This is a genomic window from Kribbella sp. NPDC023972, assembly GCF_040639075.1.
Taxonomy (GTDB): domain Bacteria; phylum Actinomycetota; class Actinomycetes; order Propionibacteriales; family Kribbellaceae; genus Kribbella.
Window position 1 is genome coordinate 110952 of sequence record NZ_JBEZZH010000005.1, and the last position, 57671, is coordinate 168622.

44 protein-coding genes and 1 pseudogene (2 of these 45 cut by a window edge) are annotated in these 57671 nt (G+C 67.1%); 22 read left to right on the forward strand and 23 right to left on the reverse strand.

The genetic code is table 11. From position 1 onward, the window contains the following. Positions 1–852, forward strand: the 3' portion of a protein-coding gene (locus AB0F43_RS21120) for an oligopeptide/dipeptide ABC transporter ATP-binding protein (protein ID WP_360479149.1). The gene continues 186 nt to the left of window position 1, outside the view; only the last 852 of its 1038 coding nucleotides appear in the window; its start codon lies off the left edge, out of view; the stop codon is at positions 850–852. Positions 853–904: 52 nt separating this feature from the next. Beyond that, complete coding sequence (locus AB0F43_RS21125; protein WP_360479151.1) at positions 905–1480, forward strand: PsbP-related protein; 576 nt, start codon at positions 905–907, stop codon at positions 1478–1480. On the opposite strand, the gene AB0F43_RS21130 is transcribed toward AB0F43_RS21125, so the two are convergent. Together AB0F43_RS21130 and AB0F43_RS21135 are read right to left on the reverse strand one after the other, a co-directional pair. After that, the gene (locus AB0F43_RS21130; protein ID WP_360479154.1) at positions 1428–2453 is read right to left on the reverse strand and encodes a LacI family DNA-binding transcriptional regulator; all 1026 of its coding nucleotides are present in this window, start codon (positions 2451–2453) and stop codon (positions 1428–1430) included. The genes AB0F43_RS21125 and AB0F43_RS21130 overlap by 53 nt on opposite strands. A gap of 162 nt (positions 2454–2615) precedes the next feature. Further along, positions 2616–3089: a MarR family transcriptional regulator gene (locus tag AB0F43_RS21135; protein WP_360479157.1), complete on the reverse strand. Its 474-nt coding sequence runs from the start codon at positions 3087–3089 to the stop codon at positions 2616–2618. 161 nt (positions 3090–3250) lie between these two features. On the opposite strand from AB0F43_RS21135, the gene AB0F43_RS21140 reads away from it, so the two are divergent. After that, entirely contained in the window at positions 3251–3514 is a 264-nt protein-coding gene (locus AB0F43_RS21140) for a hypothetical protein (protein ID WP_360479160.1), read from the forward strand. Positions 3515–3722: 208 nt separating this feature from the next. Here the strand turns inward: AB0F43_RS21140 and AB0F43_RS21145 are convergent, their stop codons facing one another. The 8 genes from AB0F43_RS21145 to AB0F43_RS21180 form a co-directional block, all read right to left on the reverse strand. Then, a complete protein-coding gene (locus AB0F43_RS21145; protein WP_360479163.1) occupies positions 3723–5741 on the reverse strand; it encodes a glycoside hydrolase family 36 protein in 2019 nt (672 codons plus the stop codon). Positions 5742–5747: 6 nt separating this feature from the next. Beyond that, positions 5748–5939, reverse strand: coding sequence for a hypothetical protein (locus AB0F43_RS21150; protein WP_360479166.1), 192 nt, complete (start codon positions 5937–5939; stop codon positions 5748–5750). Positions 5940–6095: 156 nt separating this feature from the next. Further along, the gene (larA, locus tag AB0F43_RS21155; protein WP_360479169.1) at positions 6096–7370 is read right to left on the reverse strand and encodes a nickel-dependent lactate racemase; all 1275 of its coding nucleotides are present in this window, start codon (positions 7368–7370) and stop codon (positions 6096–6098) included. Positions 7371–7407: 37 nt separating this feature from the next. Next, positions 7408–8841 carry an alpha-L-fucosidase gene (locus AB0F43_RS21160; RefSeq protein ID WP_360479172.1) on the reverse strand — a complete coding sequence of 478 codons (1434 nt, stop codon included), beginning with the start codon at positions 8839–8841 and terminating at the stop codon, positions 7408–7410. 66 nt (positions 8842–8907) lie between these two features. Continuing rightward, positions 8908–10599: an ABC transporter substrate-binding protein gene (locus AB0F43_RS21165; RefSeq protein WP_360479175.1), complete on the reverse strand. Its 1692-nt coding sequence runs from the start codon at positions 10597–10599 to the stop codon at positions 8908–8910. Positions 10600–10633: 34 nt separating this feature from the next. Next, complete coding sequence (locus tag AB0F43_RS21170) at positions 10634–11584, reverse strand: carbohydrate ABC transporter permease (RefSeq protein WP_360479178.1); 951 nt, start codon at positions 11582–11584, stop codon at positions 10634–10636. Then, complete coding sequence (locus AB0F43_RS21175) at positions 11581–12573, reverse strand: ABC transporter permease subunit (protein WP_360479181.1); 993 nt, start codon at positions 12571–12573, stop codon at positions 11581–11583. The genes AB0F43_RS21170 and AB0F43_RS21175 overlap by 4 nt, the downstream gene beginning before the upstream one ends. A 28-nt stretch (positions 12574–12601) precedes the next feature. Next, positions 12602–14974 (reverse strand): glycoside hydrolase family 95 protein, encoded by a 2373-nt coding sequence (locus tag AB0F43_RS21180; protein ID WP_360479184.1) that lies wholly within the window; start codon positions 14972–14974, stop codon positions 12602–12604. 140 nt (positions 14975–15114) lie between these two features. On the opposite strand from AB0F43_RS21180, the gene AB0F43_RS21185 reads away from it, so the two are divergent. The 13 genes from AB0F43_RS21185 (at position 15115) to AB0F43_RS21245 (ending at position 35205) form a co-directional block, all read left to right on the forward strand. Continuing rightward, entirely contained in the window at positions 15115–16434 is a 1320-nt protein-coding gene (locus AB0F43_RS21185; protein ID WP_360479187.1) for an L-fuconate dehydratase, read from the forward strand. Next, positions 16431–17207: a FadR/GntR family transcriptional regulator gene (locus AB0F43_RS21190; RefSeq protein WP_360479190.1), complete on the forward strand. Its 777-nt coding sequence runs from the start codon at positions 16431–16433 to the stop codon at positions 17205–17207. The genes AB0F43_RS21185 and AB0F43_RS21190 overlap by 4 nt, the downstream gene beginning before the upstream one ends. Positions 17208–17404: 197 nt before the next feature. Further along, on the forward strand, positions 17405–18232 hold the full coding sequence (locus AB0F43_RS21195) for a trypsin-like serine protease (RefSeq protein ID WP_360479193.1): 828 nt from the start codon (positions 17405–17407) through the stop codon (positions 18230–18232). A 133-nt stretch (positions 18233–18365) separates the two neighbouring features. Continuing rightward, on the forward strand, positions 18366–19949 hold the full coding sequence (locus tag AB0F43_RS21200) for a sugar ABC transporter ATP-binding protein (RefSeq protein ID WP_360479196.1): 1584 nt from the start codon (positions 18366–18368) through the stop codon (positions 19947–19949). A gap of 3 nt (positions 19950–19952) precedes the next feature. Further along, entirely contained in the window at positions 19953–20948 is a 996-nt protein-coding gene (locus tag AB0F43_RS21205) for an ABC transporter permease (protein ID WP_360479199.1), read from the forward strand. Between the two features lie 40 nt (positions 20949–20988). Beyond that, on the forward strand, positions 20989–21969 hold the full coding sequence (locus tag AB0F43_RS21210) for an ABC transporter substrate-binding protein (RefSeq protein WP_360479202.1): 981 nt from the start codon (positions 20989–20991) through the stop codon (positions 21967–21969). A gap of 249 nt (positions 21970–22218) precedes the next feature. Next, positions 22219–24216 (forward strand): NAD-dependent DNA ligase LigA, encoded by a 1998-nt coding sequence (gene ligA / locus AB0F43_RS21215; RefSeq protein ID WP_360479205.1) that lies wholly within the window; start codon positions 22219–22221, stop codon positions 24214–24216. 97 nt (positions 24217–24313) lie between these two features. Continuing rightward, a complete protein-coding gene (gene recC / locus AB0F43_RS21220; protein ID WP_360479208.1) occupies positions 24314–27628 on the forward strand; it encodes an exodeoxyribonuclease V subunit gamma in 3315 nt (1104 codons plus the stop codon). Then, complete coding sequence (locus tag AB0F43_RS21225) at positions 27625–30924, forward strand: UvrD-helicase domain-containing protein (RefSeq protein WP_360479211.1); 3300 nt, start codon at positions 27625–27627, stop codon at positions 30922–30924. The genes recC and AB0F43_RS21225 overlap by 4 nt, the downstream gene beginning before the upstream one ends. Further along, on the forward strand, positions 30921–32693 hold the full coding sequence (gene recD, locus AB0F43_RS21230; protein WP_360479214.1) for an exodeoxyribonuclease V subunit alpha: 1773 nt from the start codon (positions 30921–30923) through the stop codon (positions 32691–32693). Before AB0F43_RS21225 ends, recD begins: the two co-directional genes overlap by 4 nt. Before the next feature lie 286 nt (positions 32694–32979). Further along, positions 32980–33831, forward strand: a complete 852-nt coding sequence (locus AB0F43_RS21235; RefSeq protein WP_360479217.1) for a hypothetical protein — start codon at positions 32980–32982, stop codon at positions 33829–33831. Next, a complete protein-coding gene (locus tag AB0F43_RS21240) occupies positions 33824–34792 on the forward strand; it encodes an ROK family protein (protein ID WP_360479220.1) in 969 nt (322 codons plus the stop codon). Before AB0F43_RS21235 ends, AB0F43_RS21240 begins: the two co-directional genes overlap by 8 nt. 185 nt (positions 34793–34977) lie before the next feature. Beyond that, on the forward strand, positions 34978–35205 hold the full coding sequence (locus AB0F43_RS21245; RefSeq protein ID WP_360479223.1) for an ATP-binding domain-containing protein: 228 nt from the start codon (positions 34978–34980) through the stop codon (positions 35203–35205). Between the two features lie 128 nt (positions 35206–35333). Here the strand turns inward: AB0F43_RS21245 and AB0F43_RS21250 are convergent, their stop codons facing one another. The 5 genes from AB0F43_RS21250 to AB0F43_RS21270 all read right to left on the reverse strand — a co-directional run bounded on the left by AB0F43_RS21250 (position 35334) and on the right by AB0F43_RS21270 (position 44669). Continuing rightward, positions 35334–37670 carry a glycosyl hydrolase 53 family protein gene (locus AB0F43_RS21250; protein ID WP_360479226.1) on the reverse strand — a complete coding sequence of 779 codons (2337 nt, stop codon included), beginning with the start codon at positions 37668–37670 and terminating at the stop codon, positions 35334–35336. A gap of 127 nt (positions 37671–37797) precedes the next feature. After that, positions 37798–39675, reverse strand: a complete 1878-nt coding sequence (locus AB0F43_RS21255) for a rhamnogalacturonan lyase (protein ID WP_360479229.1) — start codon at positions 39673–39675, stop codon at positions 37798–37800. 43 nt (positions 39676–39718) lie between these two features. Further along, positions 39719–39946 (reverse strand): hypothetical protein, encoded by a 228-nt coding sequence (locus tag AB0F43_RS21260; protein ID WP_360479232.1) that lies wholly within the window; start codon positions 39944–39946, stop codon positions 39719–39721. A gap of 579 nt (positions 39947–40525) precedes the next feature. Further along, positions 40526–41572 carry a LacI family DNA-binding transcriptional regulator gene (locus tag AB0F43_RS21265; protein WP_360479235.1) on the reverse strand — a complete coding sequence of 349 codons (1047 nt, stop codon included), beginning with the start codon at positions 41570–41572 and terminating at the stop codon, positions 40526–40528. Positions 41573–41717: 145 nt separating this feature from the next. After that, positions 41718–44669: a glycoside hydrolase family 3 C-terminal domain-containing protein gene (locus tag AB0F43_RS21270; protein WP_360479238.1), complete on the reverse strand. Its 2952-nt coding sequence runs from the start codon at positions 44667–44669 to the stop codon at positions 41718–41720. A gap of 381 nt (positions 44670–45050) precedes the next feature. On the opposite strand from AB0F43_RS21270, the gene AB0F43_RS21275 reads away from it, so the two are divergent. Next, entirely contained in the window at positions 45051–46289 is a 1239-nt protein-coding gene (locus AB0F43_RS21275; protein WP_360479241.1) for a glycoside hydrolase family 5 protein, read from the forward strand. A 411-nt stretch (positions 46290–46700) separates the two neighbouring features. Here the strand turns inward: AB0F43_RS21275 and AB0F43_RS21280 are convergent, their stop codons facing one another. From AB0F43_RS21280 to AB0F43_RS21310, 7 genes are all read right to left on the reverse strand, one after another. Then, a complete protein-coding gene (locus AB0F43_RS21280) occupies positions 46701–46901 on the reverse strand; it encodes a hypothetical protein (protein WP_360479244.1) in 201 nt (66 codons plus the stop codon). Between the two features lie 372 nt (positions 46902–47273). Next, a complete protein-coding gene (locus AB0F43_RS21285) occupies positions 47274–47954 on the reverse strand; it encodes a uridine kinase (protein ID WP_360479247.1) in 681 nt (226 codons plus the stop codon). 84 nt (positions 47955–48038) lie between these two features. Then, on the reverse strand, positions 48039–48428 hold the full coding sequence (locus AB0F43_RS21290) for a hypothetical protein (protein WP_360479250.1): 390 nt from the start codon (positions 48426–48428) through the stop codon (positions 48039–48041). Between the two features lie 250 nt (positions 48429–48678). Beyond that, the gene (locus tag AB0F43_RS21295) at positions 48679–49677 is read right to left on the reverse strand and encodes an ATP-dependent DNA ligase (RefSeq protein ID WP_360479253.1); all 999 of its coding nucleotides are present in this window, start codon (positions 49675–49677) and stop codon (positions 48679–48681) included. Between the two features lie 161 nt (positions 49678–49838). Then, the gene (locus AB0F43_RS21300) at positions 49839–50558 is read right to left on the reverse strand and encodes an alpha/beta hydrolase-fold protein (RefSeq protein WP_360479256.1); all 720 of its coding nucleotides are present in this window, start codon (positions 50556–50558) and stop codon (positions 49839–49841) included. 308 nt (positions 50559–50866) lie between these two features. Continuing rightward, positions 50867–51886 carry a CU044_5270 family protein gene (locus tag AB0F43_RS21305; protein WP_360479259.1) on the reverse strand — a complete coding sequence of 340 codons (1020 nt, stop codon included), beginning with the start codon at positions 51884–51886 and terminating at the stop codon, positions 50867–50869. Continuing rightward, positions 51879–52493, reverse strand: coding sequence for a sigma-70 family RNA polymerase sigma factor (locus tag AB0F43_RS21310; RefSeq protein WP_360479262.1), 615 nt, complete (start codon positions 52491–52493; stop codon positions 51879–51881). The genes AB0F43_RS21305 and AB0F43_RS21310 overlap by 8 nt, the downstream gene beginning before the upstream one ends. Before the next feature lie 179 nt (positions 52494–52672). Here AB0F43_RS21310 and AB0F43_RS21315 point away from each other — a divergent pair, with 179 nt between their 5' ends. Then, positions 52673–53407, forward strand: a complete 735-nt coding sequence (locus tag AB0F43_RS21315; protein WP_360479265.1) for a Type 1 glutamine amidotransferase-like domain-containing protein — start codon at positions 52673–52675, stop codon at positions 53405–53407. 60 nt (positions 53408–53467) lie between these two features. On the opposite strand, the gene AB0F43_RS21320 is transcribed toward AB0F43_RS21315, so the two are convergent. After that, positions 53468–53680 carry a PASTA domain-containing protein gene (locus AB0F43_RS21320; protein WP_360479268.1) on the reverse strand — a complete coding sequence of 71 codons (213 nt, stop codon included), beginning with the start codon at positions 53678–53680 and terminating at the stop codon, positions 53468–53470. A gap of 55 nt (positions 53681–53735) precedes the next feature. On the opposite strand from AB0F43_RS21320, the gene AB0F43_RS21325 reads away from it, so the two are divergent. The 4 genes and pseudogenes from AB0F43_RS21325 to AB0F43_RS21340 form a co-directional block, all read left to right on the forward strand. Further along, positions 53736–53930: a hypothetical protein gene (locus AB0F43_RS21325; RefSeq protein WP_360479271.1), complete on the forward strand. Its 195-nt coding sequence runs from the start codon at positions 53736–53738 to the stop codon at positions 53928–53930. Positions 53931–54189: 259 nt separating this feature from the next. Further along, positions 54190–56604 (forward strand): annotated as a pseudogene (locus tag AB0F43_RS21330) (AAA family ATPase); the annotation flags it as partial. Positions 56605–56616: 12 nt separating this feature from the next. Further along, on the forward strand, positions 56617–56913 hold the full coding sequence (locus AB0F43_RS21335) for a LuxR C-terminal-related transcriptional regulator (protein ID WP_360480487.1): 297 nt from the start codon (positions 56617–56619) through the stop codon (positions 56911–56913). 132 nt (positions 56914–57045) lie between these two features. After that, positions 57046–57671, forward strand: the 5' portion of a protein-coding gene (locus AB0F43_RS21340; RefSeq protein WP_360479274.1) for a hypothetical protein. Its footprint extends 61 nt past the window's final position; 626 of the gene's 687 nt are visible here — the first part of the coding sequence; it begins with the start codon at positions 57046–57048; its stop codon lies off the right edge, out of view.

Below are 57671 nucleotides of genomic sequence, written 5' to 3' on the forward strand. Positions count from 1 at the left end.
CTCCGGCTGGAAGAGCCGACCGCCGGCGAGGTCGTCTTCCACCACCCAGAACGCGGCCCCGTCCACCTGGAGTCCGCCGACGCCCGCACGCTGCGCGCCGTCCGCCCCCACCTCCAGATGATGTTCCAGGATCCGTTCGCCTCCCTGGACTCCCGAATGACCGTCGGGCGCATCATCGAGGAACCGCTCGTCATCAACAAGGCAGCAACCGGGCGTGCGCTGAAGGACCGCGTCGCGGAACTGCTCACCCTGGTCGGCCTGCGGCCCGACCACGCGAACCGCTACCCACATGCCTTCTCCGGTGGCCAGCGCCAGCGCATCGGCATCGCGCGGGCGATCGCCCTCAACCCTGATCTGATCGTGTGCGACGAGGCGGTTTCCGCCCTGGATGTGTCGGTACAGGCGCAGATCCTCAACCTGCTCGAGGAGCTGCAGCGTCGGCTGGGCCTGGCCTACCTCTTCATCAGCCACGACCTGGCAGCCGTCGAGCACATCGCCGACCGAGTGGTGGTGATGTACGTGGGACGGGTTGCCGAGAGCGGACCGGTCGAGCAGCTCTACACCACGCCGAAGCACCCGTACACCGAGGCGCTGCTGGCAGCAGTACCGCAGCCTGACCCGCGGATGCGAACCCGTCCGAAGCTGCTCATCGGCGACGTGCCGAGCCCGGCGAACCCGCCCAGCGGCTGCTTCTTTCACCCCCGCTGCCCCTACGCGCAGCCGGTCTGCGCCGAGGAGACCCCGCCGGTACGTCAGGTCGGCGACGGCCACCTCTCGGCCTGCCACTTCGCCGGCGATCTGCCGCTCGCGGGCGCCGTCACGGCCGTCCCACCCGCGCAGGCCATCTCATAGAGCTCAGCCAGTTCTCCCGGCCACGCGTCACCGGGCGTACGACAGGAGTGCCATGACCGACGATGTACCGCAGTTCACCGGCATCACCCGGTTCCGGGACCCGCACGGCCGGTTCTCGTTCCGCTACCCCTGGGACTGGTACGCCGACAACCTCGAGGATGACCGCGAAGGGGTGATGCTCAGGCCTGATGCGAACGACCAGGACACCTATGTCGCCATTTGGGTGAGCACGCTCCAGACCGACGTGACCGTCGACGACCTGCCCGAACTGCGCGACGGCTTCGATGCCGGCCTGGCCACACTGCCGGAGCGGGACGTTCTCACGGCGCGCGAGGACACCGTGGGCGGGGCTGTGCAGCTGGAGCGCATCGTCACCTTCCGCGAGGGAAAACACCTACGGAAGCGCTGCATCCGGGCACTGTACGCGGGCCGGAACCAGATGGTCTTCGTGTATCAAGGCGCGACGCCGCGGGCGTACGCACACTGGCTTCCGATGGGTAACTACTGCTGGGCAACGCTCCAGCTCGCCGAGGAGATCTGGTACGGCGCAGATCCGGAGCTGCGCCGTACCGACGCTACCCCGCCGCGCGATCCCGTGGCGGGGGAGCCGTCGACTCGCGCCAGATGACCTGCGCCACCGAGCCGCTCCATGGTTCGAGCTCGGGCCCACCGACCGCCTTGATCAGCCGGAGCACCGCGTTGCGGCCGACTCCTTCCAGGTTGACGCGGACTGTCGTGAGTGACGGAGGCAGGAACCGGCACAGCTCGTTGTCGTCCCACCCGGTAACGCTCAGGTCGCCGGGCACGTCCAGGCCGCGTTCGCGCGCACCACGAACCACACCGGAGGCGACCACGTCGTTGGCGGCGATCACCGCAGTGGGCAGCCGGTGGGAGTCCAGCCGCCGGACGGCTTCAACCCCCGACTCACCCGACCAGTCGCCCGGCGCCACCCCGACCGACTCGAGTCCGAGCCGCTCGATCGTTTCCAGGTAGGTGACCTTGCGCGCCCGAGCCGACGCGAAGTCCTGATCACCGGCGACGTGCAGGAACCGCCGGTGACCGAGGTCGGCGAGGCGTTCCATCAGCTCGATGACAGGTGAAGGGTCGGTGAGGTCACCGACGCTGCGCATGGCGTCGTCGAACTCGGGGGAAACGACTACGGCCGCTCCCTTCGGCAAGCGGTGCTCGATGCTGGCCGCCATGGGCGTCAGCGACAGCACCCCGTCCACCTGTCCGGACTGGGCAAGTTCGAGGACGCGCTCAGTCCTGGTCGCGGTGGAGCCGTCGACGCTGACGATCTCGACCACGTGTCCCGCCTCGTGGGCAGCGGCGAGCGCACCCGAGAGCAGGCGTGCGTGGTTGAAGGTGGTGACGGGCATCACAACGGCGAGCCGCCCGGTACGCCGGGTACGCATGGAGCGGGCCATGAGGTTGGGGCGGTACCCGAGTTCCTCGACGGCACCGTCGATGCGCTCGAGCGTGGCCGGGAGCAGGCCCTGACGGGACTTCAGGTAGCGCGAGACGGTCTGATGTGAGACGCCGGCCAGGCTTGCCACCTCTTTGATGGTGGGCCGCCTGGTCGGTGCGGAGTTTTCGGGCATGGATGGACCCCTTCGTGCTGAACGCGCCCTACTGTCCTGCGGGACAAGAGTTCACTACGGTCTTCCGCGAAAGGTAAAGGTGAACGTTCACTATATGCCACCACCAAGGAAAACCGGCTCAAGCAATTGTCAGCTGTTGGATGACGATCTGCTCATGACCGCTTATCGCGTACCGGTTATGCCGCTTTCCTTGGCAGCGGCGATAACCCTGGTCAGGCGAGCATGAAGGTCCATCAGTTCGTCGACGTCCATGCCGAGACGCTCGACGATGGCCGGGGGGACATTGAGTGCCTCGTTACGAAGCGCGCGGCCTTTGTCGGTAAGGGCGACGGCAAGGGAACGCTCGTCCGTCGCCGAGCGATCCCGGCGCAGCAGTCCGGCGGCTTCGAGTCGCTTGAGCAACGGTGACAGCGTCGCCGGCTCGAGCTGAAGCATCCCGGACAGATCCTTGACCGAGACCGGCTCGAACTCCCAGAGCGCCAGCATCACCAGGTACTGCGGGTGCGTCAGCCCCAGCGGCTCCAGAACCGGGCGGTACAGACCAATCACGCTTCGCGCGGCAACCGCCAGAGCGAAGCAGACCTGATGCTCGAGCGCCAATGGGTTGTCGACCTGCGTGATCTTCGTCTCCGCCATGTGGTTAGTGTACCAATCTTCTGTACCCTAATGATTAGGGCACTAATTACAGTGGAGGAACGATGGCGCAGGTGCAGTACCCCGATCGACGGGAACCGGCTCCAGGACAAGCACGGCTCAAGGAGCGACGCGTGATCCGACGCCGGAGGACTCCCCGTCCGATGCACATCGAGACCGTCCAGCGCTGGGTCGTCTCTGCCATCCTCTTTCACATCGGCAGCACCCCGGCAGTCACGCTGGCGGTCTACAGCATCGGTGTCGCGGCCGACGACTTCGGCAAGGGCGTCGGCCTGTGGGTCATGTCCGGCGTCATCGGGATCCTCACCGTCGCCGGCATCCTCGCCATCTTCCGGCGCAGCTTGCTCTCACCCTGGCTTCTTCCAGGCATCCTGCCAACCGCCATCACCGGATTCTTCATCTTCTGACCTCGCCGAGCGTGACCAGCGACCGGTACCAGCGGGCCAATGCCTGACCCGCTTCTGCCGCGTAGCAACGGCCCCACGCCGTACGGGCGAGCTGCCAAGCCATCTCGATGTCCTCGATCCACAGGTATGACGGTCGGAACCTGCGATCTTGGGGCTCCTCGAGCGCGACGGGGCCCGAACCGTCAGACATGGGCCGCTGGACGAGGGGTCATTCCAGGCGGAGGACGCGGGCTGCGGGTTCGGGGGTGTTGGCGGTGATGACCAGAGCGTCGTCGTTCCAGGCGTAGGTCCAGTCGCCGAGGTCGGTGGGGAAGTGTGGCGCGATCTTCGAGCGCGGGATCGGGAGAGTGATGGTGGACGGGCCGGGGGCGCGGTGCCAGAGGGTCAGGTAGGACACGTCAGGACCGTTGAGTGCGAGGGCAATCCAATCGTCGGTCCACTTCGGTAGACCCAGCGGCCAGGCGGGGACGAGCGTGTGCAGATCATCGAGTACGGCGCGATGGGCGGTCAGCGCGGATCGGATGAGGTCCAGCTCGTCCGGCGTCATGCGGTTGAGGTGACCCGAGAGGTAGAGGCGGCCGGGGATGCCGTTGACGAGTGCGAAGGTGAACTCCTCGCGGGTGGTGCCGGTGATCGGGTAGGCCCAGTTACCGGCCTGCTCCGGGAGTACGGCGGCAGGCGCGGCCGCGGAGATCGGTGCATAGAGCAACGGATGTTCCTGGTCCGAGGTCGACTGCAGGTGGAGGCGGGACAGCATGGCGTAGTCCATCCGCATCGCGCCGGAGGCGCAGTTCTCGATCAGCAGATCCGGATGGCGCTCCTGGATAGCGTCCAGCCAGCTCAGCAGTGCGCGGTTGTGCTCCAGAAGGCCATGCCCCAGAGAAGTCCCGTCCTTGTCGGTGCCGGGGCCGGTCATGGTGTTGTTGTCGAACTTGAAGAAACCGATGCCGAACTCGTCGATCAGCCGGTCGACGGTGGTGTCGAGGTGCTTGCGGGCGGCCGGGCTGCGCAGGTCGAGCAGGTAGCGATCGTTCTCGGCGACCCGCTTGCCGTGGCGGGTGAGGAACGCGTCGTCGGGCAACTCGCCGGCGATCGGTGCGTTGACGCCGATCACCTCCGGCTCGAGCCACAACCCCGGGACCATGCCGCGCTTGTGGATCCGGTCGATCACCTCACCGAGACCGTTCGGGAACCGCGTCGTCGACGGTTCCCAGGCGCCGACGGTGTTCCACCAGTCGCCCTCGGCGTACCAGCCGGCGTCGATGCAGAAGTAGTCCGCACCGACCTCGGCCGCGGCGTCGATCAGCGGCAGCAGCTTCTCGGTCGTCGGGTCCCCCCTCAACGTGTTCATGTAGTCGTTGAAGACGACCGGCATCCGGTCGTCGATCGGGCGCCGGTTCCGGATCGCGCGGCGCTGACGCGTGAGCGCCGCGAACACGCTGTCGACGTCGGTTCCCGCGACGAGCGACACCGGCACCGTCGTGAACGGCTTGTCGGCGGTGACCTCGACGCTCCACTGGTGCTCATGGTCGGTCGGTCCGCTCAGCAGCAGGTAGCCGCCGCGTCCGGTCTCACCGAGCTCGTAGTGCCACGGGCCGTTGTGCTCGATCTGCCAGCCCAGGGCGTACGGCGTACTCAGGTCGACCAGAACGCCCACGGGCAGCGTTTCTCCCGTGGACCACGAGTTCGTACTGGTCACCGCGTCCCGGCTGTTGGCGACGTGGTGGTGCGGGTCGCGGACGATGTCGGCCAACACGTCCCGGAGTATGCGCTTCGACCAACGGTTCTCCGCCATCCAGCTGTTGGCGGCGGAGTACAGCTCGGCGTCGATCGACGCGAGGCCGACCACGAGGGACGACAGGAAGGTGAGTTCCAGAGAGCCCGGCCCGACCATCGAGGCTTCGGTCCAGGCGCGTACGCCGGCTCCCGCTTCGAAGACGCTGATGACGCGGAGACCCGTGGTCGGCTCCTCCTGGACGATGCGCAGCGTGGTCTCGGTCTCGTCGTGCCGGGCGTACCGCAACTGCCGCCCGAGGGCGGTGCCAGCCTGACGATTGCTGGAATGACCGTGCCCCACGGCTTCGACCTCCACCAAGGGCTGGCTCGGATCAGGCTCGCCACCCCTCGGCTGTGAGGCCTCGCGGACAGCGATCAGTCGGACGGGACCGTCGTCGAGGACGAAGGTCAGGGCGAGGTCAGGCGTGGTCCAGCGCAGCAGGTTGGTCATAAGTCCTCAGCTCGTCGTAGGGCTTGGCGTGCGGTGTTCGAGGAGGTAGTCCTCGACGGTGAACAGGTGCGCGGCCATCCGGGTCCGTGCGGGATGGGGTCGTGATTGGTGAGGGTGGGCGACGATGGGGAGGTGTTCGCGGTGCGCGGTCTCGTCGGCGCCGGGCTCGGCGATGGATCGGCGAAGCCGGTCCCGCATCGTGCGTTGCCGTATGGGTCGAGCTCGAGGATCCCGCCCTTGCCGAGTGCGACGCGGGGCTTGGGTCGAGTTGAGTACCACCCCGGTGAGCCCTGCTCCGGCCGCCCTGACGGTAGACGATCTTTTGCCGGGCAGTCAGGCGGTTCGACGGTCGGTTCACTGGCCGGCGACGTAGGGGATGGTCTGCGGCCCTTCGGGGAGAATGCACAGGTGTGCGTCCGGACCGAGCGCCGCGAGCGAGTCGGCAACCGCCGCAGAGATGTCCGCGGTCTGCTCCAAATGTGCGGCGGCCAAATCCCCGTCGGTCAGGAAGCCCGTGTGCATCACGACTCGGCTGGTCGACTGAATACGCGCCTGGATCTGTGCCTGCCACTGATCCGGTGACGTTTCGGCCGTCCGTCCAAGCTGAGCCAGCAGCGCCTCTGGCGACTCGGCCGACTCCAGGATCGAACGATAGGCCCCATGATCGGGAAAACCGTCGCGGCACTCCGCCGCACAGACGATCGTGCCGCCTGGGCGAACGATCTGATGCGCTGCGGACATGCCTTTCACCGCTTGATACAGGTTCTGATCGAGTGGATATCCCGAGTTCGTCGTGACCACCACGTCGAACGGCGCCGGCACCGGTTGCATCGCGACTCGCCGGGCTTCGGCGCAGGCTGCGGCGTGCATCGCCAGCAAGTCACCCCCGAAGACCGCGACGATGTCTTTGTCCCGATTGAGCACTACGTCCAGGGCGAAAGAGACACCCGTCGCCTCCGCGATCGCCCGCACGTCGTCGTGAACAGGATTGCCCTGGATCACGCCCCAGGTCGCCCTCGGGTCGCCGATCCGCTTGGCATCGTGCAGGACAAGAACGGTTTCCAGACCGGCCAGGCCGGGTGCGACGAGCTTCGGACCACCCGAGAACCCGGCGAAGAAGTGCGGCTCGACGAACCCGGTGGTGATCCGCACGTCGGCCTCCACCCACGCGCTGTTGAGCCACACCGGTACGCCGTCACCGTGTGTACCGCACCACGACAGCTGGCCCCGATCGCGAGCATCGTGATTGACGATCCGCACGGAATCCACGACCTCGTCGCCGAACATCTGCCGCAGTTCCCCGTCGCTGTTGGCGCGGTGCGTGCCGGTGGCCACCAGGACGACCACGTCGTCGAGGTCGATCAGACCGTCGAGTTCGGAAAGGATCGCGGGGATCATCAGGTGCCGGGGCTGCGGTCGTGTGCCGTCGCATGCCGAGATGGCCACTGTCTGTCCGCGGCGGACTTGGTCGCGTAGCGGCGGTCCTGCCAGTGGAGCGCGCAGGGCCCGTCTCAAGAGCTCGTGTGGATCCGGAGCCGCGGGCTGGTGGACCGGCTCGACCACCGTTGTCCGCGCGGGATCGACATCGATGTCGATCCCGCTCTCACCGTAGGCCAGACGGACCTTCACGCCTGAATCCCCTCCACCCAGCGATGCCTACGGCCGGTCACTCTGTCAGATCCAGCGCGAGACAGTGAGCGGTCGACACCGGACTGCGATCCGGGAGGCGGGCCACGAGTACGCCGTGGGGCTGTTCGAACGGCACCGGGCCGTGGCCGAGCAGCCGGACGCCGGTCACCGCCTCATGGTCTGCGAGGCTGCGAATCACGGCGCGCCCGTCGTCAGGCCACGCCAGCTGGAACGCGTAGACGGTGTTGTCCCGGCGGGTGAACCGGAAGTCGGAACTCGTCCAGTTCACGCGGTCTTCGGTGAACCCGTCGATGATCACGCTCGACGGTCCCTCGCCGAACACCCGGAACGGTCTCGTGCCGTAGATGCCCTCGCCGCAAACCTGCGTCCAGGCACCGAGGTCGTCGAGGAGCTGCGAGCATTCGAGATCGAGCGTCCCGTCCGGCAACTGCGGCACGTTGAGCAGGAGGTTGCCGTTCTTGGACACGATGTCCACGAGCATCTCGATCACGTGTTCTGCGGTTTTGTAGATGTCGCGGACGTTGTAGAACCAGTCGCCGACCGAGGTGTCCGTCTGCCACGGCACAGCTTGGATGCCGGGGGTCTGGCTACGCTCGATGTCCAACACACCGACCCGGCTCACCTCAGGTCGACGGTCCTTCTGCTGGTAAACAGCACGGTTCGCCCCGTACGCCTGCGTACTGGTGTTGTAGAGATGGGCAACCGCGCGGAGGCCAGGTGTGTAGCCGGCATCGCCGAACGGCAGCGGCCCGTCTGAATACAGCAGGTCAGGCTGGTATCGGTCGATCATCTCGGTCACGGCCTCGAGCCAGTACCTGTGCCACTGGGGATCGTTGCAGTACCACGGGTTCGGAACGTCGACGTCCTCGGCGGGCAGGTAGCGGCTGTTGTCGAGGTACAGATCCTGGTGCGCGGGATCGGTTCCGTCGTACCGCACGCCGGTGAAGGGCCCGCGCTTGTCGCTGCCCTTGTTGACCGCCATCCACCCGAGCGCGGCACCGAGGTGCTCGGTGATTCCGAACGGCAGCCCGCGCACGTCCGCGGCAGCCTTCCAGAGCGCAAGAATGTCCTTGCACGGACCGACCTTCACCGAGTTCCAGCGGTGGATGGACGACTCGTAGTTGAAGAAGTTGTCGTGGTGCACGGCCTGCGCCACGAAGTACCGAGCACCGGCCGCCACGAAACGATCCATCAGCTCGTGTGGGTCGAACTGTTCGGCCTTCCACAGCTGTACGACGTCCTTGTAGCCGAACTCCGAGGGGTGCCCGTATGTCCGGAGGTGGTAGCGGTATTGGTCGCTGCCCTCCCGATACATGTTGCGCGCGTACCAGTCGCCGTACCGCGGCACTGACTGCGGTCCCCAGTGCGACCAGATACCGAGCTTCGCGTCCCGGAACCAGTCAGGGCATTCGAACGTGGACAGGGACTCGAAGGATGCATCGAACGGCACTGGTCGTTCCTCGTCAGTGATGGGAGTGTGGACCGGCCGGAGTCCTCCGGCCGGTCCAGGGTCGACCTACTTGTTGGGCATCTTGTCGTAGGCGGTCTGCTGGATCTCCAGGTAGCGCTTGAGACCGAGGCCGTCGAGGCCCTTGACGTAGCTGTCCCAGTCCGAGTCGAGGTTCTTGGATCCGGTGATGAACTGCAGCGCGTTCTGCTGCATGTAGTTCTCGATGTTGGTCTGCAGCGTCGCGACCTCGTTGCCGAGGGTCGGGTCGATCCACACCTTCCAGAACGGGTAGATCTGGGCCTTGTCTTCGTGGCCGGCGTACAGCTTGGTGGCCTCGAACAGCTTGCGTTCGTAGCCTGCCTGCGAGTAGATGTCGGTGTCGATGACCTCGGAGTTGCGGTACTTCGCGGTGTTGTTGTACTGCGCGAGCGCGCCCCACCCGGAGTTCCGCGGCTTCGAGCCGGGCTTCTGCGGGATCTGCTTGAAGCTCGGCTTCAGCGACTTGTCGAGCGCCACATCGCCGGGACCGGGCTTGGTCCAGGCCTTGCCCTCCGAGCCGAACTGTCCATTGTTCTGTCCCTCATCGGTGAAGATGTAGTCGAGCATCTTGATCGCCTGGATCTGCTTCTCCGGTGTGGCCTTCGACGTCAGGACGAACGTGGCGCCGGGAATGCTCGGGAAGACGTAGCCGGCGTAGTTCGCGCCACTCGGACCAGTCAGCGGCGGTACCGCGTCGTACTGCTTGTCCCGCCCGTCCGCCGAACCGATGGTGACGAAGATGCCCGAGTGCATGACGGTGCCCGCGCCGAGGATGACCGAGCCGCCGTGGTTGCCCTGCTGCTGCATCGCGTCCGGGTTCTGCGTGAAGGCGCCTTTGTCGATCAGGCCTTCTTTGTAGAGCGAGTTGATGTACCGCAGGCCTTCGCGCCAGCCGTCCTTGTTCGCCTGGACGTCGACCTTACCGTTGTTGAGAACCAGTGTGGCGTTGTTGCCGCCGCTGTTGTTTTGCCCTTGCGGGTCGTAGATGAAGGCGTTCATCAAGTACGGGATGAGGCTGTCGCGGACGTTCGCGCTGAGCGGGATCTCGTCGGCCTTGCCGTTGCCGTTCGGGTCCTGGGTCTTGAACGCCTGGAGCACCTTCCGCAGGTCCTCGGTGGTCTTCGGCTGCTCGAGGCCCAGCTTCTTCAGCCACGCCGAGTTCATCCACAGCTTGTCCGGGTAGGAACAGTGGAAGCAGTCGACCCACTGCGGCATCCCGTAGATCTTGCCGTCCGGCGCGGTCGCCATCGCCTTCCACTCCGGCGTGGAGTCCAGCGCCTTCTTGATGTTCGGCGCGTACTGGTCGATCAGCTGGTTCAGCGGTACGACGACACCCTGGTTGCCGAGCTTGAGCAGCTCCGCCGGGGTGAACTGGTCGACCCACGGGATCAGCAGGTACAGATCGGGGTAGTCGCCGCTGGCCAGCGAGATCTGCCGCTTCTCCTTCGACGGACCGCCGTCGAACGTCGTGGTCTGCCACTTGATGGTGAGGTTGAACTTCTGCTTCATCAGCTTGGTGAAGTCGTTCGTGGCGAGGTTCGTGTCGGCCGACTGCGGCGCGAAGACGTTCAGCGTGACGTCGGGATTTCCGGTGATCGTTGGCAGCGGCTTACCCTGCTCGTCGTTCGAGCCGCCACCGGAACAGGCCGCAAGCGCGAATGCCAGGAGACTGATGCCGGCGATCGCGGCACGCCTCCTCTTTCTGAACTGTACAGACATGAGGTCCCTCACAGGGTCGAGGTGATGCGGAAGATCAGCCCTTCACGGCGCCGATCAGGATTCCCTTGGTGAAGTAGCGGGCGACGAACGGGTAGATCAGCAGGACCGGCACGCTCGCCACCACGATCAGCGAGTACTTGAGCAGATCGGCCAATTGCTGGCGCTGGATGACCACGGAGGCATCGACTGCCCCACCGCCGGTCGTGTTCAGGATCAAGATGTTGCGCAGGACCAGTTGCAGCGGGAACAGGTCCGGGTTCTTGAGGTAGATCAGCGCGTCGAAGTACGAGTTCCACTGCATGATCGCGTACATCAAAGCGACCACCGCGATCATCGGTTTGGCCAGTGGGATCACCACCGACCAGAGGAAGCGCAGGTCACCGCAACCGTCCAGCTGCGCGGCCTCGACCAGCTCCTCCGGGATCGCGGTGCGGAAGTAGGTTCGGGCGATGATGACCTGCCAGACGCCGATCGCCTGCGGGATGATCAGCGCCCACCGGGTGTCCAGCAGCCCGACGGACTGGACCACCAGGTACGTCGGGATCAGGCCGCCGGTGAACAGCATCGTGAAGAGGATCAGCGTCATCACGAGGTTCCGGCCGACCAGCGTCCATCGCGACATCGGATAGGCGATCGCAATCGTCATCGTGACGCTGACGACCGTCCCGACCACTGTGTAGAACAACGAGTTCAGATACCCCTGGACGATCTGGGGGTTCTGGAACACCGCGTGGTACCCGCGCAACGAGAACTCCACCGGCCAGAAGAGCACCCGCCCGGACGACACCGCCGCCGGGCTGCTGAACGAGCTGGCCACGATGTACAGCAGCGGCAGCAGCACGATCAAGAGGAAGACCGCCAGCAGCACATACACACAGAACATGAACATCCGGTCGGTCCGCGGCTCGCGGATCCGGCGGGCCCGCGCCGCGCGGCGCTCGACCCTCTTGCTCGGCAACGTTCTCACTTCACTCTCAGCGCTCATGACCACAGTCCGTTCCCGGTCATCCGCTTGGCGATCGTGTTGACCATCAGCAGCAGCACGAGGTTGATCACCGAGTTGAACAGCCCGACCGCCGTCGCCATGCTGAAGTCCGCGTTCAGCAGACCCGTCTTGTAGACATACGTCGCGATGATCTCGGACTGGCTCAGGTTGAGCGGGTTCTGGAACAGGAACGCCTTCTCGAAGCCGATCGCCATGATGTTGCCGACGGCAAGGACTAGGATGATCACCGCGGTCGGCATGATGCCCGGCAGGTCCACGTGCCGAATCCGCTGCAACCTGGTGGCACCGTCGATCTTGGCCGACTCGTGCAGCGCCGGGTCAATACCGGACAACGCGGCCAGGTAGATCACCGCGGAATACCCCGTGGTCTGCCAGACGTCGGACCAGACGTAGATGTGCCGGAAGTAGTCGGGGTTCCCGAGGAAGTCGATCGCAGGAACGCCGAAGAACCCCAGGCCCTCGTTGACGATTCCGAGGCGTGGCGACAGCACCAGGATCGTCATCGACACGACCACTACCGTGGAGATGAAGTACGGCGCGTACGTCACCATCTGCACTGTCCGCTTGAAGAGACCGTTACGGATCTCGTTCAAGGCAAGCGCGAGGATGATCGCGATCGGGAAACTCGCTGCCACGGTGTAGACCGAGAGCAGGAAGGTGTTCTTCACCAGGGTCCAGAACACCGGGTTGTGGAAGAACAGGTCGAAGTTCTGCCAGCCGACCCACGGGCTTCCCCAGATGCCCTTGATCACGTTGAAACTCTTGAACGCCAGGACCGCGTTCGACATCGGGATGTACTTGAACACCACGAACCAGATCAGCGGCACGACCATCAGGAGATAGAGGGTCCAGTGCCGACTCAAGCTACGCCGCAGACCGGTGATGGTGGTGCGTTCACGCCGCCGCCGGCGTCGCCGTCGGGACGGTGCTTCGCCGGCGGGCGGCGGAATGGTTGTCAGGACTGCCATAAGGGGGTCTCCTCCTTCCAGGGCCTGGTCAGCTCAAGCTGAGACGGTGGGGCGTGCCGGCGCGCAGCTGGACCGCAATCCGCTTGTCGCCGTGGCGCACGATGCGCTGCTGCTCCCGATCCGCGATCAGCACCGCGTCGGTGCCGTCTTTGCTCCAGGCGATGTCCACGGTGACGCCGCCCCGGGCGCGGAGACCCGTCACCCGGCCGGTCGGCCAGTTGCCCGGCCGGGCCGGTAGCAGCTCGATCTCGTCCGTGTGGCTTTGCATGAGCATTTCGGCGATTCCGGCCGTCGCACCGAAGTTGCCGTCGATCTGGAACGGCGGGTGGGCGCAGAACAGGTTGGGGTAGACGCCGGCGCCGCTGCCGACGTAGTCCGTGCCGGTGTCGTCGGCCGGCGTCAGGAACGCCCGGACCAGCCGGTGCGCGCCGGCCGCGTCGCGCAACCGGGCCCGGAGATTGATCTTCCAGGCCAGCGACCAGCCGGTGGCCTGGTCACCACGCAGGTCGAGCGTGCGCGCGGCGGCTGCCGCCAGGGCCGGGGTGCCGTCCGGAGTGATCGCGTCGCCGGGGTGGAGACCGATCAGGTGCGACATGTGCCGGTGGTGCGGGTCCTCCTCGGGCAGGTCGGCGGCCCACTCCTGCAGTTGCCCGCGGCTACCGATCGACGGATTCGGGATCCGCTTGCGGGCCAGGACGAGACGCTCGACCAGTGGATCGATCAACCCGAGGTGTTCTGCGGTCTGCACACACCGGTCGAACAGGTCCGCGATCAGCGCGAGGTCCATCGTCGACGAGACCGTCACCGACGCAGGCTTGCCGTCATCGGCCAGGTAGTCGTTCTCCGGCGAGGTCGACGGCGACGTACCCAGACTGCCGTCCGGCAGCTCGACCAGCCAGTCGAGGCAGAACTCGGCCGATCCCCGCAGGATCGGCCAGGCCCGGCCGAGAAACTCCAGATCGCCGCCGAACGCGTAGTGATCCCACAAGTGGCGGACCAGCCAGGCACCGGCCATCGGCCAGTTTGACCACCGCGGGTCGCCCTCGACCGGAAGAGTCCAGCACCACGCGTCGGCGTTGTGATGAGCCGTCCAGCCGCCACAGCCGTACCGCTCCTTCGCCGTACGACGACCTGCCTCGGCTAGACGCCCGACAAAGTCGAGCAGCGGCTCGTGGCACTCCGGCAGGCTCGTCGTCTCCGCCGGCCAGTAGTTCATCTCGGTGTTGATGTTGACCGTGTAGTTCGAGCTCCACGGCGGTCGCAGGATGTCGTTCCAGATCCCCTGCAGGTTCGTCGGCAACCCACCAGGACGCGAGCTCGCGATCATCAGATAGCGCCCGTAGTTGAACACCAGCGCTGCCAGTGCAGGGTCGTCGCCATGCTGGGTCAGCCGGACGTCGGTCGGCAGATCCGCGCAGTCTGGCGATCCGGTCAGCTCGAGCGACGATCGGCGGAACAACTCCTGGTGATCCGCAGTGTGCTCCGCGACAAGTTCGTCGTACGGGCGTTCAAGCGCAGCGAGTACGGTCTCGTCGGCTGCCGCCCAGCACTCCACCCCCGTCCGCGTCGGCGGTGACGACGGCCCGTCATACCCGGTCGCTGTGGACAGGATCAGAATCAGCTCGTCGGCTCCCCGGATGGTGAGACCGGACTCGTCGGCGGTCACCTCACCGTCGGTCCGCGCGCGGAGTGCGATCGCCGCTGACATCCCGCGATCCGCGCCGTCGGAGTAACGGATCGGCTCCGGTACGTCGCGATGCGGTGGTGCGACATCGGCCGGTGCCTGCAGCAACAGTCCAACCCCGTCGCCGGCCACGTGCGGCCGCGAACGCAGCTGCGAGGTGAGCCGCGCGGTGACGCTGAGGGCCGCTGACTTCGACGTGGTCAGGCGCAGGACGAGCACCCCGGCCGGTGCGCTCACGAACACCTCCTGCCGGACGGCCACTCCCCCGAGCTCGTACTCCGCCAGCGCCGTCGCGGTGTCGAGATCGAGCTGCCTGCGGTACTGCGTTACGTCCCCAACGGCCGGCGTGGAGCCGTCGATCGTGAGGTCGAGCAGCAGATCGCCGAGCGGCAGGTACGCCTGCGAGTAGCCGGAATGGAATCCACCGGCCAGTTCATGTGCGCGCCGTATGTCGCCCGCGGCCAGAGCCGCGCGCACCGCCTGCACGGCGTCGGATCCGATGGCACCGAGCGGCTCCGACAGCAGGCGCGCGGTCTCCGGACCGCCTGACCACAGGGTCTCGTCGTTCAAGCCGATCCGGTCGGCTCCGACCCCGCCGAAGCACATCGCGCCGATCCGGCCGTTGCCGAGCGGCAACGCCTCCAGCCAGGAACCGGCGGGCCGGTCGTAGTACAGCCAGGTCGCATCCGTACGGTCCGAGCCCACCAGGTCGCTCATCCCAGGCACCTCCATTGCGGGTGATGGTGCGTAATCATCATATGAATTGTCGGGATCGTAGCGTCGTGGCGGCACATGGTCCATACTGAAGCGCGTCTGAACGGCAAATCATCTTATCTATCGGAGCAGCAGGGGGTTTCATGCCACGCATCACGTCGGTCGAGGTCGTCGACGTCCGTTTCCCGACCTCGCTCACCCGCGACGGCTCCGACGCGATGAACAAGGACGGCGACTACTCGGCCGCGTACGTCGTCCTGCACACCGATGACCCGGCGCTGAGCGGGCACGGCTTCACGTTCACGATCGGGCGCGGCAACGACCTGTGCGTCGCGGCGGCGGAGCAGCGTGGCCGCCCCCTGGTCGGGCGGGTGGTCGACGAGCTCTGCGCGGACCTGGGTGGGATCTACCGGGAGCTGCAGTCGGACACGCAACTGCGCTGGCTCGGGCCGGACAAAGGCGTCGTACACCTGGCGCTGGCCGCCGTCATGAACGCCGTCTGGGACCTGGCCGCCCGACGGGCCGGGAAGCCGCTGTGGCGACTGCTGGCCGACATGTCACCCGAGGAACTGGTCGCGGCCGCCGACCTGCGGTACCTGTCGGACGTGCTCACCCCGGAGCAGGCGGTCGACCTTCTCGCCGACCGCGAACCCGGCCGGGCACAGCGGATCAAGGAACTCGAGACCAGCGGATACCCGTGCTACACCACGTCCGCCGGCTGGCTCGGGTACTCCGACGACAAGCTGCGCCGGCTGTGTGAAGAGGCCGTTGCCTCCGGCTACAAACACGTGAAGCTCAAGGTCGGCGCGAACCTCGCCGACGACATCCGGCGCTGCGGGATCGCCCGGGAGGTGATCGGTCCGGGCGGTCATCTGATGATCGACGCCAACCAGGTCTGGGACGTGCCCGAGGCGATCGAGTGGGTCAAGGAGCTGGCGCGGTTCGAGCCGTTGTGGATCGAGGAGCCGACCAGTCCCGACGACGTCCTCGGCCACGCCGCCGTTCGGAAAGCGGTGGCGCCGATCGGTGTCGCGACCGGCGAGCACGGGATGAACCGGGTGCTGTTCAAGCAGTTCTTCCAGGCCGGTGCGATCGACTTCTGCCAGCTCGACGCGGCCCGGCTGGGCAGTGTGAACGAGGTGCTCGCCGTCTACCTGATGGCGGCGAAGTTCGGCGTACCGGTGTGTCCGCACGCGGGCGGGGTCGGACTGTGCGAGCTGGTCCAGCACCTGTCGATCTTCGACTACGTCGCGGTGTCGGCCAGTCTGGAGAACCGGGTCACCGAGTTCGTCGACCACCTGCACGAGCACTTCATCGACGCGTGCGTCGTCCGCAACGGCGCCTACATGCTGCCTTCCGCGCCAGGCTACAGTGCCGAGATGGGCAGGCCGTCACTCGCTATGTACACGTTCCCGACCGGAAGCTACTGGGCATCGCGAGACAGCGGGGAGTCGGTGGCATGACAGCCGACGCCCGGCCCCGCCGGGAATCGGGACCCCCGGCGGACGACGGCCGGTCAGCCGCTCGGGTCGGTGTCTCGCAGACCGACGTCGTCGTACAGGGCATCAAGAAGCTGATCATCGACGGCGTGCTCCGGCCGGGCGGCCGCCTGCCGGTCGAGAAGGACCTCGCCGAGGCACTGGGGGTCTCCCGCGGCCCGCTGCGCGAGGGCGTCCGCGCACTGTCCATCATGGGCGTGCTGGAGACCCGGCAGGGTGATGGCACCTACGTCACCGCCCTCGACCCCTCGTTGCTGCTGGCACCGATGGGGTTCGTGGTGGACCTGCAGGACCACAGCGGCGCGCACCATCTGCACGCCGTACGGCGAATGCTGGAGACTCAGGCGGCCGGGCTGGCGGCGACCCGGATCAGCGATGAAGAGCTCGCCGCAGCGGACGAGATGCTCCGCCGAACCGAGGCCGAACTGACCGACGGCGTGCCGGACCACGAGACCCTGATCGACAACGACATCGCGTTCCACCGCGTCATCGCCGAGGCGTCCGGCAACCCGGTGCTGGCGGCCTTGATCGAGGCCCTCGGCGGACGGACCACCCGTGATCGGCTTTGGCGCTCGATCAGTCAGGAAGGCGCCGACGAAGCCACCCACGGCGAGCACCGGGCAATCCTCGACGCTTTGGCGGGACACGACCCCGACCGGGCCCGCGTCCGGATGGCCGCCCACCTGTTCGGCGTCGAGGACTACCTCCGGCAGCGACCACCCAGCCCCGATCTGTGACGACTGCTCGATTCCCTTCGTTTGGCACACTGCGAACCTGACGCTGTGCTCGACCGGCGAGCACCTTTTCCCACCGGCGTCCGCGACAGCCGTCACGCCGGCGGCACCGAGCAGATCACCACCCACGAACAGGAGGTGGGATCTTCCGCTGCTGGGACGTTCAGACCTACGCTGCGATCGTCTAGGGGAGGTCACCCATGAGATCAGTCAGAAGGTTGTTCCTCGTCCTCGTGCTCGCGTCTGTCACCGCGCTGCTACCCACTGCACCCGCAGGCGCGATCACCAATGGACAACCCGACAACGGCCGGCATCCGTATGTCGGTCTGTTGGTGTTCGACGCGGTTGTCGACGGCACCGTGCAACCGGCTTGGCGCTGCAGTGGGAGCCTCTTGTCGCCGACCGTCGTACTCACTGCCGGGCACTGCACGGATGGCGCCGTACGCGCGCGCCTGTGGCTCGACGAGAACGTTCAGACCAATCCGGAGTACCCGCTGGGCGGCGCGACGTCGTACGAGGGGACGCCGTACACCAATCCGGACTTCTGCATCGGTTGCGGACCGGGCCTGCCAGGTTTCGCCACCCGGGACGTCGGCATCGTCGTGCTGAGCGAGCCGGTGCCGACGAGCGTCGTGTCCGAGTACGCCGAACTCCCCGCGCCCCGCTACGTCGACACGCTGCCTCGCGGGGCCGCCGTCGATCTGGTCGGCTACGGAGTGCAGGAAAGGATCCGCGGAGGTGGCCCGCCTGTCTGGGCCGGCCTCAGAGTCCGGCTGTTCGCCGATGCTCAGCTCGTGTCCGGGCAGTTCGTCCACAGTGCGGAGTTCATCCGGGTCACTGCGAATCCCAGTCAGGGGAAGGGCGGTACCTGCTTCGGAGACTCCGGCGGTCCGGTGCTGTCGAACAACGGCGACACGGTTCTCGCGGTCAACTCGTACGTGACCAACCTCAACTGTGCCGGTGTGACGTACTCGCAGCGGGTCGACATCCCCGCGGTGCTCGCCTGGATCAACTCATTCCTCGACTGATCGATCACTGACCGTGTGCTCGGGGCGGATGAGGCGAAGGGATACGGCCTGCTCGGCGGGTGTGTTGTGACCGGCACGACGCAGACTCGCCGAACCTGATGACAGACGTCCGATCCGGTGGTGCAGTGGAGTCATGACGTTGGACAGCGCCGAAGTCCTGCTGCGGGCGGAGGGCGTGAGCAAGAGCTTTCCCGGGGTGAAGGCGCTGGCTGACGTGCATCTCGACCTGCGCCACAACGAGGTGCTGGCCCTGGTCGGTGAGAACGGCGCCGGGAAGTCCACCCTGATGAAGCTGCTGTCCGGCATCTACACCGCCGACGAAGGCGAGTTCTTCCTCAACGGTGAGCGATTCGAGCCGGCCAGCCCGCGGCACGCGCAGGAGCTGGGCATCAGCATCATCCATCAGGAGTTCAACCTGATGCCGGACCTGACGGTCGCGCAGAACATCTTCATCGGCCGCGAACCTCGGACCGGGGGCTTCTTCCTCAGCGAGCGCAGGCTCAACGCGCTGGCCGCCGAGCTGATCGAGCGCCTCCAGCTCCCGCTCGAGCCCCGATCCCCCGTCGGCGGCCTGACGGTCGCGAAGCAGCAGATGGTCGAGATTGCCAAGGCACTGTCGTACGACGCCCGCGTGCTGATCATGGATGAGCCGACGGCCGCGCTGAACGAGGCCGAGGTGGCGACCCTGCATGCTCTGATCCGGCGGTTCAAGAGCAAGGACACCGGAATCATCTACATCTCCCACCGGATGGACGAGCTCAAGAAGATCGCCGACCGGATCACGGTCCTGCGCGACGGCCAGTACGTCGCCACGGTCGACACCGCCACCACGTCGATGAAGGAGGTCATCGGCCTGATGGTCGGCCGCGCGCTCCGTACCGACGCCCGGCCCGAGGGCGTGCGGGAGGACCGTGAGGTCCTGCTTTCCGTCGAGGGCCTGTCCACCAGGGCGCTGCTCAAGGATGTCAGCTTCGAGCTGCGCGAGGGCGAGATCCTCGGCTTCGCCGGCCTGATGGGTGCCGGCCGCACCGAGGTGGCGCGGGCTGTCGTCGGCGCCGACAGGGCCGAGGGCGGCACCGTCAGAGTTCGCGGCCGGCCGGTCAGCATCCAGAGCCCGGCCGATGCCGCCAAGCACCGGATCGGCTACCTGTCGGAGGACCGTAAGCACTTCGGCCTGATGCTGGAGCAGGATGTGAACGCCAACATCACGGTGAGCTCGTTGAGCGAGCTGTTCTCGTCGTTCGGGTTCATGAAGGACCGGGCGATGCGGACGAAGTCCCGGCAGTACGTCGACTCGCTGCGGATCAAGACCCCGTCGATCCTGCAGACCTCGAAGTACCTCTCCGGCGGGAACCAGCAGAAGGTTGTGATCGCCAAGTGGCTGCTGAAGAACTGCGACATCCTGATCTTCGACGAGCCGACCCGCGGTATCGACGTCGGCGCCAAGGAGGAGATCTACGGGCTGCTCAACGACCTGGCGGCCCAGGGCAAGTCGATCATCATGATCTCGTCGGAGCTCGAGGAGGTGCTACGGATGGCGCACCGGATCGTCGTGATGAGTGAGGGCCGCGTCACCGGAACGCTCAGTGCCGCCGAGGCAACGCAGGAGACAGTCATGCACTACGCGACGCTGCGGCCGGACGAGAACCCCGAGGACGCGGCGGAGCTCGGTCTCGAGCTCGAGGGTCCGGCCGGCACGGTTGACGGAAGCAGGTAGCCGATGACCACTCCCACAGCAACAACAGAGACACAGCCGGTCGCGGGCGGGGTCACCGTCAGCCTGCGAGATCGCCTGCAGCAGTTCCTGGCGTTCGCCAGTCTGCTGGTCATCTTCGTCGTCTTCTCGATCGCCAACTCGAACTTCCTCACCTACGGCAACGTGCTGGCGATCCTGTACTCGACCGTGGTGATCGGCACCCTGGCGCTGGGTACGACGTTCGTCATCATCACCGGCGGTATCGACCTGAGCATCGGGACCGGCATGGCCCTGTGCGCGGTGATGTCCGGGGTGATGATCGTCAACCTCGACATTCCGCTGGTCCTGGGCGTGCTCGGCACGATCCTTTTCGGCGGGCTCCTCGGGCTGATCAACGGCTTCAACGTCGCGATCCTGAAGATCCCGCCGTTCATCGCGACCCTGGCGATGATGCTGGTCGCCCAAGGGCTGGCGCTGGTGCTCTCGCACAGCACGCCGATCTACTTCAACGACGTCCCGGCGTACTCGAAGATCTCCCGCGGCAACCTGATCCCGCAGTTCCCCAACGCGGTGATCGTCCTCGCGGTGATGGCGGTCATCGCGGCCGTGCTGCTGAACAAGACGATCCTCGGCCGGTACACGTACTCGATCGGCAGCAACGAGGAGGCGACCGCGCTGTCGGGTATCGACGTACGGAAGTGGAAGATCATCGTCTACACCTTCGCGGGCCTGTTCATCGGCCTCGCCGGGGTGATGATCTCGGCCCGGCTGGGATCGGCGCAGCCGGCCACCGGGATGGGCTACGAGCTGCAGGCGATCGCGGCTGTCGTCATCGGCGGTACGTCGCTGGCCGGCGGCAAGGGATCAATCGTCGGCACCATGATCGGCGCGCTGATCATCTCGGTGCTGAACAACGGCCTGCAGATCATGTCCATCCCGCAGGAGTGGCAGAACGTCATCCTCGGCTGCGTCATCCTGGTCGCGGTCTACGCCGACATGATGCGCAAGAAGCAGGTCTGACGGATCCGCGAGCCTCAACCGGACAAGGAGCTGGATCGACATGAACAGAAGGCAGTTCGGGGCGGCACTGGCGGCCGCCGCGATGACGCTGTCGCTCGCGGCGTGCGGCGGCGACGGGGACGGCGGCGCAGGTGGCGGTGGCGGTGGCGATGAGCAGAAATACATCGCGATCGTTTCGAAGGGTTTCCAGCACCAGTTCTGGCAGGCCGTGAAGAAGGGCGCCGAGCAGCAGGCCGCGAAGGAAAACGCGCGGATCACCTTCGAAGGCCCGGCAACCGAGGCCGACATCGAGTCCCAGGTGACCATGCTGACCAACGCGATCGCCAAGAACCCGGACGCACTCGGCTTCGCCGCGCTGGACAGCAAGGCCGCCGCACCGCTGCTGGAGGACGCGAAGTCGCGGAACATCCCGGTCATCGCGTTCGACTCCGGCGTCGAGGGTGACATCCCGGTCACCACGGCTGCCACCGACAACAAGGCAGCGGCCGCCGAGGCGGCGAAGCACCTGTCCGAACTGCTCGGCGGGAAGGGCAAGGTGGCGCTGGTCGTGCACGACCAGACCAGCAGGACCGGGATCGACCGGCGGGACGGCTTCGTCGAGTGGATGAAGGCGAACGCGCCGGGCATCACCCTGCTGCCGCCCCAGTACGGCGGTGGCGACCAGGCCAAGTCGGCCGACATCACCAAGTCGATCATCGCGTCGAACCCGGATGTGACCGGTATCTACGGCGCCAACGAAGGCTCGGCGATCGGCGTCGTCAAGGGTGTCGAGGAAGCCGGCAAGAAGGGGATCAAGATCGTCGGCTTCGACTCCGGCAAGGCCCAGATCGACGCCATCAAGAACGGCACGATGGCCGGAGCGATCACCCAGAACCCGGTCGGCATCGGCGAGCAAACCGTCGCCGCGGCGATGAAGGTGATCCGCGGCGAGAGCGTGCCGAAGGTCATCGACACGGGCTTCTTCTGGTACGACAAGACCAACATCGACGACCCGAAGATCGCCGCCGTCCTCTACCAATGACGTCCGACACCGACATGACGGCCGGTTAGGAGGTGCTCGTCGTTCATCTGCCAGCGACCGTTGCGCTTGACGCCGGTAGATGACTGAATCCCTCGAAAGTCTTCGGATGGGAGAAGGGCAAAACCTTCGGCGAGACGAGATGGCGGTTCCCCCACTGACCGAGGTCCGGGCGTTCTCAGAGGGCTCGCGCGAGCACAACTGCCCCGACCAGCGCGGTTTTGTCGGGGCACGCGGGTAGTGTCCTGGGCCGTGGACATTGGGGAGCGCATTCAGGAACTTGCTGATCAGGTCGTGGTGCTGCGTGACGCCTACTACCGGGGTTCGCCGGTGGTGGCCGACGCGGAGTACGACGCGATCGAGGACGAGCTGCGGGCGCTGATCGACGCGAATCCTGAGCTGGCGCCCGACCCGAATCCGTTGGAGCAGGTGGGTGCGCCCGCGGTGCTGCACGCGCCGGTCCGGCACTCGCGGCCGATGCTGTCACTGGAGAAGGCGACCCGCCCCGAACAGGTGGAGGCCTTCTTCAGCCGCTTTCCCGGCCAGTCGGTAGTAGTCATGCCGAAGCTGGACGGCCTGTCACTGGCGCTGGTCTACGAGAACAGGCAACTGGCACGAGCGATCACCCGCGGCGACGGGACGACCGGCGACGACGTGACCCCGCTCGTACGGGCACTCACCGACGGAGTCCCGGACCGGCTCGACGTACCGGGCCGCATCGAGGTCCGCGGTGAGGCGGTCATGTTGCGCTCCACGTTCGCCGCTTACAACGCCGCTCACCCCGACAAACCCCTCATCAACCCGAGAAACGCCGCCGCCGGCACGCTGCGCGCCAAGGACCCGGCCACCGTCGCCGAGCGGCGCCTGCAGTTCTTCGCCTTCGACCTGCTCAGCGACCGCGACAATACCGACGCCGATCTCGAGCGCGCACTGCAGACGATGGGATTCACCGTCGCCGACATGCGGCACTGCGACGACGCCGCTGCCGCGCAGGCGGTGATCACCACGATCGAGCAGCAACGCAACGAGCTGGACTACGACCTGGACGGCGCCGTACTGCGGTTGGCCGATCGCGACGCCTTCGCCGCCGCCGGCACCCGGTCCAGCTCGCCGCGCGGCGCACTGGCGTTCAAGTTCGCCGCCGAGGAGAAGACCACCGTGCTGGCCGACGTGGTCTGGGACGTCGGCAAGACCGGCAAGATCGCGCCGGTCGCCTGGCTGGAGCCCGTCTTCGTGGGCGGTACGACGGTCACCCGCGCGACGCTGGCCAACCAGGAAGTGATCCGCGCCCGCGGGATCAAGATCGGCGACACGGTCCTGGTACGCCGCGCCGGTGACGTGATCCCGTTCGTCGCCGGCGTGCTCGACGCCTCCAAGCGCACGGGTGCGGAGCGAGACATCGTGCCGCCGACAGTGTGCCCATCGTGCGAGCAGGCACTGACCGAGCAGGGCAACAGCCGCGAACTGTTCTGCACCAACGTGGCCTGCCCGGCCCAGACCGTACGGCGGCTGATCCACTGGGCGTCCCGGGCGGCCGCCGACATCGACGCGATCGGCGGCGTCTGGATCGAACGGCTCGCCGAGGCGGGGATACTCGAAAACCCCTCGGACTTCTACCAGCTGACCAAGGACCGGCTGCTGGAGTTCGACCGCATCGGCGAGATCTCGGCCGCCCGCATGATCGAGTCGATCGACACGAGCCGCCACGTCGGCCTCCGCCGGGCGCTGATCGGGCTCGCGATCCCGATGGCCTCCGAAGGCACCGCGGCCAGGCTGTGCCGAGCGGGCTTCGGCTCACTGGAAGAGGTCGCCGACGCAGGCGTCGACGGGCTCGTCGCCGTGGATGACATCGGGCCGAAGGTCGCTGCCTCGCTGATCGAGCATCTCCACCGGCTACGGCCCGAGCTCGAACGGCTCCGAGCGGCCGGTGTCTCGCTGGACGTGCGCGAGGAAGACCTCCCACCGGTCGTCGCAGCCGGTGCGCCACTGGCGGGGAAGACGGTGGTGGTCACCGGCGCGATCAGCGACCCACGCTCCGGCGAGAAGGTCGCCCGCCCGGCCTTCCAGCGACTCTGTGAGAAGGCGGGCGCCACCATCGCCTCGTCGGTCTCGGCGAGCACCGACCTGCTCATCACCGGCGCCGACGTCGGCGCCGCCAAACTCACCAAGGCCGACAAACTCGGCGTCACCGTCGTCGATCAGTCCGAGATCTGGCAACAACTCCAAGCCGCCGACCTGCTCCCCCGCTGAACCTCCAGCAGGGATCCGCCGGACGACTCACCCTGAACCTCAACGCGTCCGATCAACCCTCCCACGGGGCGTCGGCGCCGCGTGGGATGCTGCTTCGGTGACCCTGTACCTGCACCGCGCGGAGCGCACAGACGTGCTCGCCCGTGGACTGGGTGACCTGCTCTCCGAGCCGCTGCCCGACCCGTTCGCTGAAGAACTCATCGTGGTGCCCGCCCGGGGCGTTGAGCGCTGGCTTTCTCAGCGGCTTGGGCACCGACTGGGTGCCGCACCTTCGCGCGGCGACGGGGTGTGTGCCGGTGTCCGGTTCATGTCGCCGCGCTCGCTGGTGTCCGTGGTTCTGGGTTCGACCGACGATGACCCTTGGGCCCCGGAGGCGATGGCGTGGCCACTGCTCGCCGTACTTGACGAATCCCTCGACCAGGCGTGGTGCGAGCCCGTGGCCCGTCACCTCGGTCATTTCGACACTGGCGCCGAGGCCGAGCTGCGCCAAGGCCGGCGTTATGCTGTCGCGGCTCGATTGGCGCGCCTGTTCGCGGCGTACGCCGTTCAGCGGCCGGCGCTTCTCGCGGACTGGTTCGAGGGCCGCGACACCGACGGCCGCGGAGCAGCGATCGACGACGACCTGGCGTGGCAGCCTGAGCTCTGGCGACGACTGATCGACCGAATCGATGCGCCGCCGCCGAATGCTCGCCACGCGGAGACGCTCGCCCAGCTCCGCGATCAGCCCGAGTCACTAGACCTTCCGGATCGCCTGTCCCTGTTCGGACACACTCGGCTTCCGGTCACGGAGGTCGAACTGCTGTCTGCAGTGGCTGAGTATCGCGACGTGCACCTGTGGCTACCCCACCCGAGTGGCGCGCTGTGGCAGCGTCTTCACGCGGCCGGCACCGCCGCAGGCGATCGAGCACTCGACAAGAGCCACCAAGCGGCCGATCATCCGCTCCTGGCGACGCTTGGGCGGGACAGTCGCGAGCTCCAGTTGACGCTCGCGACAACCTCGGCCGTCCGCCACCACTACGCACCGCCGCGGGCACCGGGCACTCTGTTGGGTTGGCTGCAGGACGACCTGCGCAACAACACCGTCTCCCCCGCTGGTCGGCGCCTGGCCGCGGACGATCGGACTGTCCAGGTGCACGCGTGCCACGGCGCGGCCCGGCAGGTCGACGTACTGCGCGAGGTGCTGCTGGGGATGCTCCAGGCCGATCCGACGCTCGAGCCACGCGACATTCTCGTCATGTGTCCCGACATCGAGACCTATGCGCCATTGATCACAGCGCGGTTCGGACTTGGTGACCTCGGCGAGCACAGTCATCCAGCGCACCGGCTCCGAGTACAACTGGCCGACCGGTCGCTGACACAGACGAATCCGCTGCTCGGTATCGCGGCCCAGTTGCTCGACGTCGCCGGCAGCAGGGCCACCGCCAGCCAGGTGCTGGACCTCGCACAGGCCGAGCCGGTACGTCGCCGGTTCAGGTTCACCGATGACGACCTGGACACGATCACCGCCTGGGTCCGCGAGTCGGGCATCCGCTGGGCGTTCGACCGCAACGACCGCCAGCCGTTCGGTCTGGCCGACTACCCGCAGAACACCTGGCGTTTCGGCCTCGACCGGGTGGTCAGCGGCGTGACGATGTCCGCGGATGCGCACGCCTGGATCGGCACCGCTCTTCCGCTCGACGATGTCGGTAGCACCCGCATCGATCTGGCCGGCCGGTTCGCGGAGTACGTCGACCGCCTGCAACTGATCGCGAGTCGTCTCGACGGCAGTCGGCCACTCGCGGAATGGCTCGACCAACTTCGCGGTGGCATCGAACAGCTGACCCGGGTCGGACCGGACGACACTTGGCAAGTCGGCCAGGTCCAGCGTGAGTTCGCCGGCGTTGCCACCGATGCCGGCCCCCTCGCCGGTACATCGCTGAGGCTGCCCGACGTACGAACCCTGTTGTCCGCACATCTCGCCGGGCGACCTACCCGCGCCAACTTCCGGACCGGCACCTTGACCGTCTGCACGATGGTGCCGATGCGCTCGGTCCCGCACCGCGTGATCTGCCTCCTGGGTCTCGACGACGGCGTCTTCCCGCGATTCGGCCTCGCGGACGGCGACGACGTCCTGGCAAGGTGCCCGCTCACCGGCGAACGCGACGTGCGCAGCGAGGACCGCCAGCTCATGCTCGACGCGATCCTCGCCGCCACTGAATCGCTGGTGATCACCTACACGGGCGCGAACGAGTACTCCGGTCAGCCGCGGCCGCCCGCCGTACCCCTGGGCGAGCTACTGGACGCCCTTGACCGCACCACCGAGTCGGAGGTCCGGGAAGCGGTTCTGGTCAGGCACCCACTGCAGCCCTTCGACGGCAAGAACCTCGAGCCCGGCCGGCTCGGCCCACCGGGACCCTTCACCTTCGATCCGACCGCGCTGGTCGCGGCGCGGGCCGCGACGGGCTCCCGGCCACCGCGGCCGGAGTTCCTGGCTGCTCCCTTGTCACTCCCCCAGGGCGGCGACGTGGCGCTGGCAGATCTGCTGGCCTTCTTCCGTGATCCGGTGAAGGGGTTCTTCCGAGCGCTCGACCTCACCTTGCCGTGGGAGGTCGACGGCGTGTCGGACGCGATGCCGGTGGAGATCGACAACCTCGAGAAGTGGTCCGTCGGCGACCGGATGCTCGGCGACATGCTGGCGGGCATCCACCCCGACGACGCTCTCAACGCCGAGTGGCGACGAGGAACGCTGCCGCCCGGGAGACTCGGCTGGCGCACCGCAACCGAGATCCGTGATGTCGCCCGCGGGCTGGCGGCCAGCGCACATCCCCATCGACAGGTCAGCCCGCGGGCAGTCGACGTGGACGTCGACCTCGGCCATGGCAGGCGCCTCACCGGCACTGTGCCCGGCCTGTACGCGTATCAGCTGGTCTCGGTCACCTACTCACGACTGGACGCGAAGCAACTCCTGCGCGCCTGGGTGCAGTTGCTCGCACTGTCCGCCAACGACGAAGACCACAATTGGACGAGTCTGGTCATTGGCCGCGCGTCGCGCGGCAGCAACCCTGCGGCCCGGTTGTTCGGTCCTGTCGGCGCCGAGGTGCGTGCACTGCTCGCAGACCTCGTCGCGATCTACGATGCCGGCCGTCGGGAACCACTGCCACTGCCGCTCAAGACCTCCTTTGCATGGCACCAAGCCCGTCGGACCAACGACGACCCGGTGGCCGCTGCCGGCCGCCGGTGGCGTCCGTCGATGTACGACGGCGAGAACTCCGATCCCGCGCACGTCCGCGTCTGGGGTCCCAACCCGACGCTCAAGGTACTGCTGGAGCCGACGCGTCCAGGTGAGGAGAGACCAGGCGAGCCGACCCGGCTCGGCGCCTACGCCGCCCGGATCTGGGAACCGATGCTGCGCTTCGAGCAGGGAGCGCCGTGATCGAGCCGTTCGACCTCCTCGGTCCGCTGCCCACCGGAACCACCGTGCTGGAAGCCAGCGCCGGCACCGGGAAGACCTATGCTCTCGCCGGACTGGTCACCCGCTACGTCGCGGAGGGCGCCGCCCGGCTCGACGAGATGCTGCTGATCACCTTCGGCCGCGCGGCGAGCCAGGAACTCCGGGAACGCGTGCGCGCACAGCTGCTGGAGGCCGAACACGCCACGGCGACCCCTGACCGCTGGACCAGCGACACCGGTCTTCTCGGCCACCTCGCCCGCGGCAGCGCCGGCGAAGTCGCGGCGCGCCGGGATCGCCTCCGCGACGCGCTGGCCAACTTCGACGCCGCCACCATCGCGACTACTCACCAGTTCTGCCAGCTCGTGCTGCGCTCACTCGGCGTCGCCGGTGACACCGACGCCGGCGTCAACCTCGTCGACGACCTAGGACCGCTCGTCGCCGAGGTGGTCGACGACCTCTACCTCAATCACTTCGGGAGGTCAGCCCAACCGCCTCCCATCACCCGCGCCACAGCGCTCGAGATCGCCACCAAGGTCGTCGGCAACCCGCACACACGTCTGGTTCCGGAGACGTACACCGACGGTTCGGCCGAGAGCGTCCGCGTCGGCTTCGCGCGCGCCGTGCTGACCGAGATGGAGCACCGCAAACGCCGCCTCGGCATCCTCGGGTACGACGACCTCCTGACCAGGCTGGCCGATGCACTGAACGACCCCGACGCTCCAGCACGGCAGCGGATGCAACGCCGCTGGTCGGTGGTCATGGTGGACGAGTTCCAGGACACGGACCCGGTGCAGTGGAAGGTGGTCGACGCCGCGTTCAACGGTCACAGCACGCTGGTACTGATCGGCGACCCGAAGCAGGCGATCTATGCGTTCCGCGGCGGCGACATCGCGACGTACCTCACGGCTGCGGGAACCGCCGGCGAACGCCGAACCCTCGACACCAACTGGCGCAGCGATCAGCCACTCGTCGACTGCCTCCAGGTGGTGCTGGGCGAGGCCCGCCTCGGCCACGACGACATCGTCGTCCACAAGGTCGCCGCGCACCACCGAGGCAGCCGCCTGACCGGTGCACCGTCCGACGCACCCTTCCGCCTCCGGGTCGCACGTCGCGAGCAGTTCGGCTCGGCGAACCGCAAGAGCGTCCCGATGGACGAACTCCGCGACCACATCGCTCGCGACCTCGCCGCTGACATCGGTCAGCTTCTCGCCGCCGGTGCGACGTACGACCAGCGCCCGATCCGGGCCGGCGACGTCGCGGTGATCGTCGAGGCCCACAAGGACGCGCGGGCCTGCCGCGAGGCGCTCGCCGCCGCCGGGATCCCGGCGGTGTATTCCGGTGACCTCGACATCTTCGCCTCGCAGGCCGCCAAGGATTGGCTGTGCCTCCTCGAGGCGTTCGAGCAACCGCACCGCTCCGGTCTGGTACGAGCGGCGGCGACCACGATGTTCTTCGGGGAAACCGCGGCGAGCCTGCACGCCGGCGGTGACGAGCTCACCGACCGCATCGGGCAGATGTTGCGTGCCTGGGCCGACCACCTGCGGGCGCGCGGAGTCGCCGCGGTGTTCGAGGCCGCCCAACTCGGTGGGATGTCGGAGCGGGTGCTGGCCTGGCGTGCCGGCGAGCGGGACATGACCGATCTCGCGCACCTCGCCGAACTGCTGCACGAGACCGCACATCGCGAGAGGCTCGGCCTGCCCGCACTGCTCGACTGGCTGCGTGAGGAGTGCGGCGGCAACGGGCGCACGACCGAGCGAACACGACGCCTCGACAGTGACGCCGCGGCGGTGCAGATCATGACGGTCTGGGTGAGCAAGGGCCTGCAGTATCCCGTCGTCTATCTCCCGTTCGGGTTCAATCGCCATATCTTCGACGACGAGGAGCTTCTGCTCTTCCACGAGAACGGCGTGCGAACCCTCGACATCGGCGGCCGGAACCACCACGGCTACAAAGCCAACGAGATGCGCTGGCGGACCGAGGTCGCCGGTGACGACATCCGGCTCACCTACGTCGCCCTGACCCGCGCCCAGTCACAGGTGGTCGCCTGGTGGGCGCCGTCCTGGGACGAGGTCAACGGCGGAATCTCCCGGCTTCTGCGGGGGCGCAGACAGGGCGAGCCAGTGGTTCCCGAAAGCCTCCCCCGGGCCACGTCCGACGACGATGTGCTGACCTGGCTGCGGCGTTGGCAGCAGGCGGGCGGCCCGGTCGTCGAGGAATCGGTGATCGCAGAACGTCTCGAGCCCGTGCGTTCGGATCTGCCCGGCGGACTCACGGTCGCGTCCTTCTCCCGCGAGGTCGACGTCGCCTGGCGCCGTACGTCGTACTCCGGGCTGATCCGCGCGGCTGACCGTCAGGTGAGCGGCGTGACCAGCGAACCCGAGGACGGTGAACTGGAGGACGAGTCTGTGGACTCGGTCCCGACACAGGACGTCGTACCGGGCGACACCCTGCCGTCTCCGATGGAAGGGATGCCGGTCGGGGCAACCTTCGGCTCCCTTGTGCATGCTGTGCTCGAGGACGCCGACCCTCATGCAGCCGACCTGAAGGCCGAGCTGGTGCGCAGGGTCCGTGAGCAACTGCGGTTGTGGCGGGTCGACGTGACACCGGACGCCCTCGCCGCCGCGATGCTGCCCTTGCACACCACGCCCCTGGGGCCACTCGCGCCAGGACTGACCCTCGGCGACCTTGGCCTGAGCGACCGGCTCCGCGAGCTCGAGTTCGAGATCCCGCTGGCCGGTGGAGACCTGGCCGTCGCAGCCGACGTACGGCTGGCCCAACTAGCGCCGCTGCTGCGCAGCCACCTGCCGGTTGACGATCCACTGATCGCGTACGCCGACCGCCTCGAACAACCCCTGCTCGGCCGGCAGAGTCTGCGCGGCTATCTCTCCGGCTCGATCGACGTCGTACTACGGATCCCGTACGGCGACAGCCACCGGTTCGTGGTGGTCGACTACAAGACCAACCGGCTCGGCGACCCCGAACAGCCGGCCACATCGGCCGACTACGGACGCGACCAGCTCCCTGCCGCGATGCTGCACTCCGACTATCCGTTGCAGGCCTTGCTCTACTCGGTTGTCTTGCACCGATACCTTCGGTGGCGGCTGCCGGCGTACGATCCCGACGTTCATCTCGGCGGGGTCATCTACCTCTACCTGCGTGGCATGTGCGGCCCGGAGACACCTCTCGAGGACGGTCACCCTGCAGGCGTGTTCAGCTGGCCGGTGCCGGCCGGACTGGTGCTCGAGCTGTCAGACCTGCTCGACGGGAGCACCTTGTGACCACGACCATCGACGAGTTCGACTCCTCGCTGGCGCTCACCGCCACCGGGAAGTTGCGCGACTTCAACCAGGCGGGAGTGCTGGTCGCGGCCGACGTACATGTTGCGACCCGGCTGACAACGATGCTGGGCGAGAGCGACGAGTCGGTGGCCCTCGCCTGCGCGCTGGTCGTACGGGCAGTGCGCGCGGGCTCGGTCTGCCTCGATCTCACCGAGGCACGCGAAGAGGCCGGGGAGGACGCCGCCGACCTGGCCTGGCCCGACCCCGACGAGTGGCTGGCGGCCGTCGCGGCCAGCCCACTGCTCGCCGCACCGCAGCCGCTCCGGCTGGAGGGCAGCCGACTCTACTTCGATCGCTACTGGCGAGAGGAGGAACAGGTCGAGCAAGACCTTCGGCGCCGATCCGGACAGGCCGCCCCGGCGATCGCCGACGAGGACACACTGCAAGCGGGACTCCAAAGGCTCTTTCCTGGTACGTCGTACGACGAGCAGCGGATGGCGGCGGAGACAGCGGCCAGGCAATGGACGACGGTCCTCACCGGCGGTCCGGGCACTGGCAAGACCACCACGGTCGCCGCGCTGGTGGCGTTGCTCGCCGAGCAGGCGGAGAAGGCCGGTCAACGGCGTCCGCGGATCGCACTGACCGCGCCGACAGGCAAAGCGGCAGCTCGGTTGGAGGAGGCGGTGCGACAAGAGATGTCCCACCGCCTGTCCGCGCAAGACACCGAGAGGCTGGGCGACTTCCGCGCCCAGACCCTGCACATGTTGCTCGGCCGACGCCCGGACTCATCGACCCGCTTCCGCCACCACCGGGACAACCGGCTGCCACACGACATCGTCATCGTCGACGAGACCTCGATGGTCTCGCTGACGATGATGGCGCGCCTGCTGGAGGCAGTGCGTCCTGACGCCCGGCTGGTGCTCGTCGGCGATCCCGACCAACTGGCCTCCATCGAGGCAGGCGCGGTCCTCGCCGACCTGGTCGACGGACTGGTCGGGGGCGGACTCGGGAAGGCAGCCGAGCTTCGCACGTCACACAGATTCGGCAGCGACATCGGCGATCTGGCTCTGGCGGTGCGGGAGGACCGCGCAGACGACGTACTCGACCTGCTCCGCAGCGACAGCAACAGGGTGCGTTTCATCGAGGAAGTCGACCCACGAGAGATCCTGCGATCCGCGCTGCTCCCAGACGCGCTCGCGATCCGAGCCGCGGCCGAAGCCGGCGACGCAGACGCCGCTCTGCGCGCACTCGAACGGCATCGGCTGCTCTGCGCCCACCGCGACGGCCCTTTTGGCGTCACCCACTGGAACCGAACCGTTGAGCGATGGATCACCGAAGAGACCGAGGATCCGCTCTGGGACACCTGGTACGTCGGCAGACCCGTGCTGGTCACCGCCAACGACTACGGCCTCGGCATCTACAACGGCGACGTCGGCGTCACCGTCCGCCGGCCCGACGGCTCGCTGCGCGTCTGCATCGACAGCTCCCGCGGCCGCCTCGAGTTCGCCCCCGGCCGCCTCGGCAACGTCGAAACCCTGCACGCCATGACCATCCACAAGGCCCAGGGCAGTCAGGCCGCCGAAGTCACCGTCCTCCTTCCCACCGAAGACTCCCGCCTGCTCACCCGAGAACTCTTCTACACCGCCATCACGCGCGCCCAGGACCGAGTACGAGTTGTCGGAAGCGAAGAGTCGGTACGCTTCGCCCTCCACCGCCTCGCGCTCCGCGCCACCGGCCTCCGACAAAGGCTCGCCGGGAAAGAGAACTAGCGTCGCGCGCCTTGGCCTTTCCGCCCCAGGGTCGCGGACTACTGAGCACAAGATATCGCACAAATATCACTCAGCCGTTGACAGTGCGTGTCCAAATACGTTCACTGATGGTCGGGGGTGCGTTCGACCGCAGGTACTGGCGACGCTGATCGTGGCGTTTTTCGCGATGAACCCGCGACTTACTCGGGCAGGTCAGGAATGTCCGCGCGTGAACGCCTGAAATCTCGGTGGAAATGCCGCCAGGACGTCACCGAACCTGCACGACACGGGAGATGGAGATCGGACGATGTCGATGCACCAGCGTCCTCCGCTCGCCGACTATGCCAGTTGGCTCGAGCTCACCTGGGCCGGAGACACCCGGGAACTACGGCATGGACGGTACCTGCACCAGCAGGCCGACCTGGCCAAGCAGTTCACGGATTCCGAGTTCTGGCGCCGGCTCAAGCACGACTTGTCCGCATGGGGCGACGACTACCGGGCGAAGACAGGATTCGCGCTGTTCTCCTCCGGAGAGGCACCCTACGATCTCGATCTGAAGTCCTGGGACAGCTTCATCATCCGGACCTGGCGGCACAACATCCGCGACAACAGCCGCTATCCCGAGCCGCCCGAGCAGGGGTGGTTGCTGCCCGACAACTGGTTCGAGAACCTCTGGGACATCGTCCGCACTCGCTTTGTCGTCCGGTACCTCGACGGCGTCGAATACCTCGGCGGACGGCTCCATGAACTGGCGACCGAACTGGGCTTGGGTGCGCGCCTCGAGATCAAGGCCAACGATCGCGGGTACTACGCGGTGCACGTCGTGGTTCCGCAACTCTTCACGGTGCAGTCTCTGAACTACGACGAAATGGACACTCGTCGCAGCGAGATCGAGCTACAGGTCACAACGCAGCTCCAGGAAGTCATCGGGCAACTGACCCACCACCACTTCGAGCGACAACGGGAGTCCCTCGACGTCTCGCGCGAGTCCTGGCAATGGCAGTGGCGGAATCCGGAGTTCACCCCGTTCTACCTGGGACACATCATCCACTACATCGAGGGATCGATCATGGTGCTGCGCAGCGCGGCAGATGATCCGGCCGACTCCGGCCCGGACCCGGCAGCGGGCACCTCGATCGGAGGGGCGACCGATGTCTGAGGGCACCACGTTCGGGATCACCGTGTCGTCCGGAACGGCAACGTTGTGCTGGCTGACCGGTGACGGGACAGTGACGACTCCCGAGACGGTCAACCTGGCCCGCGGCGATGCCCGCGGGGTCGCCCGCGAGCTCGCCGATATGGTGAGAATTCGGCGCAACGATGTTGTCGGCCTCGGCGTCGCGATCGGTGGACACGTGGCCAAGGCGCATGATGCCGTGACCTTTGCTCCGCAGCTGGTGACGGCGGACGAGAATTGGTTCGAGACACCGATCGCGGAGCTACTGCGGGAGGCAATGGACCTGCCTGACATCTATATCGAGAACGACGTCAACTGTATGGTCGAGCAGCAACGGTCATGGGGTGCGGCGCAGAGCATGGACTCGTTCGCGGTCGTATACCTGGCCCCGGAGGTCATCGGCCTGGGATGCGGTATCTGCGTCGACGGGACGGTCCTGACCGGGGTTACCGGTGGCGCCGGCGAAATCGGTCACCTGGTCGTCCAGCCAAATGGTCCGCGGTGCCGTTGCGGCAATCGTGGCTGCCTGCAGGCCGTGCTGAGCGCGGAAAATCTCGTGCGTGAGGTGAACTGGGGGAATCAGGGACAACTCCGAACGCTCAAGGACATTCGGACACTCGCCGATTCAGGCCACGCGGTCGCCCGACGAGCCTTCAAGCATGCGGGGACAGTCCTGGGCGTGGCCCTGGCCAATCTCATCAACCTGGTTGATCCCGGCGACATCATCCTGGGTGGCGCCGAAGAACTGGTGCAAAGCAGAGACGAAGTGTTCGTCAACGCGATGCAGGAGTCACTCGAGAAGTACTCGTTCAGCAACCTCGGCATTTCGACACGCATCTGGGTGGAACCACTGAACGCCGGCACGGCCGCTCAGGGTGCGGCAAAACTCGCGTACGACGCCTTCGTCACGACCTCGGCAGACAAGGCCCTGCGGATCAGCTGAGGACTCGGTCCTTGCGCGGTTGGCGCGTCGGGCGGGAAGATCGCCGGAACGGTCGCCCTGTACGCCCGCGTGACACCGCCCAGCACCGGTAACGCGTCGGTCGGCAACGGCTACGACCCGACCCAGGACTGGTTCCAGGTCAAGCTGGCCACACCCGCCTCGGCAACGTCGAAACCCTGCACGCCATGACCATCCACAAGGCCCAGGGCAGTCAGGCCGCCGAAGTCACCGTCCTCCTTCCCACCGAAGACTCCCGCCTGCTCACCCGAGAACTCTTCTACACCGCCATCACGCGCGCCCAGGACCGAGTACGAGTTGTCGGAAGCGAAGCGGCGGCGCGCCTTGCTCTTCGCCGCCGTGCGCGCCGGGCGACCGGCCTCCGACAGAGGCTGGCCGGTCGCCCGGCTGGGTGACGACGAGCGGGAACTCCAGCGGATCCTCCCTGCGCTCAGGAAACACCCCGCCCCCTCGCTTCGCTCGGGGGCGGGGTGGGATAACGAGCAGGAACTGTGACGGCACCGGGCAGTCGGGTGTCGGATCACTACAGGCGGCTGCACTGCCCTGACTTCGGGCCGGTCACGATGTTGGTGGATCCGTTGTTCACCGGCGGCACGGCGTTGCCACTGCACGACAACGGGCCCGTGATCGCGTTCCCCGCGATCACGTTCCACCAGTGCGTCCCGCTGACCGTCACGGGGCCGGTGATCTTGTTCGGAGCACAGCCGAGCATCGGGTTGCCGAGTGTCACTGACGTGCTCCCGGACGCAGTGACCGGACCGGAGATCTGCGAGTCGCAGGCCACCACTGCCGACGCACGATCAGCCTGCACCGGGCCGGCGATCACGGCACTGTCCATCCGCAAGGACGCCCCAGGATGGACAGACACCGGCCCCGATAGCACCGTTTCGTCCAGGCACGTGACGCCGTCGGTCACCGTCAACTGTCCGGAATACCGGCCGGTGATGACCCGGTCACAGTCAAGACCGCTATACGCTTCCACCACGTCGACCACTGCCGTCACCGATCCGAACGCGGTGGAGCCGCGGACCGAGAGCCGGCCGGCAGTGTCCGCGCCACCGTTCGGTACCGCTTCCCATTGCACTGGGACCGCCTTTGTCGAACCATCCGCCGTGGTCAGCACCTCGACCGAATCGGGAAGTACGACGTCCCCGCCGACCAACGTGGTCGAGTACACGGTGTCCTCGAGCACGTGTGCGGCCTGGCTCTTGGTGAAGACGTCGATCGACGCGTTCGGCTCGTAGGTGCGCGTCATTCCAGGAACAGCTCGGAACATCGACTCCCATCTCGCAGGCTCCCAGGCCAGCACCCCCAGGCCCTGGTTGTTCGGAATGTCGTTGACGATCTGGAACACGCGCTGAAAGGCGTCCGCCTGCCCCTGGACGGTCCGCGGATACGGCGAATTGGGCATCGGGGCCCCACCGCCGCCCGAGGCCGGGTACGAGGTTTCGGCGACCTCGATCTTGTACTTCGGGTGTGCCGCCGCCACGGCGTTGACGAGGGACTCGTAGTAATCCTGCGACCCGTGCCACTGTGGGTAGTACGAGTGGGCGATGACGTCCGGGTCGGCGCCCTTGGCGTTCACCCGGGTCAGGTACTGGCGCCAGAACTCGAGCGTCTTGCCGGCCACACCGCTGGTGACGATATGGGTCTCGACCTTGATGTCCTTGCCGTGGTCGGCCGACACATCCCGGACGGCGCGGATCCCCGCTGCGGACAGCGTGGTGAAGCGATCCCAGGCCTCGTCGTACAGCCGCTGTTCGACCGGGTCGGCGGAACGCCAGTAGTTCCAGAGCAGACCGCCACCGGGTTTCGACTGGTAGATCTCCGGCTGGTTCCGGAAGTACGCCGGGTTGGTGACACCGGCCAGCGCGGCCTCGCTGCCGAACATGAAGCCGTTCGCGATCTCGTTGCCGACGGCCACCTTGTCGGGCGTCGTACCCTGCTCGATCAGCCGCTCGATGTAGTCGTAGGTGTAGTCGTAGACCGCCTCGGTCAGATCCCCGAACTCGAGCTGGGCCCACGCCCGCGGCTTCGGCTGCTTGGACGGGTCGGCCCACGAGTCCGCGTAGTGGAAGTCGATCCCGAGCCCCATGGTGCGCTCCGCCTTGATCCACTTGGCCACCTCGGCCGATCGCTCCGGGCCCTGGTACGGCGTGGCCAGCACGCTGCCCGTACTCTCATTGCGGGGCTCGTTGAAGACGCGCAGCCGGGTGTACTCGAAGCCACGGTCCTTCAGTACGTCGAGCAGGTGCGGACCCGCGCCCCGGTCCGCCTCCAACGGATTCACCCAGTAGTTGCGACCTTCGGCAACGTCGTTGTCGACCCAGGACGCATCGGAGCCGAGCACCAGTTCGTCGCGCAGGTAGTTGTAGACGGCGAGTTCACTGACTCCCGTGGTCGCGCCGGGCGACGCTCCGGTGATCTTCACCCGGACGTACCTCGTGCCTGGCTTGGTGAAGAGGTCGACCGATCCGCGGCCAGGCTGCTGGTTGGCCGAGTGGTCGGCGATGACGTCCCACCGCCTGCCGTCCGCTGACGCCTCGACCACGTACTGGTAGACCGCCCCGGCATCTGGGAAGACGACCCGAACTTTCCTGACGTTGTCATACGCACCGCCGAGATCAAGCGTCAGCCACTGGCTACGCGATGTGCCGTCGGCGATCCAGGCGGTCTGCTCGTCCTGGTCGATCGCCAGGTCAGCGGTGGCTGCCCCACTGCTGACGTCGACACTCGCCCACGACTTCGCACTGAGGTTGCTCTCGATCGGCTTGATCTCCGCCTCGCCGAAGATCGCGGAAGCCGGCAGGACCGGTCCGAAGGCCGCCGCGCCGCAAGCCAGTGCGATTGCTGTGGTCATTCCGATTGCCGAGCGGATTGGGCGGTTACGCGTCACTCTCGTTCCTCATCTCTTCAAGCGGCCGGGATCGAGAAGTTGTCACTGACAACTGTTTCGATCCCGGCCGCAAGCCATGCTCGGGGTTAGCTCAGCCTGCGATCGCGAAGCTGGGGTGTGGGGGCTGGTTGTAGGCGGTGTTCTGCCAGGCGACCGCCACGCGGTACTGCCGGTCCTGCATCAGCGACGGGCGGGTGATGCTCGTGCTGTCGGTGGTGGAGTAGATCCGCAGGGCGCGGTTGTCCGACGTACGCCAGATCACTTCCTCGCGCCAGTCGCCGAGGATGTCAGCCGACAGCGCGGGCGTCGCCTTCGTGCCGTTGTTCGAGACGACGCCGGAGCCGGTGAGCAGGCGAGTGTCGCCGCCCGTGCCGTACTTGCTGATCTGCGTGCCGTCGAGCAGTTCGCGTTGAGCGTCACCATCCCACCAGATCACGAAGTTGATCGAACCCGGCTTGCGTGCGGCGACCTGGCTTCCGTTGGTACCACTACGCAGGCCTCCGACCGACGCGGACCACGCCTCGGCGCCGCGGTTGCCGGCCCAGATGTCCGCGGCCACTCCCCTGCCGTTGTCGCAGCCGCACGACGGGGCGCTCCAGATGATCTGGCCGGTGCGCGCGTCGCCCATCCAGTGCGTGGGCTCATTGGTCCACTCCGACGGTTTGAACACCTCGAGCCCGGGGCGGGTCGGGATGAAGTCGCTGACGTGATAGGCGTCGCCGTGGTGGGTGTTGTTCTGCCACAACCCCCGTCCGTTGTCGTCGATCGCCATCGACCCGTACATGATCTCGTCGCGACCGTCGGCATCCACGTCGGCGATCGACAGGTTGTGGTTGCCCTTGCCGGTCCACTGGCTGCCGGCGGTGTTGGAGTCGAACGTCCAGCGTTGGGTGAGGGCACCGTTGCGGAAGTCCCACGCCGCGATCACGGATCGGGTGTAGTAGCCGCGCGCCATGATGATGCTCGGCCGTGAGCCGTCCACGTACGCCGTACCGGCCAGGAACCGGTCCACGCGATTGCCGTAGTTGTCACCCCAGGAGGAGACGTTTCCGCGCGGCGGCGCGTAGTTCGCGGTCGCCATCACCGCACCATCGGCGCCGCGGAACACCGACAGGAACTCGGGCCCGGACAGAATGTAGCCGGACGAGTTGCGGTGGTCGGCTCCTCCGTTCCCGATCACCTGGCCGGTGCCGGACCGGGTGCCGTCCGCGGTCTTCACCGCCACCTCGGCACGACCGTCACCGTCGTAGTCGAAAACCTGGAACTGCGTGTAATGCGCGCCGGCCCGAATGTTTCGGCCGAGGTCGATGCGCCACAGGCGAGTGCCGTTCAGCTTGTACGCGTCCAGGTAGACGTTGCCGGTGTACCCGGCCTGCGCGTTGTCCTTGGCATTGGTGGGGTCCCACTTCAGCACGATCTCGTGCTGACCGTCCCCGTCCAGGTCACCCACGCTCGCGTCATTCGCGACGTAGGTGTATCTCTCGCCGGATGGCGTGGTGCCGCCGGGCGGGATCTGCAACGGTACGTCCCGCGTGCTGGCGGTGATACCGGCTGTACCGGGAACACCGTTCAGCGTCAGCGATTCCTCCTCGGCGAACTTGGACAGCCGCTCGGCACCATCGACCACTGCCCGCACGGTGTACTGCGCCCCTGCGGGAGCGCCGATGTCGTTGTAGGTGGTCGGGCCGCTGACCGGGGAGGCGTTCACCCTGATGCCGTTGCGGTAGACGCTGAAAGCGACGCCGGCCGGATCGTCGGCGAGCAACCGCCAGCTGACCCGGTTGCCCTTTCCGGTGTGCACAGTGATCACACCGCGGTTCAGCTTGTCGATCTGCGGTCCGGCCGCCTGTGGCGCGGCGGGTTCGGACCGGACGTCGATCGCCCCCGCCGCCGTGCTCGGAAGCAGGCCGACCGCCACGATGCCAACGGCCGCGACGGCCAGCCGGCGTCTGATGGCGAACCTATGCATGACAGTCTCCAATCTGCAGGTATTCATGAGGGATGGGACCGGTTCAACGCAGGTAGCCGACCAGCGAGAGGTTCAGCTCCCGAATGCCCTGGACGACGAGCTCCGACATCGCCGTCGCGCCGTACACAGAGAAGTGGGTGTTGTCGTTGGCTTCCCTGGTGAGGTACAGCCGCTGCGATGCCGATGGGCCCAACCCCTCGACCAGCGCCTTGCTCCTCGCGGTCAGGTCGATCACCGGAACGTTGGCGCTTCGGCCCAGCGCGCGGGTCACGGCCGGCAGGAGGCGTTGCCCGGGGCAACCTCGAAGTGATACCGGATCGGCGCGGTGTCCGAGCACTGCGGCGGCAACGCCGTTGGTGCGGCCGCAACAGGAACCGGTAACAGAGCGGCGGCTGCGGTCACGGCGGCAGTGATAACCGCGATACGGCTGAGAGCCCGCTGGCCAGATGGACTCGGTCCGGAGAACAGATGCGCTGTTCGGGGCATGACGAAGTACCTCTTCCATGTCGTGAAACGGGGCGGAGACAGGAGATGAGATAGTCCGGCTGACAACCCCACACCGGCGCTGTCAGCGGTGTGGAGTCAGAGGGTCCAGCGAACGTCGGGGGCGACCCGTCCGTAGCTGCCGTACGTGGTCATTCGATCTCCTTCGATCGAGCGCGGGCGGGCACGTGCGGCGAAGAAACTGTGTACGTACACAGTTTTCGAACGCGCGATACATCTCAGATAGAAACGCATGCACACGACAGTTTCAAGAGTTCATGTCGAAAAATGTGTGAACGTGCACAGCTTTGGGGAGGCGCTCAGCCGGTCGCTTCCGCGGTTCGGCCGTCGGCGACGGACAGAATCGTCAGGCCGACTCGCGAACGACGAGCTCGGTCGGCAGGATGACGGTGGCCGGACCATCGCCCTCGATCTGGGCCAGCAGCTGGCGCACCATCATCTCGCTGATGCGTTCCCAGGGCTGCCGCATCGTGGTCAGCGGCGGATTGGCGGCAGCGGCGACCGGTGAGTCGTCGAAACCGCCCACGGCGATGTCGTCGGGGACGCTCAGGCCGGCCCGCTCGATCGCCGCCAGTGCTCCGTCGGCCATCAGGTCCGAGGCGACGAAGACCGCGTCGAGGTCCGGTGCCCGAGTGAGCAGTTGCCGCATACGCGACTCACCACTCGCCCGGCTGTAGTCGCCGGTCGCCACCAGTCGCTTGTCGTAGCCGACACCGTGCTCGGCGAGCGCCTCGCGGTAGCCGAGCAGGCGTTCCAGTCCGCCCGGGCCGTCCTCCGGACCGGCGATGATCGCGACGCGTTCGCGGCCGGACTCGAGCAGGTAACTCACCATGGTCCTGGCGCCGTCACGGTCGTCTGCCGCCACGTAGGACAGCGTGCCCCGCTGGCCGAACGGCTTGCCGCAGCACACGAATGGCAGCTCGGCCCGTTGGAGGTGGTCGATCATCGGAGTGCCGCGATTCGAGGAGAACAGCAGGACGCCGTCGACTTGATGCGATGACAGGTACGGACTGATGCGCCGGCGTTCCGCCTCGGTGCCCGCCGTGATCAGGACCAGCGGTATCTCGTGGGCGGCAAGGGCGGTGGTGCAGCCGCGCAGCAGGGTGGCCAAGTTGGGGTCCTCGAACAACCGTTGCTGCGTCTCCGACAGCAAGAAGGCCACCGACCCCGCACGCCGGGTCACCAGGCTGCGGGCGGCACGGTTCACCACGTAGCCCAGCTTGCGGATGGCGGCGTTGACCGCTTCCTGGGCAGCAGGGCTGACGTTGTGACCGCCCTGCAGGACGCGCGACACCGTGCCACGGGAGACGCCGGCCTCCGCGGCGACATCGTGAATCGTCGGCGGGCGCTTGGTTTCTCCTCGCGCACGCCGCCGTGACTCGATCTCCGTCATGGGTCCTCATCTGCAGCGGATGGTGACCCGACTCTATCCCCCGTAGCTGGTGTTGGGTTCGGAACCGCACTCCACCTCTGCGCCCGGTTCCGGATGCACGGTCGTTCCCGGGTCGGGCGGCTGTCTCGCCCGACCCGGGAGTGACCTAGCTGATGGTCAGGTCGCGGATGTTCGCGCCGTCGCCGGTGAAGACCAGGTAGACGTCGCGGACGCCGCGGGCCAACCGTGGGTCGAGCCGGCTCGTCGTCGCGGCCCAGGTGTAGCGGTCGCCGGTGCCAGGGACGGTGAGCTTGCCTGCGAGCGGCCCGGCCGGGCTACCGAGGCGGATCTCCACCTCGGCGGTTCCTTCCGAAGCTCGCGAAACGGCGGCTTCCAGTCGGGTGGCGCCGCGGCCCAGTTGGACATCCTGGAAGGAGATCCAGTCGCCTGCTGTCGTCTTGCCGACTGCATCGCCGCGCACCTTGGAGGCATCAATGAGCTCAATACCCTGGTAGTCGTCGAAATCCGTGGCCGCCGTACGCCTGCTCAGGTCCCGGGGCGGGATCACCTCACCACGGACCGCCACCGTCGTACGGGCCCTGATGTCGGCCGAAGAACTGCCCACCTGCACCTCCTGGACGGCCGACTCGACCACCCACTTGTTCCGGGTCACGTCCCAGAACGCCAGCTCACTCGCCTTCACTTCAAAGGAGACAGTACGACGTTGACCGGGTGCGAAGGCCAGCCGCTGGAACGCACGGAGCGTCTTGATCGGCTGGACCACCCGCGAGGTGCGCTGAGCGGTGTAGAGCTGGACGACCTCCTCGCTCGCGGTCCGACTGGTGTTGGTCACGTCGACGCTGACCTTGATCCGTCCGTTCGCCGCGACAACGGGTGAACCGACCCGCAGTCCGGAGTACTGGAAGGCGCCATAGGTCAGGCCATGGCCGAACGGGTACAGCGGCTTGGCCTGGTGGTACTGATACGTCCAGCCGGCCTTGATCACGTCGAAGTCGAGCGGATCCGGCAGCTCCTTGTCCGTGCGGTACCACGTCTGCGGGAGCCGGCCCGACGGCGAGTAGTCCCCGAACAGCACATCCGCAAGGGCCCGGCCGGTCTCCTGACCCGCGTGCGAACTCCACAGGACCGCCTTCGCCTGCGCCCAGTCTCCCGTCAACGGATAGCTGCTTTCCAGCACCACAACGGTCCTGGGATTGGCAGCGGTGACGGCCTTCACGATCGCCTGCTGGCCGGCGGCGAGGGCAGTGCCCTGGCGATCGTCGTCCTCGCGTCCGTTGATGAACGGAGTACTGCCGACCACCACGACCGCCGTGTCCGCCTTCTTCGCGGCCGCCACCGCCGCGGCCGGACCACTGACGAGAACCTCTTTCGAGAACTGAGCCGCCGCGTTCTGAGTGGCCGCGCCGATTGCCAGCGTCCCGTCGGCCCGCAGCACCACGTACTGGTTAGGGCCGTACCACGGCTCCCTGACCTCATTGCCGCGGTATCGCAGTACATAGTTGCCGTTCGCAAGCTTTTCCAGGCCGAACTGTTGCTGCACGAACCAGCCGTTGGGCTTGTCCTGGTCGTTCACCAACGTTTCGCCGCTGCGCGAGACATATTTGCCATTGGCAGCCGAGCGCAGTGCGAGGGTGTCGCCGCCCCAGTCGAAGACGTCCAGCGACTGAGCTGCTCCCGCTACCGTCGCGTCGGCGACCAGCGCACCACCGGTAGCGCCGGTCGGCGCGGTGACGTACTTGCCAGTGGCAACGGCACGGAGCGCGATCCGGTCCACGCCTTCGGTCGCGGTGACGCTGCTGCCGGCGCCGAGTCGCTCGGCGATACCAGCTCGCGGGGTGATCCGGTACGGCATCGTGCCCGAGTACCAGTCCTCGTAGATGGTGTCGGCCAACGGACCGATCACCGCGACGTTCTTGGTCCTGGCCGAGTCGAGCGGCAGCGCCTGGTGCTTGTTCTCGAGCAGTACGAGTTGCTTGCGGGCGGCTTCGCGCGCGAGTTCCCGGTGGGCCGGGCTGTCGATGCTGTCCGGCCCGATCTTCTCGTACGGGTTCCGCCCGGCCGGGTCGAACTCGCCCAGCCGGAAGCGGATCGAGAGCAGGTGCTTGACCGGCTTGTCGATATCCGCCGCGGTGAGCAGACCCTTGGCCAGCGCCTCCTTGACGGCGGCGACGGTCGGACCGCCGTTCCTGTCGTTCTCGGTGAAGCTGTCAAGGCCTGCCTTGATCGCCGCGGCCACTCCTTCGGCGGCCGTCGGGTAGTACCGCTGTGAACCACTGATGTTCCCCGCGCCCGCGGCGTCGCCGACGACCATCAGCTCATGGGTCGACCAGGAGCGCACCATCTCCCCGAGCTCGGGTGACACGTGGGTAGGCCTGCCGTTCAGCAGGTTGTACGACGCCATCACGCCGGTGGCGGCTCCCGCCGTAAGGGCCGGCTGGAACGCCTTGTACTCGTACTCGTGGAGCACCCGGGGCCGGACGCTCGCCGACACGCGGCTGCGGTCCGCCTCGACGTTGTAGGCGGCGAAGTGCTTCAAGGTCGGCGCCGTCTTGAGATAGCGCTGGTCGTCGCCCTGCAGACCCTGGCCGTACGCCGTCGCGATCTTGCTCGTCAGCAGCGGATCCTCGGCGTAGCCCTCCTCGTTACGACCCCACCTGGGGTCCCGCAACTGGTTCACCACCGGCGCCCACAGGTTCAGCCCGTTCTTCGCCGGGTCGAGCTTGTTGAAGGCTCTCGCCTCATCACCGACGGCAGACCCGACCCGCTTGATCAGGCTGGGGTCCCAGGTACTGCCGAGCCCGACAGCCTGGGGGAAGACAGTCGCCTCACCCAGCCAGGCAACCCCGTGCAGGGCCTCGGTACCGGTCTTGAAGGAAGCGATGCCCAGTCTCGGGATCGCGGGCTGGTACTGGTGCAGCAGCGAGATCTTCTCGTCCAGCGTCAGGCGGCTGGTCAGGTCGTTCACCCGGACGTCCAGCGGCAGGTCGGGATTCCGGAACTCTGGAAGGGGCTCGGCCCGCGCGGGCTGCCCCACCAGGAACGCGGGGACGAGCAGCAGCGCCAAGAGGGCGCCTCCGACTCGATGGCGATAGGTCATGGCGGATCCCCTTCGGCGAATTATCGAAGCGCTTCGACTATCGAGGGAAGGAACCCTGGACGTCAAGAGCGTACGAGCGGATTCCTGTCTGCCGGCGGCTCGTGCACGTTCACAGATTTCTGGCAACGAAATCTTGTGCTGCCCCACCCGCATGCTGTTCCATCTGCAGAAACCGCCCCCGTCTACTGTGCACGCTCATACACCGCAATCTGCCGCGTCGACCGAGCACAGCCACACAGATCTGTCGAAGCGCTTCGACAGTCCGCTCGCACGACCGGTAGGCACCATTGACCGGCTCCGTTCGCCGTCCGCGTCCTCGACAAAGGACGGCCAACGAGGCCGCCCGCCCCAACCATGTAGCACGTTCCACAGGAGGGACGTATGACCAGACGATTGAGTCTCGCAGCGTCGTTCGGGCTGCTGGCGTCGATACTCGTCATCGCGCCGGCGGCTCACACCGCACCAACCGCCCAGGCCGCGGAAACCACCAGTTCCGCAAGCCGGTCGGCCGGCACCAGCGCGCAGGCGAGCGCTGCGCAGATCGTGGCCGACCTGGGTGCCGGCTGGAATCTCGGGAACTCACTGGAATCCAATGCCAACGGATACCCCAGCGAGACGGCCTGGAACAACCCGGCCGTGACGCAGGCCCTGATCGACAGGGTGAAGGCGGCCGGATTCAAGTCGATCCGGATCCCGGTCTCCTACCTGCGACACATCGGTGCCGGCCCGAACTACGCGATCAACTCCGACTGGCTGAACAGGATCCAGCAGGTCGTCAACTACGCCTACTACCGCGGCATGAACGTGATGATCAACATGCACGGCGACGGCTACAAGAGCATCCCCTACGCCTGGCTGATCTGTGACTCGAGCAACCAGACAGAGATCAAGGCGAAGTACCAGAAGGTCTGGCAGCAGATCGCGTACCGGTTCCAGAACTACGACCATCGCCTGATCCTCGAGTCGATGAACGAGAACTTCGACGGGCAGTACGGCCGCCCGACCCAACCGTGCTACTCGAACATCAACGCCTACAACCAGATCTTCGTGGACACCGTCCGGAAGACCGGCGGCTACAACAGTTCGCGGTGGCTGCTCGTCCCCGGCTGGAACACCAACATCGACTACACCGCCGGCAACTACGGCTTCGTCGTCCCGACCGACTGGTACCGGTCCCCGTCCATCCCCAGTAACGAGCAGCGGATCATGATCTCCGTTCACTACTACGCTCCGTGGGACTTCGCCGGAGAGGAGAACGGCACGATCACCCAGTGGGGACGCGGAGCAACCAACCCCGCCAGGAAGTCGACCTGGGGCCAGGAGGACTACCTGAATTCGCAGCTGAAACTGATGTACGACAAGTTCGTGGTGCGCGGCTATCCGGTGGTCGTCGGCGAGTACGGCTCGATCGACAAGACCTTTGCCGACTCGTCGAACAACCGGTACCGCGCGGACTTCGCGCGAGCCGTGGTGTCGACGTCCAAGCGGTACGGCGCAGCCACCTTCTACTGGGACAACGGCGTCAACGGGCAGTACGGCTTCGGTCTCTTCAACCGCAGCACCAACGCAGTGACCCAGCAGGGCATCATCGACGCCATCAGAAGCGGCGTTTCCAGCTAGCCGAAAACGTCCCGGGGCCGGCCACCGCCCCACCGGCCCCGGGCACCCTGCGGTAGGTCGAGTCAATCCCCCTTCCATGAGGAGATCGCCCCAGGACCTCATCCGCAAGCATCCGTCGCCGTGCCCTGCTCGCCGCTGCCGGCGTCACGGCCGCGAGCGGAGTCCTCAGCACAGGCGCGGCTCGAGCCGACGCGACCGCGCGCGTCGACCCTGCCGCCGACCAGGGCGCCTGGGAAGGCTGGGGGACCTCACTCGCGTGGTGGGCCAATGTATTCGGCGACCGGGACGACTTCGCCGACCTCGTTGCCCAGCAGATCACGACGACCGCTCAGGTCCAGGTGATCGACACAGGAACGACGTGATCTGGGCGGGCCAGGACAGCGGCCGGAAGATCCGGCCGAACAGCCGGGCTCAGCCGCAGCCGTCGATGATGGCCGCGTCCTCCCGTTCGCGCGGGACCGCGGCGAAGAACTGCCGGAACAGGAACACCAGGTACGGCAGGGCCGCGATCCTCCACAGCACCCATGGCCAGTACATGGTGACCACTCCGATCCGGTCGCTGCCAGCGCCGATCGGGCCAGGAACCGGCACCGCGTGACTCTGGGCGTTCATCCCAACCTCCAGGGGGCGGACCGACGGGATCCGTCGGCTAGAAAGTCTTGGGAACGTTCACAGTCTCGATGGATCAAATAAGCCTGGCAACAGCTCAGTTACCGTGGCTGCAGAGGGAGTGCTTCATGCATAGGTGTCTGTGCACGCTCCCAGAATCATGTCATCGGTCCACTGCGACTGGCACCTGATACTTGCTGACAGAAGCAACGCTTGCCTGGTGGCTCCGCGAAGCTCAGCCTCCGACGGCGAAACTGGGTCCCGACGACGGCCGTACGGCGCCCAGCCCCCGCAGGATGGAGATTGCCGGGCCTCCCGTTCCGCAGGAGGCCCCCGCGGATTTCGCCCGCGCGGTCCGGTCCAGTCCTGCGGGAATCATGCGCTCGTCAAGCGGTAGGTGATGGTCGGGTGGGCGGGGTCCTCGTTGTCTACGATGATCTGGGCCTGGGATCGCGGCTGGATCTGATCGACGTACATGCGCTCCCCCGGGATGTACCTGGTGCGGTAGCGCTCCTCGGCTGCGGCGGCCGAGGGCATCCATGCCTGGTCGCGTGCGGTGCCGCGCCGGAGGACCTCGTCGAAGCTGACGTGCACGTAGATCCGCAGATCCCAGTGGTCGATCAGCGCCGGTACCTGCAGGAACGCACCGTCTGCCAGCAGCACCGCATCCGGACCGGCTGTGTGGACGGATGACTCGGACAGCGGCCGTCCGCTGGATTCCCTGATCGCAGTGGTGTACCGGCGGTCGCCGCGCGGACCGAGAGGCACCAGCAGCCGTTCGCGGATCGCGTCGTGGTCCCACGTATCCAGGTAATAGCTCTGCGGCGATTCGATGAGGTACGCCGTACGCAACTCGGGAGCACGCTTGAAGTAGTCGATGCCGGCCCGGATGATCTCGCGGTCGGTCCGGGCGCGCAGTGTGTCGGCCAACTCGTCCGCGAGCGTCGTCTTGCCTGCCGCGGAGCAGCCGTCGATCGCGACCCGCACCGGATGTGGGCGCTCGACGGCCAGGACGGCAACGGCCAACTCGGTCAGAGCGTCTGTACGCCGGCTCACCACGTCTCCCCTCGCCGGAATGCCCCACCCGGAGTCGTTCCGGGTGGGGCGTCGTACCGATGATGTCAGCCGACCGGCTGCGCCTCAGGTGCCGCGGATGATCTTGAAGGCGCAGTTCCAGGGCTGCCCGTACTGGCCGTCCTGCAGGCAGTTCACCATCTTGACGTCCGCGCTCTCGCGCACGACGTCCTGAGTGACGATGACCAGGGTGCCCCGGCCGGTGCCCACGTAGATCTTCGGGAACTTCTTCCAGGACCCGTCGGCCTGCTTGATCTCGATCCATCCCGCGACACCGTGCGTGTCCTTCTCGGTGTCGTAGACCTGAACCTTGTCACCATCGTCGTGGTAGCTGGTGAAGCCTCCCGCGCCGAAGACGACGCCGGTCTCCGCCTGGGAGGGCGGTGCGGCGACGGTGATGGCGCACGCCGCCGCTGCGATGGTGGTGATGGACGTGATGATTCGTCTCTTGGACAAGAGAAAGCCCCCCATAGAACTCAGAGATGAACGGCGCCCGCTCCGGGCCGCCTGTTCGCTGACGAGTCAGGAGCATACGGGGCTCGAGGGGTCAGCCAACCCGCCTGCCTCGGAGCAGGATTCCCAATGACACAACCGGAAGGAAGGGCTTCGTCGACGCGCTATAGCCGCCGAGCACTCCCCCGGCAGGGCATCTAGGGTCAGCCGGATCACACAAGTGGCGTTTCGTTCCTGCAGCCGGGTTCGTCGTTCAGCTGTCCTCACCAATCTGCGGAACGTCGATTGGGTGCAACTCAGCTCGTATCCGGACCAGTCGCACCGGGTGGCGGAAGTGGCCGGCCTGCAAGGCGGCGTCGGCGGCGACCTCGACGACTGAGCGCGGCTGGACCTTGATCAGCGGCGTCTTGCTGCCTTTGCCCCAGTGGGTGGCGATCTCGTCCGGCCACGGGTGGCGGGCCCCGGCCGGCTTCAGGAGCTTGCCGATCTCGGCAGCCTGCGCGTCCTTCAGCTTGACGGTACGACCGATCACCTCGAGGTCCTTGCCGCGGTATCGGCCGATGACCAGCACCTCAGGCGCTCGCAGGCTGCCGGTGACCGCGCCCACGATCGCGTCCATGGTCTCGCGGTGCTTGACCTTGACCCAGTCGCGGCGGCCCGGCTGGTATCTGGTCGAGGCACCCTTGACGACGAGTCCCTCGACGCCGCTGGATTTGAAGGCGTCCAGCCACTCGCGGGCCTCATCGATGTCGGCGGTGACCGGGGACAACTGCAGCGGAGGAACCCAGCGACCGGCCAGTGCCTCCAGCCGCTGGCGGCGAGCCGTCCAGCGCATCGGCCGGACATCCACGTCGCCGACAGCCAGTACGTCGAACGCGACGAACGACGCCGGCTGGGTTGGCGCGAGGCGTCGCCGGACGGTGGCCGCGGTGTTGACCATCCTCTGCTGCAATGCGTCGAAGTCGAGCCGGTCCCCCGTCCACACCACCAACTCTCCGTCCAGGACACAGTCGGTGGTGAGCTGGGCTTCGAGAGCTGCCTGGACGTCGGGGAACTTTGCGGTGAAGTCCCTGCCGTTGCGCGACCACAGCCTGACCTCGCCATCGCGCCGGACAACTCCGGCGCGGAACCCGTCCCACTTCAACTCGTACCTCGCTCCGCCGGGCATACCGTGCTGCCCAGGCAGTTGCTCGACCGCCCGGGCAAGCTCCAGCGCTACCGGCCCGAGGAGATCGGGTGCCAGCTTGGCCACCGTCTCAGTGTTGCTCCAGGCAAGCTTCTGGTCCACCACCCGGTGAGCGGGGCGGTGTCTCGCCCGAGACCCGACCGCCCTCATAGGCCGGGATCTCGATGCCTTTCCGCACGTCGTCACCCTCCGCCACCACGCCGCGGCCTGCCTCGGGTGACTTCCTGTCAGCGTCCAAACGCCCAGGCCACCATCAGCGGGAACTCGGCTTGCCAGAACGGGTCGCCGTGGTTTCCGATCCGCTCGGTCATCACGACGTCCGCATCGGCATCTCGCAGTGCGTCCGCCCACCGGGTCGCGTTCTCGAGGAACCACGGCTCCAGCGTGCCGGCGACGAGGTAGGTGCGCGGAAGCGGGCTCGGCATCACGGCAGGCGGGCGATAGCCGCCGCCGGGCGAGGCGCAGAAGATCGCGCCGTAGACGCCCGGATGCCGAAGCCCCATGGCCAGCGCGAGCTCTCCACTCGCCGACACGCCGCACACCGCGGTGCGTTCGGCCGGCAACGCGACGCTGAAGCGCGACCGCACCCAGCTGCGGACGTTGTCGACGAAGAAGCTCTCGTGGGCCGCGAACCGTTCCTCGTCGAACGTTGGTGAGTACTCGTGGATGCGCGCCATCTCATCCTCATCGTCCGTGCGGTAGGCACCGACGATCATCGTGGGCGGTACGTCGGCCGCCTCGAGGGACCCGCCCCACTGCGAGATCAGCTGACCGTCACCGGCGAACACGACTGCCTCCGGCGGATCCGGCGGAACGTACACCGTGACCTGCCGGCCACCGTCGTACTCGAACGCCTCGGTGACGAGTTCTCCCGCGATCCGATCAGCACGAGCTGGTTCCGGCGCCGCTTCGGCACCACCGGGGCCGACGGCTGCTTGGTCATCCATTGGGTTGTACCTCGATCTCTCAGGGTCGTGTCACTAGCGGTTCTGAAGATGATTCAGCAGGCAATGCACGGCCGAGGTCCACGGACCAATGGGGCAACACACCGTCACACACCAGCTCGAACGACTCGGTGATCCACCCCGCCATCCTGCCAGCCTCCGTGCGGCGCCTCAGCGCACACGCCGTGTTGACAGGTGAAGACTGAACTCTTTACGACGCGAGGTGGTGTGCGGAGAGAGCGTGTCAGGGTGGCCGGAGGGGGCAGAACGACGCCGATGGGCCCGGCTGGTACCGGGCCCATCGGCGTGAGTCAGCGGGGGGTTTTCCAGGGGGCGGGGGCGATGGAGGTGTTGAAGGAGCTGTAGGAGAGGACCTGGCCTCGGTTGCGGCCGGAGGTGACGACCTCGCGAGACCCGATGTACGCGCCGGTTGCGGGGTCGATGACGATTTCCTCGCGGGAGGAGCCGTCGTCGCTGCTGTAGGCGATGCCGATCTGGCCGTCGAGGTTGGCCGCCTTGTCGGAGATCTTCAGGTTGTTCAGGTTGCCGAGAGCGCGGTAGAGGGTAGCCCGGGTGCCGGCGGGGAGCATGCCTGTGCGGAGGGCGTCCTGGGCCTGGACGAGCAGTTGGGTTTCTCCGCGGTCGTTGCCTTCGATCGTTCCGTCCTTCTTCAGCAGCTCGAACAGCGCCTTCGGGTCCTTGGGCAGTCCTGCGATCCAGTCGAGCGACGGGTCCTGCCAGCCGCCGTTCTTGGCGCACGGCCCGCCGCCTTCGAAGGCGCCGCACCGGGCCGACGACGTGGAGGTCGACCGATCGAAGCTGATGCCGGCCTTGCGTGCTTCCTCGTCGGAACCCTTGACCCACTGGTGGCGCCCGGTGTCGGTGTCGCGCCGGTACCAGGTGCCGCGGATGTCCGCCGGCACCCAGACCTCCCTCATCGTCTCTTGCAGGTACGTCAGCCCGCCGCCGGGAGTCTCCGCGAAATTCTGGTTCCAGACGTGCCAGACCAGGTAGCGGTACTTGCCTGGCGCCACGACCGGGTCGGGGGCCGCCGCGATCTTCTGCGCGGCACTGTCCAGCTCGACCTTGGCCTCCGCCGAGCCGCCGGTCAGCGTCGTCGTGTAGATCGATCCGCCGGCCACGAGTGCCAGCGCTGCCACGGCCGCGGTCAGCCACCGGCGCCGCGGGCCGCGCTTCTGGACGGGCGTCTGCCCGACGGCGTCGAGAAATGCGGCCCTGGTCTGCTGGATGCGCTCTGAATCGGTCTCGACGTCGGCGTGGAGCGCGGACAGTGCGCGGTCGAGGTCGTCGCTGGGTCGAAGGTCAGTCATGATCGTTCGCCTCCTCGGGCGTGGTCAGGATGCGGAGCTGGCGGCGGACGCGATGCAGGCGGGAGCGCACGGTCCCGACCGGGATCCCGAGTGCGTCGGCCACCTCGACGGTGGACAGACCGGCCCACGACGTGAGCAGCAGTACGTCGCGATCGCCCTCGGACAGGTCCGCGATCGCAGGGGCGATCCGCCGGGCGAGCTCCTGGGCGTCCACGCGCTCGGCGACGCGGCCGTCGTGCGCGGCCAGGTGGTCGGGTTCGCGCCGGCCGGCCCGCGCGGTGGCGCGCAGCCCGCGAACCTCCTGACGGACGTGGCGCCGGGCGAGGTTGGTCGCGATCCCGTAGAGCCAGGCCTTCGCCGCGGCCGTCGCCGGGTCGTAGGTGTCACGCTGCCGGAACGCGGTCAGGAACGTCTCGCTGACCAGGTCGTGGGCCTGCTCGGCACCGACTCTGCGGGCCAGGTACCGGTGCATCGGTACGGCGTGCTGGTCGAACAGCCGCGCGAACTTGTCGGCCACCGCTGGTCCGGTCAGGTGGGGCCGGTCACCCGTCGGTTCGGGCGGTGGCCGGTCGCCGGCCACGGACTCGGTCGTATCGGTCACGGTCATACCCCTGATTGCCCGGACACTCCTCGGACGTTCACGCCGGCTCCAGACCGGCGCATCCGCGACCGCAGACTAGTTGTTGAGCTTCTTGCCGTACCCGCCCTGACAGACTGTGAGCACGGTGTGCGGCCTGAAGACGGCTCGGCGACGTCGTACTCGCCGGACAACCAAGGAAAGGCGATATGAGGCTTCTTCTTACTTCCGCTGGCATCAAGAACAGCAGCATCCATGACGCGCTGGTCGACCTGCTGGGCAAACCGATCGCCGAGTCCAACGCCCTCTTCATCCCCACCGGCGTCTACCCCTTCCCCGGCGGGCCCGGCATGGCGTGGCGGGCGATCTGCGGCAAGGCTGCGTCGCAGTTGTGTGAACTGGGCTGGAAATCGTTGGGGATTCTGGAGCTGTCGGTGCTGCCCAGCATCGAGGAGGCTGCTTGGGTGCCAACGGTCCGGGACGCCGACGCACTGCTGGTTTGGGGCGGCGACCCCCTGTTTCTCGCCAACTGGATGCGGCGCTCCGGTCTGACCGATCTCCTGCCGACACTGCGCTCCGAGGCGGTCTACGTAGGGGTGAGCGCCGGGGCCATGGCTGTCACTTCCACCTTCGTCGAGACCTACCACGAACCGCCCCGCGCGGCCGACGGACCGCTGAAGTCTGAGGACATCGTCTTCGCCACGCCCCAGGGTGACGTCGACAGAATCCTGGTCACGGGACAGGGGGCAGGACTCGTTGACTTCGCGGTGATCCCGCACCTGGACCACCCGGACCATCCCGACGCTTCCCTGGCCAACGCAGAGAAGTGGGCGGCACGGATTCCTGCGCCGACGTACGCGATCGACGACCAGACCGCCCTCAAGGTGACCGACGGCACCGTCGACATCGTCTCCGAGGGGCGCTGGAAGCTGTTCACCCCCTAATACATGAAGGGGCCGCGACGACTTCAGCGGGCGCTTCCAGGCGGGAGCGCGGGCCGATGTTCACTCGCCGAGTTTCTTCGATCGCAAGATGATCGTGGTGTCGGCCGCCGTACGGGTGCCGCCCTTCGGTTGCTGGGACACGACCACCCAGTTGCGGTCGCTGATCAGCAGGCGCCCCTGACCGGTAGCGTCCTCTTCCGTGAGGTTGTAGAACCCGGCCGCCTGCACTGTGTCCTGGGCGAGTTGGTGATTCACCCCGACCACATTCGGCACGACCCCCTCCTGGACAGTCGGCGCCTGCGTCGCTGGCTGCGACGGCGGCGAGGAGGTGGACGTCGCACTCGTCAACGGCGGGGCAGGCGATGGCTCGCCCGGGGATGGCGCCGAAGTCGTCACCGTCACCGTGGACTGGGCGGCCGGATCGCTGCTACCCCCACAAGCACTCAGCAGCACCAACGCGGCACATGCCGTACCCGACTTGAACCACTTCTCCACCGCCACTCCTGCACCCCCAGTGTGCTGAGTGCTGGGACCAACGACCCCAGTTTGTTCGACTCCTGTACCAAATCGCGGACAATTCAAACGGGATGCGGAAACCGCGGCGCATCTTCCGATACCGCGTCGACGTGTGCCGCAGATAACTCAGCTTGTGACTCCACAGGAGCCGCGACGCGGCTTCCTCGCCTCGTTGCTGTCGGCTCCAGGACAACGGTGCCGCCTGCCGCCAGCGCGTGGAGGTCTCACAACTGCCTTGGACTTATGATCCGTAGGTGTCGTCTGCGGTGCTCGCCACCAAGCTGTTCCCTCCGGCTCGGCGGGACGAATTGGTTGCGCGCCCACAGCTTGCTGACCGGTTGGACAGCACCCTGAACCGCGGTCATCGGCTCACCCTTGTCTCCGCACCGGCCGGCTTCGGCAAGACCACGCTCCTGAGCGAATGGGCTACCAGGCAGGAGCGGGTGGGATGGCTGTCTCTCGACGAAGGCGACAACGGGCTGCCGCGTTTCTTGTCGCACCTGTGGGCAGCGCTCTCCGGTATCGGTCTCGACCTTGATCCGGCAGCGTTGGAGGCCTTCGCTGACGAGCCGACATCCGCCGTACTGACCTCGGTCGTCAACGAGCTCGTACGCGCCGGGCGGCAACGGCCCGACAGCCAGTGGCTGCTCGTGCTCGATGACTACCACGTGATCGAAGCGCCTGAGGTGCACGAGGCATTGACCTTCCTCCTCGACCACGGGCCGGATCAGCTGCACCTGCTGGTGGCGACGCGCTCGGATCCGCCGCTCCCGCTGTCACGGCTGCGTACCCGCGGGCAATTGACGGAGGTGCGGGCCGTGGATCTGCGCTTCGCGCCGGCGGAGGCGCGGCAGTTCCTCACCGAGGGGATGGGCCTGAACCTCACCGAGGACGACGTACGGGCGCTGGAGGAACGGACCGAGGGCTGGATCGCCGGTCTCCAGTTGGCTGCGCTCTCGCTGCGCGGTGTTTCGGACCGCGGAGACGTTGCCGAGTTCATCGAGGCCTTCACGGGCAGCAACCGTTTCGTCATCGACTACCTGGTGGACGAGGTCCTTGCCCGCCAGGGTGCGGAGGTGCGGGACTTCCTGCTGCGCACCGCGGTCCTCGACCGACTGACCGGTTCCTTGTGCGACGCGGTCACCGGTGGGACGTACGGCGCTCAGCTGCTGGCGGACCTGGACCGGGGCAACGTCTTCTTGGTCCCGCTGGATGCTCAGCGTTCTTGGTACCGGTACCACCACCTCTTCGGCGATGTCCTTCGCGCTCGTCTGATGGCCGAGCACCCGGACGAGGTCGCGATGCTGCATCAAGCTGCGAGCGCTTGGTACGCCTCGCACCACTTTGTCGAGGACGCGGTACGACATGCACTCGCCGCAGGTGACCACGACCGCGCCGCCTACCTGATGGAAGAGGCGTTGCCGGAGTTGCGCCGTGCCCGGCAAGACAGTCTGCTGCTGCGCTGGATACGGTCGCTGCCGGAGTCCGTCATCAGGCGGAGCCCGGTGCTCAACATCGTGTCCGGATGGTCGCTGATGTTGGCTGGTGACCTGGACGGCATGGAGCGCCGGCTCGATGACGCCGAGGCGGCGCTGGCTGCCGGCGCGCACGACCAGACGCTCGCGGCGACCTGGGCTGACACCGAGGACCTGCGCACCGCACCGGCAACCGTGTGGGTCTACCGTGCGGCGCTGGCGCAAGCGCGAGGCGACGTCCCGGCCATCGTGCGCCACGCTCGGCGCGCGCTGGACCTGGCCGGCGTCGACGACCACTTCGTGCGGGGGGCTGCGGCCGGGTTCCTCGGTCTGGCTGCCTGGGCGGCCGGTGACGTCCAGGAGGCCTTGTCCACGTTCTCGGAGGCGGTTCGCAGCCTGCACGCGGCGGGGAACCTGATCGACGAGCTGGACAGCACGGTGGTCGTCGGCGACATGTGGATCAGTGCGGGTCGTCCCCACCGGGCGCGTCGGCTGTACGTGTAGGCCCTGGCGACGGCGACCGGACACGGCGAGCCGTATCCGCGGGCCACCGCCGACCTGCACGTGGGACTGGCCGAGCTTGATCGTGAGCTGGACGACCTCGTCGGTGCAAAGGCACATCTGGAGACCGCGAGGGAGCTCGGCGAGCGCGGCTCGATCACCGAGAACCGGCACCGCTGGTACGTCGCCATGGCGCAGGTGCTCGCTGCGACGGGCGACCACGCCTCCGCCCAGCAGTTGCTCGACCAGGCCGAGGCTCTGTACCGGCCCGGCTCCTACCCGGATCTCCGCCCCCTCGCCGCCATGCGAGCTCGTGTATTCATCGCGGAAGGAGACCTCGCCGCGGCTGAGGAGTGGGCGGACGAGCGCGGTGTCAGTGCAGCCGGTGACCCGTCGTTTCTGCGCGAGTACGACCACTTGACCCTCGTGCGGCTCCTGCTCGCACGCCATACCCGTGACTCCCTCACGGCCGGCCCGGCGGCGCTGGACGACGTACTGGGGCTGCTGCACCGACTCCACGCCGACGCTGACGGGAGGCGCGCCGGCAGCCTGCTGGAGATCGGCATGCTGCGAGCCCTCACCCATCATGCGCGCGGACACCGAATGGAGGCTCTCGCGGAGCTGAACCGAGCACTGGCCGGGGCACCGGAACCGGACGGCTACGTGCGCTTGTTCCTGGACGAAGGCGCCCCGATGCTTGCCCTGCTGCGCGACGCTATGGGACCGGCCGGCGACGAGTACGACGTCCTGCGTCAACACGCTCATCGACTCCTGGACGCCGCCCCCGTCGATGTCCCTCCGGCTGGCCGCGGATCTCTGGCCGACCCGCTCAGCGAACGGGAGCTCGACGTCTTGCGACTCCTCAACAGCGAGCTCACCGGCCCTGAGATCGCGCGTCAGCTGTTCGTCTCCCTGAACACGCTGCGCACCCACACCAAGCGCATCTTCACCAAACTCGACGTCAACACCCGCTCGGCTGCCGTCCGCCGCGGCCACGAGCTCGGCTTGCTGTAGCGGTTCAGGTCGGCCAGAACGCAGTCACATCGTCAGTCACCACATGTGGTGACGCTCGCCCACCACATCGCGGCTTACGTTCCAGACATCCCGGGGCACCCGCCACGGACCCACCGGAACAAGGAGCCGGACATGACCATCACGCCCACCATCCTCACCCGGGCCGCAGGCGCCGCCGCGGTCGTCGCTGGACTGATCTTCATCGGCGTCCAGATCAAGCATCCGCACCTGGACGCCAACTCCATCACCACGACCGAAGTGGTACTGCGGAACTCCCTGAAGGTGCTGATGGCCGCGCTGGCGCTGGCCGGCATCACCGGCATGTACCTGAGCCAGATCCGCCGGAACGGTTTGCTCGGGCTCATCGGTTATCTGGTGCTCGGCGTCGGCTACCTCACCATCATGTGCACGACGTTCGTCGCCGCCTACGTCCTGCCCTCCATCGCCGGAACGAACCCCGGCTACGTGAACGACGTCGCCTCCGTTGCCACTGGCGGCAAGGCCATCGGTGACATCGGGGCGCTGCAGATCGCCGAACGGGTCCAGGGCCTCGGCTACCTGGCCGGCGGCCTCGTCTTCGGCATCGCGCTCTACCGGGCGCGCGTTCTGTCTCGCTGGGCGTCCGCGCTCCTCGCCGTCGGTGGCCTCGTCACTGTCGCGCTCTCCGTGATGCCGGACGCCTTCTATCGGCTGCTGGCCTTCCCGAACGGCATCGCCATGATCGGCCTCGGCTACTCGCTCTGGCGCACGGCCCAGCA

Excerpts from the sequence above, each read along its gene's own strand:
- AB0F43_RS21125 (WP_360479151.1), top strand. The coding sequence starts at position 905 with ATGACCGACGATGTACCGCAGTTCACCGGCATCACCCGGTTCCGGGAC.
- AB0F43_RS21130 (WP_360479154.1), bottom strand. The coding sequence starts at position 2,453 with ATGCCCGAAAACTCCGCACCGACCAGGCGGCCCACCATCAAAGAGGTG.
- AB0F43_RS21135 (WP_360479157.1), bottom strand. The coding sequence starts at position 3,089 with ATGGCGGAGACGAAGATCACGCAGGTCGACAACCCATTGGCGCTCGAG.
- AB0F43_RS21140 (WP_360479160.1), top strand. The coding sequence starts at position 3,251 with ATGCACATCGAGACCGTCCAGCGCTGGGTCGTCTCTGCCATCCTCTTT.
- AB0F43_RS21145 (WP_360479163.1), bottom strand. The coding sequence starts at position 5,741 with ATGACCAACCTGCTGCGCTGGACCACGCCTGACCTCGCCCTGACCTTC.
- AB0F43_RS21150 (WP_360479166.1), bottom strand. The coding sequence starts at position 5,939 with ATGCGGGACCGGCTTCGCCGATCCATCGCCGAGCCCGGCGCCGACGAG.
- AB0F43_RS21165 (WP_360479175.1), bottom strand. The coding sequence starts at position 10,599 with ATGTCTGTACAGTTCAGAAAGAGGAGGCGTGCCGCGATCGCCGGCATC.
- AB0F43_RS21170 (WP_360479178.1), bottom strand. The coding sequence starts at position 11,584 with ATGAGCGCTGAGAGTGAAGTGAGAACGTTGCCGAGCAAGAGGGTCGAG.
- AB0F43_RS21175 (WP_360479181.1), bottom strand. The coding sequence starts at position 12,573 with ATGGCAGTCCTGACAACCATTCCGCCGCCCGCCGGCGAAGCACCGTCC.
- AB0F43_RS21180 (WP_360479184.1), bottom strand. The coding sequence starts at position 14,974 with ATGAGCGACCTGGTGGGCTCGGACCGTACGGATGCGACCTGGCTGTAC.
- AB0F43_RS21185 (WP_360479187.1), top strand. The coding sequence starts at position 15,115 with ATGCCACGCATCACGTCGGTCGAGGTCGTCGACGTCCGTTTCCCGACC.
- AB0F43_RS21190 (WP_360479190.1), top strand. The coding sequence starts at position 16,431 with ATGACAGCCGACGCCCGGCCCCGCCGGGAATCGGGACCCCCGGCGGAC.
- AB0F43_RS21195 (WP_360479193.1), top strand. The coding sequence starts at position 17,405 with ATGAGATCAGTCAGAAGGTTGTTCCTCGTCCTCGTGCTCGCGTCTGTC.
- AB0F43_RS21200 (WP_360479196.1), top strand. The coding sequence starts at position 18,366 with ATGACGTTGGACAGCGCCGAAGTCCTGCTGCGGGCGGAGGGCGTGAGC.
- AB0F43_RS21205 (WP_360479199.1), top strand. The coding sequence starts at position 19,953 with ATGACCACTCCCACAGCAACAACAGAGACACAGCCGGTCGCGGGCGGG.
- AB0F43_RS21210 (WP_360479202.1), top strand. The coding sequence starts at position 20,989 with ATGAACAGAAGGCAGTTCGGGGCGGCACTGGCGGCCGCCGCGATGACG.
- AB0F43_RS21235 (WP_360479217.1), top strand. The coding sequence starts at position 32,980 with ATGTCGATGCACCAGCGTCCTCCGCTCGCCGACTATGCCAGTTGGCTC.
- AB0F43_RS21240 (WP_360479220.1), top strand. The coding sequence starts at position 33,824 with ATGTCTGAGGGCACCACGTTCGGGATCACCGTGTCGTCCGGAACGGCA.
- AB0F43_RS21245 (WP_360479223.1), top strand. The coding sequence starts at position 34,978 with ATGACCATCCACAAGGCCCAGGGCAGTCAGGCCGCCGAAGTCACCGTC.
- AB0F43_RS21250 (WP_360479226.1), bottom strand. The coding sequence starts at position 37,670 with ATGACCACAGCAATCGCACTGGCTTGCGGCGCGGCGGCCTTCGGACCG.
- AB0F43_RS21255 (WP_360479229.1), bottom strand. The coding sequence starts at position 39,675 with ATGCATAGGTTCGCCATCAGACGCCGGCTGGCCGTCGCGGCCGTTGGC.
- AB0F43_RS21265 (WP_360479235.1), bottom strand. The coding sequence starts at position 41,572 with ATGACGGAGATCGAGTCACGGCGGCGTGCGCGAGGAGAAACCAAGCGC.
- AB0F43_RS21270 (WP_360479238.1), bottom strand. The coding sequence starts at position 44,669 with ATGACCTATCGCCATCGAGTCGGAGGCGCCCTCTTGGCGCTGCTGCTC.
- AB0F43_RS21275 (WP_360479241.1), top strand. The coding sequence starts at position 45,051 with ATGACCAGACGATTGAGTCTCGCAGCGTCGTTCGGGCTGCTGGCGTCG.
- AB0F43_RS21280 (WP_360479244.1), bottom strand. The coding sequence starts at position 46,901 with ATGAACGCCCAGAGTCACGCGGTGCCGGTTCCTGGCCCGATCGGCGCT.
- AB0F43_RS21300 (WP_360479256.1), bottom strand. The coding sequence starts at position 50,558 with ATGGATGACCAAGCAGCCGTCGGCCCCGGTGGTGCCGAAGCGGCGCCG.
- AB0F43_RS21305 (WP_360479259.1), bottom strand. The coding sequence starts at position 51,886 with ATGACTGACCTTCGACCCAGCGACGACCTCGACCGCGCACTGTCCGCG.
- AB0F43_RS21310 (WP_360479262.1), bottom strand. The coding sequence starts at position 52,493 with ATGACCGTGACCGATACGACCGAGTCCGTGGCCGGCGACCGGCCACCG.
- AB0F43_RS21315 (WP_360479265.1), top strand. The coding sequence starts at position 52,673 with ATGAGGCTTCTTCTTACTTCCGCTGGCATCAAGAACAGCAGCATCCAT.
- AB0F43_RS21335 (WP_360480487.1), top strand. The coding sequence starts at position 56,617 with ATGGGACCGGCCGGCGACGAGTACGACGTCCTGCGTCAACACGCTCAT.